The sequence below is a fragment of the Actinoplanes sp. NPDC051475 genome, assembly GCF_040689425.1.
Taxonomy (GTDB): Bacteria; Actinomycetota; Actinomycetes; order Mycobacteriales; family Micromonosporaceae; genus Actinoplanes.
This window is the reverse complement of record NZ_JBFAZZ010000011.1, coordinates 56,220-111,987: the sequence shown is the minus strand read 5'-3', so window position 1 is coordinate 111,987 and position 55,768 is coordinate 56,220. Positions and strand designations below refer to the sequence as shown.

The following is a 55,768-nucleotide window of genomic DNA, read 5'->3' as shown; positions in this document are numbered from 1 at the left end:
CTCGCTGCCCGTGCCACCGGGAAGCCACGGCCGTGGCAGATCTGGGTGGGTCAGTACGCGGGCATCGCCGCCCTCGTGGCGGTCTCGGCGCTGGCCGCTCTCGGGCTGACGATCGTGCCCGACCCCTGGACCGGGCTGCTCGGCCTCGTGCCGATCGCGCTGGGTGTGCGGGGTCTGATCGGTGCCCTTCGCAGCGACGGCGACGCCCCGGACACGGTCACCGCCGGGAGCGCGTTCGCCGTCGCCGGCGTGACCGTGGCAAACGGGGCCGACAACATCGCCGTGTACACGCCGGTGTTCCGGACGCTGGGCGTGGGCGGCAGCGTCACCACCGTCGCCGTCTTCGCGGTGCTGGTCGCGGTCTGGTGCGGTGCCGCGTCGTGGCTGGGGTCGCACCGGCGGGTCATCGCGGTCGCCGAGCGGTACGGCCACTGGCTCGTCCCGCTGGTCTTCGTCACGATCGGCGTGGTGATCGTGGTCGAGTCCGGCGTGCTGGGGCGGCTCATCTGACCATCCCCGCCGCTTCCTTCTCCCGCTGAGCCGCCACGCCGGCCACCGCCAGGCCGAGCGCCGCGGCCGCGAGCAGGCTGACGCGCCCGCCGAGCACCACCGCGGCGGATCCGAGCGGGTTCGCACATGCGATCGGGCCGAACATCGCGGTGTTCGCGGTCGCCGAGACCCGGCCGAGCAGGTGGCCGGGCGTGTGGGTCTGGATCGCGGTGACCGCCGCGACCAGCGTCCAGGACAGGCCGATCCCGCCGATCACGGCGCCCGTCACGAGCGCCGGCCACCATGGCAGGCAACGGGTCAGGAGCCCGGCCGCGAACAGGACCGTCCCGGTGACGCCGGTCGCGACGGCGCCCCACCGGGCGATGACCCGGCCGGCCACCAGGCCCGCGAGGATCGAGCCGGCGCCCTGGGCGCTCATCAGGACGCCGAGGAACGTGCTGGGCATGCCCATGTCGACGGTGACCACCTCGTACACGCCGGCTGTGGCGAAGCCCGAGAGCCCGATCGAGACCGCGGCCAGCAGGACGGTCACCCGCAGGATCCGTCGTCCTCGCAGGACGGCCAGGCCGGCGCGGAATCCCCGCTCGGTGGGCGGCGGGGTGGGGCCGGGAGTGCCGGTGAGGCGGAGCAGGGCGTACAGGGCAGCGACGACCAGCGGCATCAGCGCACACAGGACGGCCACGGCCGGGCCGCCGTGCCAGGCGTAGAGGCCGGCTCCGGCCGGCGGCGAGACGAGCTTCATGCCCTCCTGCGCGCTGGAGCGCCAGCCGTTGACCGCCCCGAGCTCTTCCGGGGCCAGCGCCGACGGCAGCAGCGCCGATTCGCCCGCGTCCAGCAGGACGTAGCTCAGCCCGTACCCGAAAGCGACGCCGTAGAGCAACCACGCCCTGTCGGGCGACCGGACCGCGAACAGTGACAACAGCGCCGCTGCCAGCGCCAGGTTCGTCGTGATCAGCAGGGTTCGCCGGGGTACGCGGTCCACGAGCGCGCCGAGCCAGGGGCCGGCGAGGGTCGGCGCGTAGACGCAGAGCCCGGCCAGGCCCGCGAGGCTCGCGGAGCCGGTCAGGTCGAGAATCCAGATGCCCACGACCAACGACATCGCGCTGCTGCCGAAGCCGGACAGCAGGGAGATGCCGACGAACAACGTGGTGTTGCGGCGCACTTCCGCCTCAAAGGTGAGTCAGGGCGACTCATATCCTGCGGAGGTGCATCGGTGGACGGCAAGATCGTCAACGGTTTGTTGACAAGGCCCCCGTCAGCTTGCGCACGGCCAGTCGTACGTGTCCCGGGAGGGCGGTGTGACCGGCTCGTGCGAGGTCCTGGACGGCCTGCTCGGCGAGCGCGTAGAGGCCGCCGGGCGGGGCATCCACGGCGGCCGCGACGGTGTCCCGCACCAGCGGCGCGCGGGTGAAGCGACCCGCCCAGCGCCGATCCGCCGCAATGCTGCGGTGCAGGTCGGAGACCGCTTCGCGGAGGACCACGATGCTGTGGGCGTACCGGAGGTCATGGTCGTGCCGGCGGGCCCGGGCCGCCGCCACCAGCCGCTGCCGGCGCTGCTCGGCGGCCTGCCGGCTGGCCAGCCCGAGCGCGCCGGCGATCTGCGTCCACGTGGCGCCGGCCCGGCGGGCGCGGTCGATCAGCTCCAGCTCACGCTCGTCCAGGCCGGCCCGGGCGGGACCGATCTCGGCGAGCTGGTCCAGGATCGCCATGTGTCAACACTACGTTGACACACGGCGAGCCCGGCGAGGTGGACGACCGGCGGACCCCCGTGTTCCTCCCACCGGCCGCCGTCCTCACCGCGCGGTCAGCGCCGCCCAGCTGGGCGCCGTCGGCGTCCAGCGCAGCGGCATCCGCGCCTCCGCCGGCGTACGGTCCCCCTTGCGCTGGTTGCAGCGCCCGCACGCGGCGACGGTGTTCTCCCAGGTGTTGCCCCCACCCCGCGAGCGCGGCAGGACGTGGTCGATCGTGGACGCAGCCCCGCCGCAGTAGCCGCAGCGCCGGCCGTCGCGGGCCAGCACGCCGCCGCGGGACCACGCCGGGCCGCGGCTGTGCCGCCAGCGCGTGACCACGTAGCTGACGAGGCGGACGACGGTCGGGATCGGGAAGACGCCGATGCGCGCGTCCGGCCGCGCCTCCTGCACGACCGCCACCTCGCGGAAGAGCATGCGGATGGCGTGCCGGACGCTGACCCGGTGCAGCGGCCCGTAGTCGGCGTTGAGTACGAGGACCACGCTCATCGCGGGTCACCTCCCCTGTGGTCTGGGCATGAAAAAGCCGCCCGGCCCCGGACAGCACGGGGTGAGCGGCGACGGTCATCGCTGATGCGATCAACCGCGTCGGTGACCCCTGCTTCCGTGCCGGAAAGCCGTCATGTCATCTCCCTAGGCCCGGTGATCCGGGCCACGTCGTCGACACACAAGGTAGGCGGACGTTCGGTACTGGACAACGGAATTAATCGATCAGCGTACGGCGGACGGCCACCAGCAACTGGCCGAGGCCGATCAGTCCGAGGGCCACCCAGACGAGCACCGCGCCCACCACCACGGTCCGCTCCCAGCCCGGATGGACCAGCTCCGCGACGCCGCCGAGAAGCAGCCCGCTGACCGCCACCAACACCCGGGTCGGGCGCTCACCCACGGTGACCACGCCCAGCCCGTCCATCCCGGCGGCCGCCGCCCGGGCCCGGACGTACTCGTGCAGCCAGCTCATCGCGAGACCCGCGACCACCAGCCAGCCCGGCGCCCCGGCCACCCAGAAGGCGGCCAGCCACGCCAGCTCGCCGAGCCGGTCGGCCACCGAGTCGTAGACGAAGCCCAGCCGGGTCGTACGCCCGGTCACGACGGCTACCGCCCCGTCGAGGGCGTCGGCGAACCCGGCCAGCAGCACCAGCAGCGCGCCCGCGAGCAGGGGCACGAACGGCACGCCCGCGCAGAGCAGCAGACCGGAAACGGTCACCGAGGTGGGTCCGACGTGCAACCGGCCGAGCAGGCTGCCGCCGCGGTATGCCAGGCGCACCCAGCCGCGGACCACGGGCGAGGCCGTGCGCGGGTCGAAACCGCCGTGCAGCGCCGACCAGGCAGCGGCGTACTGCTCCCAGGTCACCGCTCAGGCGGCGGCGGCAGGCGCGGCGGGCGCGCCGGCGAGCTGCTGCCACACCTCGCGGGTCGCGGGCGAGCGGTTCATGGTGATGAAGTGGATCCCCGGCACACCCTCGTCGAGCAGCTTGCGGCACATCTCGCTGCACAGCTCGATGCCCAGCTTGCGGACCCCCGCCTCGTCGTCGGCGATCCGCTCGAACCGCGCCAGCAGCGCCGGCGGGAACGGCGCGCCGGAGAGCTGAGCGGACCGCGCGATGGTCGCCATCCGCAGGACCGGCATCACGCCCGGCACGATCGGGGTGTCGCAGCCCGCGGCGCCCACCCGGTCGCGCAGCCGCAGATAGTCGTCCGCCTCGAAGAACATCTGGGTGATCGCGAAGTCGGCACCGGCCCGGCACTTGCTGATGAAGTTGCGGGTGTCGCTCTCGATGTCGGCCGAGCGGGGGTGCTTGTACGGGAAGGCGGCCACGCCGACGCTGAAGTCGCCCGCCTCACGCAGGAGCCGCACCAGGTCCTCGGCGTAGAGGACGCCCTGCGGGTGCCGCACCCACTCGCCGGTCGGGTCGCCGGGCGGGTCGCCCCGCACGGCCAGCACGTTGCGGATGCCGGCGCCGGCCAGCCGCCCGATGACGTTGCGCAGCTCGGCGATCGAGTGGTTGACCGCCGTCAGGTGGGCCATGGGCAGCAGGGTGGTCTCCGTCGCGACCCGCTCGGTCACGTCGACCGTGGTGTCGCGGGTGGTGCCGCCGGCGCCGTACGTGATCGACACGAAGTCGGGCCGCAGCGGCTCGAGCTCGCGGATGGTGCGCCACAGCAGCTGCTCGGCCTCGCGGGTCTTGGGCGGCATGAACTCGAACGAGAACGTCGGCGCCGGGCGACGGATCAGGTCGCCGATCGCCGGGGATGCCGGGAGACGGGAAGGAAGGCCGAGAGACACACCGGAGACTCTACCGGCTGGCGCTCGAGAACCGACGGACTAGGTTTGGCGCCGTGAGCTCCCCGCTGGAACGCGCCGGCCTCCGGCCCCGCGTCGACAAGGCCCTCGCCGCCTTCCTCGCCACGCAGCGCTCCCGGCTGCTGTCGATCGACGAAGCGCTCGCCGAGGTGGCGGATGCGCTCGAAGCGTTCGTGCTGCGCGGCGGGAAGCGGCTGCGGCCCGCCTTCGCCTACTGGGGCTACCGCGGGGCGGGCGGCCTCGACTCGGACCACGTCGTCGCCGCTGTCGCGGCGCTGGAGTTGGTGCAGGCCAGTGCGCTGATCCACGACGATCTGATGGACCGTTCCGACACCCGCCGCGGCGAGCCGTCGGTGCACAAGCGGTTCGCGGCCCGGCACGCCCCGGCGGTCGGGCGCGGCCCGTCGCAGGCCTTCGGCGACAACGCCGCCGTGCTGCTCGGCGACCTCGTCCTGGTCTGGTCGGACGAGCTGCTGCACGGCTCGGGGGTCGAGCTCGAGGACCTCGCCAGGGCCCGGCCCGTCTTTGACGGAATGCGGACAGAGGTGACCGCAGGCCAGTATCTCGACGTACTCACCGCGGTCACCCGGGACACGTCGCTGGACCGCGCCGGCAAGGTGGCCCGCTACAAGTCGGCGAAGTACACCGTCGAGCGCCCCCTGCTGCTCGGTGCGGCGCTCGCCGCCGCCCCGCCGGCCCTGATCGGCGCCTACTCCGCCTTCGGGCTGCCGCTCGGGGAGGCGTTCCAGCTCCGCGACGACGTGCTCGGCGTCTTCGGCGACCCGGTCGTCACCGGCAAGCCCGCCGGCGACGACCTGCGCGAGGGCAAACGGACGTATCTCGTCGCGGCCGCATACGAGACGGTGTCCGGCGCGGGGCGGGCGGAGATCGAACGCGGGCTGGGCGACCCGGAGCTGGATGAGGCCGGCGTCGGACGGCTGCGCGCGATCATCACGGAGAGCGGCGCGCTCGCCCGGACCGAGGCGCGGATCGCCGCGCTCACCGAGGAGGCGCTGGGGGCGCTTCAGGCCGCGGACGTCGAGCCCGAGGCCCGGGCCGTGCTACTGGACCTCGCCGACGCGGCGGTGCGCCGCACCGTCTGAAGGTCACTCGCGCAGGCGGCGCAGCAGCGCGCTGCCTTCCCCCGCCCGCGGTTCCCGCTGCACGCCGCGCCGGCCCAGCCAGACCCAGACGGACAGCGTCAGCAGCACCATCGCGAAGCCGAACAGCAGGTCCTCGACCGGCGCGTACGCGATCCGCCACCCGACGATCGCGGCCGGGTCGTAGACCACGATGTCCCGCCCCGTCAGGATGCCGTTGGACAACAGCTGGAAGACGATGACGATCGGGTACGTCGCCCAGAGGACCACCCGCCGGACGAGCCGCGTACGCAGCACGAACAGGTCGGCAGCGACCGCGGCGGCCACGCCGAGCAGGGCCGCCGCCGTGTAGGTCACTCGTCACCGTCCCCGGCCGGCCGGCCGAGCACCGCCCGCACGGCCTCGAACCCGAGCACCGCGCAGACCGGTACGACGACGAAGAACAGCACCTCGTCCAGGGGCAGCCCGCCGGGGAACAGGACCCCGGTGGTCTGCTCCGGGTCGAACGTCCAGTGCCCGGCCGCGATCGCCGCGAGGTCCCAGAGCACGAAGACGACCACGACGGGCAGGAGCGTCAGCAGCAGGCGCCGCCACCGGCGCAGGACGTTGACCTTGAGCACCGGTTCCAGCCACAGCGCGCACACCAGGCAGCCGGCGAGGACGCCGAGGTAGGCCAGGTGGCGCATCCGGAGTCAGAAGCCGAGCGCCTGGGCGCGCCGCTTGACCTCGCGCGCACGGTCGCCGCCGAGCGCCGCCGCGCCCGAGCCGCCGAGGGTCTCGTCGGGCTCGTAGAGCCACCCGAGGGCCTCTTCGTCGTTGTACCCAGCGTCGTGGAGCAGCGTGAGGATGCCGGGGAGGTGCTTGAGCACGGTGCTGTTGGCCACCAGCTCGGCGGGCACCACCCGGATGCCGTCGCGCCTGACGGCCAGCAGCTCGCCGTCGCGGATCATCTGGTGCACCTTGGTGATCTTCACACCGAGCCGGTCCGCCACGTCGGGCAGGTTGATCCACTCGGCCGGGCCGGTCGGCTGGTCGGCCGCCGGGCCCACGGTTACGGGTTCGGTCACCCGACCAGCGTGCCACGCCGGGCTTCCACCCCACCACGCGGAACCCCCTGACGGAGCCGGGACCGGCCCGGTCCGACGAGAGCGGAGATTGACCCGATGACCCTGTGGCGGACAACCCGCAACGAGGTGGCCGGCGCGTGGCGATCGCTGCGCTACGACCTGGGCCGGCGCGAGGGGGAACCCGGAGCGGCACAGGCCGGCACCGCACCCGCCGTCCCCGACGTGACCGCCACCGGATTCAGTACCTTCGGCGGGGCCGGGATCACCGACGGGCTGCGGACGGCGTACGGGGTGGACCAGGCCCGTCACCCCCGTCGCCTGGTCGCCGTCACGGCGTTCGGCGTGCTTGCGGTCGCCGGGGCCACGGGCAGCTACTTCGCCGTCGTGAACGGGCTCGGTGCGCTGCTGAGCGACCCGGGCGGCGCCGAGCCGTACCCGCTGGCCGCCGCGGCGCCCGGCGGTGCGCACGGCGACCTTTCGCACGAGGGTCTCGGCCAGGGCTCGGCGCCGGACACCGTGACCGCACCGCAGCCCACCGGCGGCACGATCCGGGTGCTGCCCAATCCGGTGGCCACCACGGCACGGCCACCCGTGACGCGGATCGCCCCGCTGCTGCCGCACCGCAGCACGGTGGGCGGCGCCGACCCGGCGACCGGGCCCACCGACTGTGACTGCCTGACCCCGCCCGTGCCGACGCCGACCGCGGCGCCGTCCACGCCGAACGACCCGTCGCCCACCCCCTCGCCCAGCGCGTCCACCGACGACTCGGCCGAGCCGGAGCCGAGCGACGACCCCACGTCGCCCGCGTCCGAGGGTTCCAGCGGCGGCGGCAGCGGCGACACCGGTGGGAGGACGGAACGGGCGCGCCACACTGGCGGGCGCTGATCCGATTTGTCAACATATAGCGCCCGCGGTGCCCGGCTCCGCGGGCCGATTTCTGCCTTATGCGCAGGTCAGCACGTCGCGCAGTACCCGTTAGGTCTCAGGTGAGACATCCTGGTCCGCCTTTCCCGGAAGGGCACATACACTTCACGCCGATGGACACGACTGTCGCCGACACGTTGATCGGCACGACGATTGACGGGCGCTACCGGATCACCGGGCGCGTCGCCCGTGGTGGGATGGCGACCGTCTACACCGCCGTGGACGACCGACTCGAGCGTACGGTCGCATTGAAGATCATCCACCCGTCGCAGGCCACGAACGTCCATTTCGTCGACCGGTTCACCGACGAGGCCAAGACGATCGCCCGGCTCACGCATCCCAACGTCGTGGCCGTCTACGACCAGGGCCGCCACCAGGGCCTGCCCTACCTCGTCATGGAGTACGTCCAGGGCCGCACCCTGCGCGACCTGCTGATCCAGCGCCGCCGGCTCAACCCGGTGGAGGCGCTGGCCATCCTCGAGCAGATGCTCGCCGCGATCGCCGCCGCGCACCGCGCCGGACTGGTCCACCGCGACGTGAAGCCCGAGAACGTGCTCGTCGCCGAGGCGCCCAGCGGCGGCATCGCCAACCTCGTCGACAGCGTCGTCAAGGTGGCCGACTTCGGGCTGGCGCGCGCCGTCGAGGCCAGCAGCACGGACGACTCGGGCCAGCTGATGGCCACGGTGGCGTACGTCGCACCCGAGCTCGTCACCGACGGGCACGCCGACGCCCGCACCGACGTCTACTCGGCGGGCATCGTGCTCTTCGAGATGCTCACCGGCCGCGTGCCGTACGACGGCGGCGAGCCCGTCGAGGTGGCCTGGCAGCACGTGGACAACGATGTACCGGCCCCGTCCAGCATCGTCAAGGGCCTGCCCACGGTCCTGGACGACCTCGTCGCGCGGGCCACCCGCCGCGACCCGGGCGCCCGCCCCACCGACGCCGGCGCGCTGCTCGCCGAGGTCCAGGTGGTCCGCGACGACCTCGGCGCCGCGAACGTGGAGACCGCGCTGCTGCGCCAGGTGGCCGCGCGCCCGCCGGCCGGGGACGCCACGGCGCTGGTGCCGGCCCTCACCTCCGTCTTCCCGACCACCGGCGACCGCCCCACCTGGGCGCGGCTGCCGGAGCAGAACCCGCGCGGCCAGCGCCGCCGCGGCGCCCCTCCGCCGTTCCCGGACGGCCCGGCCGGCCGCTTCGGCGACCGCCGCCGCATCTTCATCATCGCCGCCGTCTCCCTCATGGTGCTCACCGTCGTCTTCAGCACCTGGTGGGTGACCGCGGGGCGCTACACGGACGCGCCGCAGCTGGTGAACATGACCCGCGGCCAGGCCGAGGAGGAGGCCAAGACCAAGGGCTTCTCGCTCGGCTTCGACGACGGCCGCTACGACGAGAACATCCCCAAGGACGTGGTGCTGGCGCAGGATCCGCCGGCCCGGGAGCGGCTCGTCAAGGGCGGCCTGCTGACCCTCACCCTGTCCCTGGGCCCGGAGCGCTACCCGGTGCCGGACGTGGTCGGCATGGAGAAGGCCGCCGCCAAGGGCGAGATCGAGGGCACGAAGCTCAAGTTCAAGGAAGGCGACGGCAAGTACAGCGACGATGTGCCGCAGGGCGTGGTGATCTCCGTCAACCCCCACGTCGGCGACCAGCTCAAGCCGGGTGCCACGGTCACCGTCGTGATCAGCAAGGGCAAGGCCCCGATCACCGTGCCGGACGTCAAGGGCAAGAACATCAACGACGCCCGCAACCAGCTCCAGGGGCTCGGCCTGGTGGTCGTGGAGCAGTACAAGGACAGCGACCAGCCCGCCGACACGGTCATCGGCCAGTCCCCCGGTCCGGAGACCGGCGCGGAGAAGGACGACGAGATCAAGCTCGACGTCAGCAAGGGTCCGCCGCAGGTGACGGTGCCCGACCTGACCAACCAGCCGTGCCAGCAGGCGGCGCAGACCCTGCAGGGCATGAACCTTCGGGTACGGATCAACTTCAACCCCAACGGGCTCGTCCGCCAGCAGAACCCGGGGCCCAACACGCCTGTGGCACCGCAGACGGAGGTCGTGCTCAATTGTCTGTGAGCCGTCGGATCGGGTCCCACACCAAGACGTCGGGCGGGCTGGCCAAGGCGGCCCTCCCATACGCCGACGCGGCGGGCTCCGAGGCGGTCCAGGTCTACGTGTCCAACTCGCGGGGCTGGGCGCTGCCGCCGGGCGACCCGAAGCAGGACACGCTCTTCCGCGACGGGTGCGGCGAGCGCGGGCTTCCCGCGTACATTCATGCCTCGTTGCTGGTGAATCTCGGCTCCCCCACCGAGCTGACGGTGTCACGCTCGGTGGAGACCCTGGAGCACGCCATGCGCCGGGGCGCGGCCATCGGGGCGACGGCGGTGGTCTACCACGCCGGGAGCTCGGTCGACCCCGCCCACGACGACAAGGCCATGCACCAGCTCCGGGAGGCGCTGCTGCCGCTGCTCGACGTGGCGGCCGCGCAGGGCCTGCCGAAGCTGCTCGTGGAGCCCAGCGCGGGCGGCGGGCGCAGCCTCGCGTCGAAGGTGCAGGACCTGGGCCCGTACCTGGAGGCGGTGGAGCACCACCCGTGGCTGGGCGTCTGCTTCGACACCTGCCACGCCTGGGCCGCCGGGCACGACCTGGCCCGCCCGGGCGGCATGACGGAGACCCTGGACGCGCTGGTGGCGACGGTGGGCCGGGATCGCCTGATGCTGATCCACGCGAACGACTCGAAGGACGACTGCGGCTCCACCCGCGACCGCCACGAGACGATCGGCGCGGGCCGCATCGGCGCGGCGGCGTTCGCGGAGCTGCTGGCGCATCCGGCGACGGACGGCATCCCGGTGATCGTGGAGACCCCGACGAAGGAGCACGAGGGCCACGCCGCCGACATCGCCCTGTTGAAGGGCCTGCGCGGCTGACGGGTCAGTGCACCTCGAGGTCGTAGTCGAAGGTGTAGCGGTGCTCCTCGGAGCTGTTGTCGATCTGGAACGTCCCGACCAGGCCGGTGAGCTCGTCCGTACCGGAATCGGGCACCACCTGGACGATGAGCGTCGCCGCGCCGCGGTCCAGCAGCCCGTAGTGCTGCAACACGAAGCTGCCGCTGCGCCCGTGCAGCGTGCCGGTGATGCGGTCGATCGCCACGTAGCCCGCCGAGCCGTCGATCGGGGTGCCGACCGAGAGCATCTCCGCGCGGCCCGTACCGGTCAGATCGCCCTCGATGGTCTTCAGCACCTGCATCCGGCTCAGCACGTCGTCGTCGATCGGCAGCGGCTCGAAGACGGCGACGAAGGTGCCGGTGGCGCGGCGGGTCATCGGAACTCCTCAGCGGTTCGGGACTGCCTCGGACTCGATGTAACCAGACGGCGGGCCCTCGGCTCAGACGGCGCGCAGAAGATCGGACAACACCTCTGCGGCCCGGTCGATGCCGTCGTCGTCGACGTCGAGGTGGGTGATCATCCGGGCCGTCCGGGGCAGCATCGCCACGATGTGGACGCCGTGCTCGGCCGCCCGCGCCACCAGCGTGGGCGCGTCCAGGGGCGCCTTGGCCAGGTCGAGCAGCACGACGTTGGTGCGCACCGCGGCCGGCTCCACCACCCCGAACGGCTCCAGGGCCTCGGCGAGGCGGCGGGCCCGGGCGTGGTCGTCGGCGAGCCGCTCGACGTGATGGTCGAGGGCGTACCGGCCGGCCGCGGCGAGGATGCCCGCCTGGCGCATGCCGCCGCCCATCCGCTTGCGGATGCCCCGGGCCCGGGCGATCCGCTCCGCGGAGCCCACGACCAGCGATCCGACCGGCGCGCCGAGACCTTTGGACAGACAGACCGACAGCGTGTCGAAGAGCTGCCCGTACGTGAACAGCGGCACCCCCTCCGCCACGTGCGCATGCCAGATGCGGGCGCCGTCGCAGTGCAGAGCCACCCCGGCCGTGACGGCGACCTCGCGCAGGCGGTGCAGCGTCGCCAGCGGGACGATGCCACCGCCGCCGAGGTTGTGCGTCTGCTCGACCGCGACCGCCCGGGTCGGCAGCGACGGGTAGCCCGCCGGCCGGATCATCGCCGCGATCGCCTCGGCGTCCAGGGCAGCCCCGACCGAGGGCCAGGTACGGGTGGAGATGCCCCCCAGCGCAGCGGCGGCACCCAGCTCGTACGTGACGACGTGCGCATCCGCCCCCGCCAGCAGCTCCTCCCCGGGCGGGACGAGCAGCTGGAGCGCGATCTGGTTGGCCATCGTGCCGGACGGGGCGAACAGTGCCGCCTCGTGCCCGAACAGGGCCGCGACGTGCGCCTCGAGCGCGTTGACCGTGGGGTCGTCGCCGAAGACGTCGTCGCCGACCTCGGCCGTGGCCATCGCCTCGCGCATCGCCGCTGTCGGCCGGGTGACCGTGTCCGACCGGAGGTCAGCCACGGAGCATCTCCGCCACCAGGAACGCGAGTTCGAGGCTCTGCTGGGTGTTGAGCCGCGGGTCGCACGCGGTCTCGTAGCGGTCCGGCAGGTCGAGGTCCTCGATGCCCTGCGCGCCGCCGAGGCACTCGGTCACGTCCTCGCCGGTCAGCTCGACGTGGATGCCGCCCGGGTGGGTACGCAGGCCGCGGTGGACCTCGAAGTAGCCGAGGACCTCGTCGACGATCCGGTCGAAGTGGCGGGTCTTGTAGCCGTTCGACGACTCGTGGGTGTTGCCGTGCATCGGGTCGCACTGCCACACGACCTTGGCGCCGGCGGCGGTCACCTTCTCGACGATCGGCGGGAGCGCGTCGCGGACCTTGCCGTTGCCCATCCGGCTGATCAGGGTGAGCCGGCCGGGTTCGTTCTCCGGGTTGAGCTTCTCGCAGAGCTCGATGGCCGTCTCCGGCGACGTGCCGGGGCCCAGCTTGACGCCGATCGGGTTGGCGATGCGGCTGACGAATTCGATGTGCGCGTGGTCCAGCTGGCGGGTGCGCTCGCCGATCCACAGGAAGTGGCCGGAGAGCCCGTACGCCCGGCCGTCCGAGACGCGGGTGAGCGCACGGTCGTATTCGAGCGCCAGCGCCTCGTGCGAGCAGTACAGGCTGACCGTGCGCAGCGCCTCGTCGTCGGTCATGCCGCAGGCGCGGATGAAGTCGAGGGCGCGGTCGATCTCCCGGGCGATCGCCTCGTAGCGCTCGCCGGCGGGCGAGGCCCGGACGAAGTCCTTGTTCCAGTCGTGCAGACCCGCAAGATCAGCAAGGCCCCCCGCAAGGTACGCCCGCAGCATGTTCATCGCCGCGGCGCTGTTCGCGTACGCCCGGATCATGCGCTGCGGATCGGCGACCCGGGCGGCCTCGTCGGCCTCCAGCGAGTTGATCAGGTCGCCGCGGTACGCCGGCAGCCCCAGCGAGTCCGTCGCCGCGGACCGGGGCTTGGTGTACTGCCCGGCCACCCGCGCCACCTTGACGACCGGCATCGAGGCGCCGTACGTCAGCACGACCGCCATCTGCAGCAGGGTGCGCGCGTTGGCGAGCAGGTGACTCTCGGTGTTGTCGGCGAAGGTCTCGGCGCAGTCGCCGCCCTGGAGCAGAAAAGCCCGGCCCTCGCACACGTCGGCGAGCTTGTGCCGCAGCTGGTCGACCTCGTAGGGCGCGACGATCGACGGCACGTTCTCGAGGACCTGGCAGACCTTGCCGACCTCGTCCGGGTCGGCCCACGGCGGCATCTGCACCCGCGGGAGCTCGCGCCAGCGGTCCAGGCCCAGCGCCGAGTCCTCGGCGGAGTCGGTGGACGGACGGGAGGTCTGCAGGGCGGTCGCACCGACCCCGGGATGACTGAGCTGATGCCACTCTCGGCGCATGTCAGGAAGCCTAACCAGGGACGGCGAAGGGGCGCCGGGAGGATCCCCGGCGCCCCACTTGCTAGGACTGGATCAGCTTCAGATTCAGCCGAGACCGTTCTTGATCGCCGTGATGAGCTCGCCGTTGCTGGTGTCGCCGGAGAACTCCCAGAAGAAGGCGCCGCCGAGACCCTGCTGCTTGGCGTACGTCATCTTGCCGCCGATGGTGGCCGGGGTGTCGTAGCCCCACCAGTTGCTGCCGCACTTGGCGTACGCCGTGCCGCCGACGGTGCCGGTGGACGGGCAGGTGTTCTTGAGGACCTTGTAGTCCTCGATGCCGGCCTCGTAGGTGCCGGGCGCCGCGCCGGTCGCCGTGCCACCGGGAGCGCTCTGCGTGACGCCGGTCCAGCCGCGGCCGTAGAAGCCGATGCCGAGCAGCATCTTGCTGGCAGGGACGCCCTTGCTCTTGAGCTTCTGGATCGCCGCATCGGACCAGAACCCCTGGGTCGGGATGCCCGTGTACGAGGTCAGCGGCGAGTGCGGGGCGGTCGGGCCCTGCGGGCTGAAGGCGCCGTAGTAGTCGTAGGTCATCGGGAAGACCAGGTTGAGCTTCGCGATGCCGGAGGCGTAGTCGGCCACGTCCAGCTTGCCGCCGTTGGAGCCGTCGGCCGAGATCGCCGAGGTGACGAGGAAGTTGCTGCCGAACTTGGTGCGCAGCGCCGAGATGACGTTGTTGTACGAGGCGGGTCCGCTGGCGTCACAGCTGAGGCCGCAGGCGTTCGGGTACTCCCAGTCGATGTCGATGCCGTCGAAGACGTCCGCCCAGCGGGAGTCCTTGATCAGGTTGTAGCAGGAGTTCGCGAAGCCGGCCGGGTTGGCCGCGGCCTGGGTGAAGCCGCCGGACCAGGTCCAGCCGCCGAACGACCAGATCACCTTGATGTTCGGGTACGCCTTCTTGAGCTTGCGCAGCTGGTTGAACGAGCCGCGCAGCGCGCCGTTGTCCCAGGTGTCCGCGACGCCGTCGACGCTCTCCGCGGCGGTGTACGCGCGGTCGTAGTCGGCGTACGAGTCACCGATCGAGCACTGGCCGCCGGTGGTGTTGCCGAACGCGTACAGGATGTGGGTCAGCTTCGAGGCCGAGCCGCTCGTCACGATGTTCTTGACGTGGTAGTTGCGGCCGTAGACGCCCCACTCGGCGAAGTACCCGACGACGTTCTTGCCGCCACCGCCCGGGGGCTGGGTCGGCGGGGTGGTCGGCGGAGTCGTGGGGGGCGTGTCCGGAGGAGTCACAGGAGGAGTCGTCGGAGGCGTGGTGGGGTCCGTTCCCCCGCCGCTGCAGGTGCCGTTGTCGATCCAGACGTCCCACTGGCCGCTGTGCGTGGCCGGCGACTCGTTCTGGGTCCACCACTTGGCCGTGTAGTTGTGACCGCTCTGTGAAGCGGAGTTGTCCTTGACGTAAACAGCAGAGGAGCTCCAAGCGGGAGCACAGGCGGCGGCAGCGGACGCCTGGACCATGGGGATCGCGGCGGAGGCCATCGCCACGATCGCCCCGGCCCACAGGGCGCGGCGGAGGGATTTCTTCACTGCGTCTCCTCAGAACAGTTAGGAAACTTTCCAAAGGGAAGTTGAAGAGACGGTAGTCACATCTATGAACTTCAGTCAAGAAGGTCACCCCGGTTTAACAGACCTCTTAACTTTTCCGGAGCGAGCGCCACAGCGTGCACTCGTACAGGCACTACGCGTAGTCTGCCGTCATGACCATCTTCGACGTCGACATCGACGCACTCCAGGGCGGACCCGCTGATCTACGGCAATACCGCGGCAACGTCGTCCTGGTGGTCAACGTCGCCTCCAAGTGCGGTTTCACCCCGCAGTACGCCGGCCTCGAGGAGCTCCACCGCAGGTACGGCGACCGGGGCCTGGTCGTGCTCGGCGTGCCGTGCAACCAGTTCGGCGAGCAGGAGCCCGGTACCGCCGGGGACATCGAACAGTTCTGCCAGGTCAACTACGGGGTGACGTTCCCGCTGACGGCGAAGGTGGACGTCAACGGCCCCGGCCGGCACCCGCTCTACCGCGAGCTCGTCGGCGCCGGCGAAGACATCGAGTGGAACTTCGAGAAGTTCGTCGTCGGTCCCGACGGCGCCGTCGAGGCCCGCTTCGAACCCGGCACTGAACCGGCGGACGAACGCCTGACCGCCGCCATCGAGAAGCGTTTGCCCCATCCAACCACCCCGCCACCGCCCACGACCGGACTGAAGACGGTCCACTGAACCGCCGATGAGCCTCCATGTGATCGGCGTCGACGCGTACGCGCTCGGCTGGGTGGGCGTCGAGCTGCGCGACGGCCACTTCGGCCGGGCCATGCTCGCGTCCACGCTCTACGAGATCGTCGCCGGCAGCTCCGGCTCCGCCGTCATCGGCGTCGACATCCCGCTCGGCATGCTGCCGGACCGCTGGCGCGCCGCCGACACCGTCGCCGCGGACCACCTCGGCCCGCGGCGCAGCAGCGTCTTCCGGGTGCCGCCGCGCGCGGTCTGGCAGGAGTCGGACTTCGCGGCGGCCAACCGGCTCTGCCGCGAGCTCACCGGCGCCGGTCTCAGCCGCCAGTCGTGGGCTCTGCGCCCGAAGCTGCTCGAGGCGAACGCCATCTGGGAACGCCATCCCGGCCTGCTCTTCGAGGCCCACCCCGAGGTGTCGTTCCGGGAGATGGCCGGCGAGCCCCTCGCGTACGCGAAGAAGACCTGGACCGGTCAGGCCCGGCGCCGGGAACTGCTGGCCCGGCACGGCATCGTCCTGCCCGACCAGCTCGGACCTGCGGGCCAGGCACCCCCGGACGACATCCTCGACGCGGCCGCCGTCGCCTGGAGCGCCCACCGCATGGCTACGGGCGCCGCGCTGAGCCACCCCAGCCCGCCCGAGGAGAACAACGGCGCCCGCATCGCCATCTGGTACTAGGAGCTCTGCTCCGCGATCTCCCGCGCCCGATCACGGGCCGCTTCGAGGGCGGCCAGCAGGGCGGCCCGGACCCCGTGGTTCTCGAGCTCGCGGATCGCGGAGATCGTGGTGCCCGCCGGGGACGTCACCGCCTCCCGCAGCTTGACCGGGTGCTCCCCGGAGTCGCGCAGCATGACCGCCGAGCCGATCGCCGTCTGCACGATCAGCTCGTGGGCGACCTGCCGGGGCAGCCCGAGCAGGATCCCGGCGTCGATCATCGCCTCGACCAGCAGGTAGAAGTACGCCGGCCCGGAACCGGACAGGGCGGTGACCGCGTCCTGCTGCGACTCCGGGACCCGGATGGTGGCGCCGAGCGGCTTGAACATCTCCTCCGCGACCGCCAGGTGCTCCCCGCTCGCGTGCGGTCCCGCCGAGATCGCCGTCATCGCCTGGTCCACCAGGGCCGGCGTGTTCGTCATGACCCGGACCACCGGCGTGCCCTCCGGCAGGCGGGCGGCGAAGAAGCCGGTCGGCAGGCCGGCGCAGAGCGAGATGATGAGCTTGTCGGCCGGGATCTTGGGGCCGATCTCGGCGAGCAGGGCGTCGGCGTCCTGCGGCTTGACGGCGATCGCCAGCACGTCCGCCTCGGCCACCGCGGTCGCGTTGTCGACCACCCGGATGCCGTAGCGCTCGCGCAGCTCGTCGCCCCGCGTGGAGCGGCGGGTGGTGACCAGCAGCCTTCCCGCCGGCCAGCCCGCGCGGAGCAGACCGGACAGCACGAGCTCACCGATCTTGCCGGCACCCAGCACCGCGACGACAGTCATACGTCCTCCCAACGACGAAGAAGGGGCGGGCGTCCGACGCCCGCCCCTTCACCGAACCACGACTCAGCTGCCGAAGAAGACTTCGGCCTCGTCGTACCGCGAGATCGGCACGGTCTTCAGCTCACCGGTGCCGTCGATCAGCGGCACCCGGACGATGTCGGTGCCGCGCAGCGCCATCATCTTGCCGAAGTCGCCCTCGTGCACCGCGTCGATGGCCTGGAGGCCGAAGCGGGTCGCGAGGACGCGGTCGAACGCGCTCGGGGTGCCACCGCGCTGGATGTGACCGAGGACGACCGTACGGGCCTCCTTGCCGGTCTTCTCCTCGAGCTGCTGGGCGAGCCACTGGCCGATGCCGCCGAGGCGGACGTGGCCGAACGAGTCGAGCTCCTGGTTGTGCAGGACCATCTGACCCTCGAGCGGCTGCGCGCCCTCGGCGACGACCACGATGGGTGCATACTCGACCTGGAAGCGCTTGGTCACGTACGTGGCGACCTGCTCCACGTCGAAGTTGCGCTCCGGCAGCAGGATGACGTTGGCGCCACCGGCGAGGCCGGCGTGCAGCGCGATCCAGCCGGCGTGCCGGCCCATGACCTCGACCACCAGGGTGCGGTGGTGCGACTCGGCCGTGGTGTGCAGCCGGTCGATGGCCTCCATCGCGATGTTGACCGCGGTGTCGAAGCCGAACGTGAAGTCGGTCGCGTTGAGGTCGTTGTCGATGGTCTTCGGCACGCCGACGACCTTCACGCCGAGGTCGGTGAGCTTGGTGGCGACGCCGAGGGTGTCCTCGCCGCCGATCGCCACGAGCGCGTCGACGCCCTGCTCGGCCAGGTTGGCCTTGATCTTCTCGACGCCGCCGTCGATCTTGAACGGGTTGGTACGGGAGGAGCCCAGGATGGTGCCGCCGCGGGGCAGGATGCCGCGGACCTCGGCGATGCCGAGCGGCTTCGTCAGGCCCTCGAGCGGGCCCTTCCAGCCGTCCCGGAAGCCGACGAACTCGTGACCGTAGACGGCGACGCCCTTGCGCACCACCGCCCGGATCACGGCGTTGAGACCGGGGCAGTCGCCGCCGCCGGTGAGCACGCCGATACGCATGATTGCTCGTCCTCCCTTATCGGGTTGCGAGATTGCCCGGCACCCTGGGAACTCCGTCGTCCGGCGTCACTGCCGGGTCCGGGGGCGGGCCGCATGCGCACTGTAGTCGCCGCGGCCACCCCGGACCAAAACGCCCCGCTACAAACGGACGGTTTCGTTCTCGCCCGCGTCCGGCGTCCGGCCGGTCACCGCCGCCTTGGCGTAGCCGAGCAGCGTGACCACCCGCGAACTGTGCGCGGCCTCCCAGTACTCGGCGGTCTCGGCGTGAACCTTGACCAGGGTCAGGTTCGGCGTCTCCAGACCGTCCGGGAACCAGGCCTTGAGCATCGGGTTCCACAGCTGCTCGGCCTTGGCGCGGTCGTCGGTCTGCGCCGCGGAACCGGACACCGAGGTCCAGGCGTGCTGCTTGGCATCGCTGAACGAGACGTTCACCTGCGGGTTGGCCCGGATCTGCGCGACCAGGTCGGAGTCCGCGTACGCGAAGAACCAGAGGTCGCCGTCGAACTCGACCTCCTGCAGGGCCATCGGGCGGCTGACGTGCCGCCCCTGCGCGGTCATCGTGGTGAGCATCCCGATCCGCGCGTGCTTCACGAGCTCCTTCAGCTTCTCGCGCTTCTCCTGCTCGGTGTGTTCCGTCATGACACGCTCCCTTCGTCCGGTATCCCCGGAGACTTCCCGGGGCCCCACCGGCGAAACGAACGGGTCCTACCTTTCGGCCATCCCGGCCCGGCGGCGCAGCGCGGAGACGTCCGTGACCACGATCCGCCGTCCTTCGGTACGCAGCCAGCCGCGCGTCGCGAACGAGCCGATGGCCTGGTTGACGCTCTGCCGCGAGCCGCCGGCCATCTCCGCCAGCTGGCTCTGGTTCAGCTCGATGGTGATCATCGGCGCCTGACTGTCCCCCGCCAGGCGGACCAGCGTCTTGGCCACCCGGCCCGGCAGGTCGAGGAAGACGTGATCGGCGTTCTGCTCGGTGAGCCGCCTGATCAGGCCGCCGACCGAGCGCATCACCGCGTCGAGAATTCGCGGATTGGAATGCACCAGGTCCATGAACGCGACCCGGGACAACGCCAGGGCCTGGCTGTCCTCGATCGCCTCCGCGCTGGCCGACCGGGTGGACGCGTCCAGCAGCGAGACCTCGCCGAGGACGTCCGGCGGCCGTACCACCGTCAGGACCGCCCGCTCGCCGGTGGGCGCGGTGCGGAACACCGCGATCGCGCCGCGGCGCAGCACGATGAGAGAGTCACCCGGGTCGTGCTCGACGAAGAGGATCTGTCCCTTGCGGTAGGTACGGGGCACCGCTGCCGCGATCACCCTCTGCCGCACGTCGGGCTCCAGCCCGGCGAACATCTCCACGCCCGTGAGCGCGTCACCCGGCTCCGGCAGCCGATGATCCACGGTCAGTCCTTCCCCCGGTCGGGACCACACCGGCACCCCTGTCCGACGTCGGCCCCTGGACGCGAACGATCACTCTTAGCATGAAGAGCACCATCAACGCCATTTGATACCTCGAGCGCCTGCGTTTCGATCATTTCGCGTATGTCGCTGGCTGTACACCCCCCAATCGCCGACGGTTACGATGCATCGTCTAATGCCGCCGCAACCAAGGTCGCACTGCGCCCGCCGGAGCGAAGCGGAGGCCATGTTATCGCCCTCTGTGTCCGTCGGCGTCACGTTGTGTGTCGGGATAATCGCGGCCGTGCCGGACCATGACCTTCTTCGATCGACGCTGCGTGAGCAGTGGCATCTTGTGCCTGCCGAGATTTCGGCGCTGCCCGGGGGGCTGCTGTCGCACGGGTGGGACGTGACGGCCGGGGGCGAGCGGTTTGTCGCGCGGCTTGCCGAGCCGGATGCGCGGCAGCCCGTCGAGGCCGGGCTGGCGGCGGCGGAGCATCTGCGGAGTACCGGCATCGAGGCGGGTGAGCCGGTTCGCACGCTGGGCGGGGGGCTCACCGCCGAGACGCCGTGCGGTGCCATGGCCGTGCTGCGCCGGGCGCCGGGGCGGATCCTCGACGGGCGGGACCCGATCGACCAGCAGTTCTGGGGTGATCGGCTGGGTGCCGTGCACCGCACCCTCCAGACGTTCCATCATCCGGGGTTGCGCCGCTGGAACCTGCTCGACCCGGACGGCCCGCACCTGGAGGTCGAGGCGTGGCTGCGGACGGCGGTCGTCGGGGCGATCACCGCCATGACCCGGCTCACCGTCACCGACCGGCTCACGTACGGCGTCCTGCACGGCGACCCGGCCCCGGAGATCTTCCTGGTCGACCCGGCCACCGGTCGCGCGGGGCTGCTCGACTGCGGGGCGAGCGGCACCGGCCCGCTGCTCTACGACGTCGCGGCCGCGGTGGTGTACGCGGGCGGCCCGGAGACCGCGGCGGAGCTGCTGGACGGGTATCTCGCGGCTGGTCCGGTGGAGGAGGGCGAGCTGCACGCCGCCCTGCCGGTGCTGCTGCGCTTCCGGTGGGCCGTCCAGGCGGACTGGGCGGCCCGGCGGCTCGTGACCGGCGAGGGTGACGGCAACCGGGAGGCCCTGCGGCGAGCACAGGCGGCCCTGATGACGGCGGCCGACCCGGAGTAGGCGAGGATGGGCGGCGATGGTTTACCGCTATTTCTACGACTGTGAATTCATCGAGGACGGCCGCACGGTCGACCTCGTGTCCATCGGCGTCGTCGACGAGTTCGGCCGCGAGTTCTACGCGGTCTCGACCCAGTTCGACGACACCCGGGCCGTGCCCTGGGTACGCCGCAACGTGCTGGACAAGCTGCCGTCCCCGGCGGATCCGGCGTGGCGGTCCCGCGAGCGCATCCGCGACGACCTGCACGCGTTCCTGGTCGAGCCGCTGCAGGGCCGCGACGAGCAGATGGAGCTCTGGGCCTGGTACGCGGCGTACGACCACGTCGCGCTCGCCCAGCTGTGGGGTGCGATGCCGGCCCTGCCCCGCGAGATCCCCCGGTTCACCAAGGATCTGCGGCAGCGCTGGGACGACCTGGGCCGGCCGGCACTCCCGACCGCCCAGGGCCGCCACGACGCCCTGGTGGACGCGAAGCACAACCTCGCCCGCTGGAACGCCATGGAAGTGCAGGGCCGCCCGGTAGGGTGACCGACGTGGCGAACCAGCACTGGAGTGACCTGCCGCGCTGGCAGAAGGCCGGCGCGCTGATCATCGGCCCGGCGGAGATCGTCCTCACCACGATGGCCGCGATCGACCTGATCCGGCGCCCGTCCGGGCAGGTCCGCGGTCCCAAGGCGCTGTGGTGGGCGGGCATCTTCGTGCAGCCGCTGGGCCCGATCGCCTACCTCAAGTGGGGCCGCTCGGCCGGACCGAAGGCCTGACCGAGCCGGCCGCGGGACTACTTCTTCGCGCTCGCCTTACGGGTGCTCTTGGCGTTCGCCTTCTGGATGGCGTCGACCAGTTCCGGCTTCTTCATCTTCGACCGGCCGCTGATGTCGAGCTTCTTCGCGATCCCGAGCAGATGCTCCTTGCTGGCGTTCGCGTCGACCCCGCCCTTGGTGGCGGCCTTGGTGTCCCGGCCACCGGCGGCCTTCTTGTCGCTGGGGCCCTTCTTCGCCTTGGGCTCCCAGTGATCGCCGACCTTCTCGAACGAGTGCTTGACGGCGGCCAGTGCCGTGCGGTGCGCCCGTTCGCCCTCGCCGTACTCCTCGACCGCACTGTCGTGGGCCTTGAGGTACGTGTTCTGCGCCTTCTTCGGCGACCGCTTCAGCGTGCCGGGCAGGTCCTTGCGTGCCGGCATGGCGAACCTCCTCACGTCCGCGTCCCGATCACCGTGCCCGGTCCTTCACGGGCTCAAACGCCGGGGTCGGCGCGACGACGGCGGTCTTGAGGGTGGCGGCGTAGACGTCGACGTACTCGCGGCCGGTGAGGGTCATGAGCTCGTACATGATCTCGTCGGTCACCACGCGCTCGACGAAGCGGTCGCCGACGCTGCGGGCGTACCGGGAGAAGTCGAGGGGTTCGCCGAAGCGCAGGCGGACCCGCTTGATCGTGGGGATTAGCTTGCCCGTGGGCTGGATCTCGTCGGTGTTGAGCAAGGCGACCGGGACGACCGGGGCGCCGCTCTCCAAGGCCAGCCGGGCCACGCCGGTCTTGCCGCGGTAGAGCCGGCCGTCCGGTGAGCGGGTGCCCTCGGGGTAGATGCCGGCGATGTTGCCCGACCGCAGCACCCGCAGCTGGGTGTCGAGGGCCGCGCGGGCCGCCTTGCCGCCCGATCGGTCGACCGGGATGGTCCCGGTGCCGACGAAGAACTGCCGCATCAGCCAGCCTTTGATCCCCTTACCCGTGAAGTACTCCGCTTTGGCGACGAATGTCACCTTCCGCTTCACGATCAGGGGTGTGAAGATCGAGTCCGAGAACGAGAGGTGATTGCAGGCGAGGATCACCGGGCCCGTCGCGGGGACATGGTGCAATCCCTCCACATCGGGGCGGAAGAGGCATTTCAGGACGGGTCCGAGAACCACGTACTTCAGCAGCCAGTAGAACACCGATGTCCTTTCCCGTGCGGCCGGGCCCGTGGGGTAGGGAAAGCGTACGAAGCGGGAGCGGCACGCCACAACGCACTCCCGCAAGCGGTGCCTGGCGTGTCACCATTCAAGGCACGCGCGCGAGCAGCGCGGGGCGAGGAGTGTGCAGGGTGACTGCGGGAGGCGCCCGTCGCGGGCGGCGGGACAACGGGCTCGACGCGGCCGACTACGCGGCCGCGGGCGACGTGGATCCGCGTGTCGGTGAGCACCTGCTCGACGTCCTGGCGGCCGGCGGCATCGCGGCGTATCTGCAGCCCTCGGCGGACCTCAACCCGATCCTGCGGGCCACCACGTTCCCGGCCCGTCCCACCGACCGGCTCTACGTCGACCGCACCCACCTCGCCATCGCCCGCGAGCACCTGCACAAGCTGACCGGCGGCACCGGCCCGTTCCCGCCGGCGTCGCGCCCGGAGGAGCACCCGGACGGCGACCAGGGCGACGTCGACGCCGAGTGGGCGAAGATCGTCGCGGGCTTCCACACCGCCGTCGACCCGACCGCGCCGCCGTGGCCCGCCGCCGAGGGCATCGACCCCACCCGCGCGCCGGAGCCGCCCAAGCCCGGGCCGCAGCCCGGCGACAAGCTGACGTCCGCCACCGACCTGACCGGCATCCAGCTCAACCGGCGCCGCACCGACCGCGTCGACGAGCCGTCGATGCTGGACGGCCTGGACACCTTCGGGGCCGGGTTCGACGACGACGAGGACGACGACGAGCGCTACGTGCCGCCGCCCCCGCCGCCGCTGCCACACATCTCCAAGTACGCGATCGCCGGCGTCCTCGGCGTGGTACTCGGCTTCGTGCTTTTCCTGTTCCCGTGGCTGCTGCCGATCGAGCGCACCTTCGTCACGCTGATCGGCTTCACGGCCATCGTGGGCGGCGCGGTGACGCTGGTGTGGCGGCTGCGCTCCGGCGATGACGACGACGAGTTCGATGACGGCGCGGTCGTCTGACTGCCCCAAACCCGGACATAGACTCCCGGCATTGTTTCGCTCGGTAGTCATCCACTAACGTCTCGTGGATGCGCCAGAGCTCGCTCGTGGTCGTCGCCAACCGCCTCCCCCTGGATGACAACGCCGCACCGGACGGGGCCTGCGAATGGCGACGCAGCCCCGGCGGCCTCGCCAGCGCCCTGCACGCCATCCTCCAGAAGACCCCGGCCACCTGGGTCGGCTGGGGCGGCGGGGTGGGCCCGGCCCCGAGCCTGCCCGACATCGGAAGCCTGCGGCTGCGGCCGGTGGCGCTGTCCGAGCGGGAGATGCGCGGCTACTACGAGGGCTTCGCCAACTCGACGCTCTGGCCGCTCTACCACGACGCCGTCGAGCAGCCCGTCTTCGACCGCGGCTGGTGGGAGACCTACCGGGCCGTGAACCGCCGCTTCGCCGAGGCCGCGGCCGAGGTCGTCGAGCCCGGCGGCGCGATCTGGGTCCAGGACTACCACCTCCAGCTCGTCCCCGGCCTGCTGCGCGAGCTGCGGCCGGACGTGCTGATCGGCTTCTTCCTGCACGTGCCGTTCCCGCCGCCGGAGCTGTTCATGCAGCTCCCCCGCCGCATCGAGCTGCTGCGCGGCATGCTCGGCGCGGACCTCGTCGGCTTCCAGCGCCCGCAGGCCGCCCACAACGTGGCGCAGCTCGCGGTCAAGATGCTCGGCGCGGAGGTCACGGCCAACGACCAGATCACCGTCGACGGCCGTACGGTGCGCACCGGCGCGTTCCCGGTCTCGATCGACGTCGCCGAGATGCAGGCGCTGGCCGCCCGCCCGGACGTCCGCCACCACGCCCAGCAGCTGCGGGCCGACCTCGGCCGGCCCCGGCGGGTGCTGCTCAGCGTCGACCGGCTCGACTACACCAAGGGCATCGAGCACCGGCTGACGGCGTACGACGAGCTGCTGCGCGACGGCCGGGTGAAGGTCCGCGACACGGTGATGGTGCAGGTGGCGGTGCCGAGCCGGGAGCGGGTGGACAGCTACCGCGTGCTGCGCGACCGAATCGAGGGCGAGGTCGGGCGGATCAACGGCGAGTACGGCCGGGTCGGCGAGACCGCCATCCACTACCTCAACCAGCCGTTCGACCGCGCCGACCTGGCCGCGCTCTACCAGACCGCGGACGTGATGGTGGTGACACCGCTGCGCGACGGCATGAACCTGGTCGCCAAGGAGTACGTGGCCGCCCGCGCGGACGCCTCCGGCGCGCTGGTGCTCAGCGAGTTCGCCGGCGCCGCGGCCGAGTTCGAGGACGCCTTCCTGGTGAACCCGCACGACGTCGACGGGCTCAAGGAGACGCTGCTGCAGGCGATGGAGGCCGACCCGGCGGACCTGGCCCGGCGGATGGCGGCCATGCGCGCCCACCTGAGCAGCCACGACATCATCGCGTGGGCGCGGGCGTACCTGACCGCGCTGGACGGCACCGGCCGCGTCGCCGCCGGGCTGGGCCGCTCGGCGCGGGCGCGCGGGCGGGCCGCCGGGCTACGCCGCTGAGCCGCCGATCCGGTAGCCGGCCCGGGGCACGGTCTGCACGATCGACGGCGCGCCGAGCTTGCGGCGCAGGTTCATCACCGTGACCCGAACGACGTTGCTGAACGGGTCGGTGTGCTCGTCCCACACCTGCTCGAGCAGGTCCTCGGTGGTGACGGCCTGCCCCTGGCCCCGCATCAGCGCGTGCAGCACGCCGAACTCCTTGACGGTCAGGTTCAGCGGGCGGCCGTCGCGGGTCGCCGTACGCGCCGCCACGTCGACCACCACGCCGTCGCGTTCCAGCACCGGCGGCAGCGCGGGGGCTGTCCGCCGGGCCAGCACCTGCACCCGCGCCAGCAGCTCGGCGAAGGCGAACGGCTTGGTCAGGTAGTCCTCGGCGCCCAGCCCCAGCCCCTCGACCCGGTCGTAGATCCCGCACGCGGCGGTGAGCAGCAGCACCCGGGTGCCGACGTTCTCCCGGACCACCCAGCGGCACACGTCGTCGCCCGTACGTCCGGGCATGTCCCGGTCGAGGACCGCCACGTCGTAGCGGTTGACGCTGAGCCGCTCCTGGGCGGCGTCCCCGTCGTAACAGACGTCGACCGCCATGGCCGCCCGCCGCAACCCGACCGCGATCGTGTCCGCGAGCAGGCGTTCGTCATCGGCTACCAGGATCCGCACGCCGTCACTATCGGATCCGGGGCATAAAACCGAAGTAAAGGATCACGGCGTCCAGACCCACACGTCCTGATCCTGGCGGGCCGGCCCGAAGATCTGCTCGACCAGGGCCCGCAGCGGCTCGTGGGCGGCGTCGGCGCGCAGCACCAGGACGTCACCGTGCCAGCGGCTGACCTCGGCGCGGATCGCTTCCTGGTCCGCGACGGTCACCAGCGGGGCGGTGCCGGCCTTGGTGGTCTCGCTGACGAGCCGGCTGAGCGTGCTGCCGTAGGCCGGGCCCATCCGGCCGACACCCTCCGCGCTCGGGCCGAGGAAGTAGCCCTCCGGCATCGCGAACTCGTTGCGGGCCGCGGCGCCCCAGCTCAGCGCGTCGCGCCCGCGCGATGAGTCCGGCAGCGGCACGGGGATGAGTGTGTGCCCAGGCGCCACGTACGGGCGCCAGGCGCCCGAGGTGATGAACGCCGGCGGCGGCGCGTCCGGGATGGCGGGCACCGGTGTGGGCACGAGCGGCAGCAGCGCCGCCGCGATCAGCAACCGCCCGGCCGGCCACGGGAGCCGGTCCCAGCCGAGCGCGAGCAGCACCACGATCGCGCCGATCACCACGAACGTCAGCCGGCTGGGCATCAGCAGGCCGAGCACCGGCAACCCCTCGGGCATCGCGGCCAGCGGGCCCGGGGTGTCCGTGACCAGGCCGCCGAGGCGCAGCACCGGCCCGAGCGAGAGCACCGCGCCGGCGACCGCGGTCACGGCCGCCACCCGCGCGGCCACCGACCGCCGCCACAGCATGACGGCGAGCAGCACCGCGACCAGCGTCAGCGGCCAGCCCCAGTAGCTGTTCTGCTCGCTGCGCCCGACCGTCGCCTCGGACGCCGGGGTGCCCGCGATCGTGTCCCGGGCGAACGTCAGGTACGCGAGCGGGTCCTCACCCCAGTCGGTGAAGTACGGCATGCTCGAGAACGACTGCGGCCCGTGGAACTGGAACCAGATCGGGTACGCGCACAGCACCCCCGCCACGACCGCCGTGAGCCCGAGCGCCCGAAGGAACGCGCCCGCCCGCCGCCGCGCCTCGGCGGGTCGCATCGCCGCGTGCACCAGCGTCAGGATCAGGCCGCCAACGGCCGTGATGAGCAGCAGCTCCTCGTTGATGAAGAGCTGGTAGGTGACGAGCGCGCCCAGGATCAGCCCGTCCCGCCGCCAGCGGCCGTCCACGCCGAGCCGGGCGATCCGCGCGACGATCAGCGGCAGCGCGAAGTTGGAGACGAAGTTCGGCTGGCCGTTCGCGTGGTGGATGATGCCCGGCGCGAAGCCCGCGAAGGCGCCCGCGGCGAACGCCGCCACCCGGGAGCGGACCAGGTACCGCTGCAGCACCCAGTACGCGCTGAACGCCGTACCGGCGCAGGCGCCGACCATCCAGATCAGATAGGCGACCCGCGGCCCGAGCAGCATCGTCACCGGCGCCATCGGCAACGTCACGCCCAGCACCGAGGTGTTGGCGATCATGTTCACGCCTTCGGGGGCGTTCTGCTGCGACGAGAACAGCGGGTTCGACAAGTGGCGCACCGAGTACGCCCCGTGCGACAGCAGCCACTGGAACCACGTGTTGTCGCCGGCCAGATGGCCCGAGATCCGCCCACCGGGATCGGCCAGGTACCCGCCCATGACCAGCAGACCCAGTCCGATGTAGACGCCCGCCGCCGCGAGATGCGGCCGGGCGCGGCGCCATCGCGACGGGGCCGGGACCGCAACCGGTGCAGCCGGCTGCGCCGGGGCGAGGGTGAGCGAGTTGACCATGGGCGCCGACCGTACGGGCGCCCAGGTAAGCCTGAGGTAAAGGTTCTAAACAGCTAGCTGCTTGACGAGCCAGTCGAGGATCGCGTCCATGGGCTCCTGCCATCCGCCGTCGAGCATCAGGTCGTGTCCCATGCCGGGGAACAGCAGCGGCGCACCCCCGTAACGGGCCGCCGCGCGGTCCAGCGCCTTGCGGGTGACGACCCGGTCGTCGGGGGTGCCCACCACGAGCGTCGGCGGGGTGCCCACCGGGCCGGCCGGCTGGGGCGCGGTCAGCAGCGACCGGTAGACCGCGGACGGTGCCCGCACCAGCCGCTCGACGTATCCGTCCGCCGCCGGGAGGTCGGCGCTGAACAGCTGCGTGCGGCTCAGCCTCAGCCCGCCGCCGAAGAACGCCGGGAGGGTGCCGCGCGGGTTGGCGCGCAGCGCGGCACCGAGCGCCGCCCAGCCGTGCAGCACCGGTGCCACCAGCACCGCGGCGCGGGCCGGGTAGCGCGCCATCGCGTGCGCGACGACGAGCGCGCCGACGCCGTGGCCGACGAGCACGGACTGCCGGGGCAACCCCGCCGCCACCTGCACCACGTCGTGCACGTACGCGCGCAGCGACCCCTGCTTCCGGGGGTTGAGGGCGTACGCGGCGAACCCGCGCGAGGCGACGTGGCCGAGCCAGTGCTCCCGGAACGCCCAGGCGCCGTGGCCCAGGCCCGGCACGAAGAGGACCGGCGGCTGCCCGTCGTCGGGGTGCGGGAGGGCGCTGAGCACCTCCCGGCGTACCGGGGGAACCGGGTCGGTCCAGTCCTCGAACCGCACCACCCGCGACCTCATGGGGTGGGCTCCATCTGCTTCAGGAGATCCTCCAGGGCGCGCAGGTAATGGGTGTGGCTGACCTCGAACCAGTGCCGCGACGACGGGACGACCCGCAGGCGCGTCCAGGAGCGCAGCGGCCGCGTCGACTCCTTCTGCTGCACCGCCACCGCGCGGTCCGGATCGCCGGCGCGCAGCCGCAGCCACCGGGCGACGGCCACGCTCTGCCAGTGGGCGAGCGGGAACAGGCCCCCGTCGGCCTGCACCAGCCCCACCACCGCCAGCGTCGGGTGCCGCCGGGCGAACGCGTGCAGGTGCAGGTCGGGCTTGCCGTCCTCGTCGGCCTCGAGCAGCTCCGGCGCGAGGAACTCGAACCGCGGCAGGTAGCCGGTGGCCGTGACGACCAGGTCGGGCTCGGCGCGGCGGCCGTCGGCGAACTCCACCGTGGAGCCCTCGAGCCGGACGACGTCCGGGACCGGCGTGATCCGCCCGTGGCCCACGTAGTAGGCCAGCTGGCTGTTGACCACCGGGTGGCTCTCGTACGGGCGGTGGTCGGGCGCGGGCATGCCGAACCGGGTCACATCGCCGACGGTGAGGCGCACCGTGCGGTGGTAGAGCCACTGGCGCAGGCGCAACGGCAGGCGCAGCCGCAGCAGGGTGGCGTTGACCTGGTCGGCGGGGCGGCCGAAGACGTACTTGGGGGCGTACCAGTAGCCGCGGCGGGTCGAGTGCCACACCGTGGTGGCCTGCTGCGCCGCCTCGACCGCGATGTCGCAGCCCGTGTTGCCGCCGCCGATCACCAGCACCTTACGGCCGCGCAGCTGCGCCGGATCCTTGTACGCCGACGCATGCAGCACCCGCCCCCGGAACGCGGACGTGTCCACCGAGAGCGGCTTGGGAGACCAGTTGTGCCCGTTGGCGACCACGACCGCCGCGTAGCGCTGGACCCGTTCGGCGCCGCCGCCGGTGCTGCGCGTCGAGACGTCCCAGCGGCCGTCGCCGACCGGGGTCACCGCGACCACCTCGGTGCCGAACCAGATGCTGTCGCCCAGGCCGAAGTGCTCCGCGTACCGCTCGAGGTACGCCAGGAGCTGGGTGTGGTGCGGGTAGTCGGGCCAGTCGTCCGGCATCGGGAAGTCGGGGAACTCGGTCAGCGGCCTGGACGAGATCAGGTGGGTGCTCGCGTAGACCGGGCTGCGGTCGTGGCGCCAGTTCCAGGCCCCGCCGACGGACGTCTCCCGCTCGTAGCAGTCGACGGAGAAGCCCTGCTCGCGCAGGTTCTTGACCGCCGCCAGGCCGCTGCCGCCGGCGCCGATCACGCAGACCGCGTCGTGCCGGTCGGCGATGTCAGGGGTGTCGGGCACCGGGGAATCCTCGCAGAACGCGGGCCGCCGCCGGAAGGGTCAGACGGCGGGCAGCATCAGGTCCGCCAGTACGGGCAGGTGGTCGCTCGCCCGGCGGGCCGCCTCGGTCTCCACCACCTCGTACCCGGCGACCTCGACGTCCGGCGAGACGAACAGCGCGTCGAGGCGTAGCCGCGGCAGGGTCGCCGGGAACGTCAGCGCCGCGCCGCCGCCGTGGGAGGCGGTGTCGATCAGGCCGTCGGCGACCGTACGCCACGCTCCCCCGCCCGGCCCCTCGTTCAGGTCGCCGCCCGCGACCAGCGGGCCCTCCACCGAGGACAGCGCATCCTTCCAGAGCGCCGCCTGGTCGGGGCGTTCCGCCGGATCGGTGGCGAGGTGCGAGCCGGAGACGGTGAACTGGCCGCCGGGCACCGAACACCGCGCGAAGGCCGCGCCACGCAGGTGGCGGCCGGGGGTGAGCGGATAGCGCAGGCACCACGTGTCGTGCACGCGCACCCGGAGGCTGACCAGCAGCAGGTTGCCCAGCGACGGCATGCCGCCGGCGGCGACCACCATGCCGAAGTCGTCGGCGAGGGACGCACACTTCTGCCGCCACCGGAACCGCCGCGGCGCCTCCTGCACGATGACGACGTCCGGGGCGAGCTCACGAACCAGGCCGATCAGGGCCGACCGGTCGTCACGCAGCCCGTGCACGTTGTAGCTCAGCACCCGAAGCCGGACCCCGGACACGTCCTCCCCCTCAGATCCGGCGGGCCAGGTCGGCCGCGCCGAGCACCCCGGCGGTGTTGCCGGTCTCCGCGGCTCTGATCTCCGCGACCGGGAAGCGGCCGCGCTGGGCCAGCTGGTCGCGGTAGGTCCGCTCGGTCGGCCCCATCAGCAGGTCGCCCGCGTCGATGACACCGCCGCCGACCACCAGCACCTGCGGGTCGAAGGCCTGGGCCAGGTCGGCCATCGCGACCCCCAGCCAGTACCCGATCTGCGCGAACGCGTCGCGGGCCACACCGTCGCCGGCCTGCGCCGCCTCGGTGATCATCCGGCCGCTGACCCGCTCCGGGTCCCCGCCGGCCAGCTCCAGCAGCTGCCGGGCCCGGTCCGGCTCCTGCCGCGCGCCCGCGCGGGCGAAGCGGACCAGCGCGTTGCCGCTGGCGTACTGCTCGAGGCAGCCGAGCCGCCCGCAGCCGCAGGGGTGGCCGCCGTTGACCGACTGGATGTGGCCTAGCTCGCCGGCGATGCCGTTGGCGCCCCGCCAGAGCGCGCCGTTGAGGACGATGCCGCCACCGATGCCGGTCCCCACGGTGATCATCACCATCGAGTCGTCGGCCTGCCGGGCGGCGCCGAAGCGGAACTCGGCCCAGGCGGCGACGTTGGCGTCGTTCTCCAGCACGGTCGGCAGCCCGACCGCCTTGGCCACGTAGTCGCGCACCGGCTCGTCGCGCCAGGCCAGGTTGGGCGCGAAGAGCACCGTCGCGCCGGCGGCGTCGATCCACGCGGCCGCGCCGATGCCGACCGCCTTCGCCTCGGGGTACTGGGTCGCCAGCTCGCAGGCGACCGCGACGATGGTGTCGCGGGTGCCGGCCGGATCGTCCGCCGGGGTCTCGCGCCGCGTCTGCGCGATCACGGCACCCTGGTCGTCCACCACCCCGCCGGCCACCTTCGTGCCGCCGACGTCGACTCCGATGGTCAGCGTCACGCTGCCCGTCCCCTCTGTTGTGTCACACCACGTCGCCGGGGGCGTCGTCGCCCGGCCGGTTGCCGTGGTCCTCGGCCGCAGCCGGTGTCCCTCGTGCCGACACATCATGATCTACGCTGCCGGATCCCACCACGCCGGTTTTGCGCGGCGAATCCTCCTTTGCGTAGTTCGCCACGGCCGCGGCCCAGGGATCCGCGTCCCGGCGGCGGGTGTGCTTTGCCACATCCGAATCCGATTCTTCGGAACGCGGATGAGGGCTGCCGATTACCCCGTCCGATTCTTCGGTACGCGGGTCGGCGCCCCCAGACGCAGCGGCGGGCCGGCGGCCTCCCGTGGACGCGGCCTCCGCGGCGGCGCACGCTTCGGGACGCGCTCCCGCTTCGTGCCCGGCACCGGCCGGGCTGCGGGTCGCGGCTCCCCAGGGATCGGTGTTCTCGTCCACTTTCGCCGGGGCGACCGGCCGCTCCCCTGCCCGGGTGGCGGTGGACCAGGCCTGGTCGGGGGTGGGCTCCGGACGCGGCGCGGTCTTCGGCTTCGGCTTGGTGGCGGTCGCGCCGGCGATCGTCGAGAAGGCGCGCATCATGCTGGCCACTCCGGTGGCGAGGTCCCCCGCGCCCGCGGCCAGGCGTTCCGCGGTCTCCGGCGTCGGGTCACGCAGCGCGGCTATCGCCCGGCAGATCGGGCACACGCAGCACTCGGCCGTGCCAGTCGCCCAGCCGGTGCTGCTCTTGTGCTGCTGTGACCCCGTACCGGAGAAGAATTGACCCACGACTCCGGTGAGCATGTCGCCCAGGCCGCCGTCCCCGTCGCGGCCGCCCTGCGAAGCCCTGGCGAGCAGGGCGGCGACGAGCCGTTCCGCCTCCTGGCGTGCCGATCCCGTGGTGCCTGTCATCGTCCGAGCCCCTCCCGCGCCGTGGTGCGAACGGCCGTCACGCGCGGGCGAGGCTCTCGACCCGGCGCTTCAGCTCCTTCAGCGCCGTGTCCATGATCATCTTCTCGGCCTTGCGCTTGAACATGCCGAGCATGCCGATGTTGAGCTCCACCTCGAGCGCGTACACCACCGTCGTCGTGCCGTCGCCCGCGTCGGTGAGGTCGTACGAGCCGTTCAGCGTCTTCTGCATCTTCGACGGTGCCACCAGATGCCACTCGATGCGCGACAGGTCATCGGCATACGCGTATTCCAGCGTGTAGTCGTCGGCGAGCGGGCCGGCGTCGAGGACGAACCGGACCTGGGCCGCGTAGCCGTCCTCGTACTCCTCGAGGACCTCCACCCGTTTCATCGCGTCCGCCCACTCGGGATAGCGGGGGAAGTCGCAGATCACCGCGGCGACCTGGTCGAGGGGCGCCTGGACCTGGATCGACTGCGTCGAGGTGTCCGCCATGGCTGGCAGGCTACCCCCTGCCCGGCCGGATCCGGACGACCCCCGGCCGCATCTGTGGACGACCGCCCGGCGCGCCGCCTTTCCCGGTCCCGGGCGGTCCGGCCGGACCGAGTGATGGGCCGATTCCGGAGGGTCCGGCTACGATCCGTCACGTGCCCGCCTCACCCAGCGCTCCCGTGCGCGTCCACCCGCTCGCGGTGGCCGCCCGCCTCGTCATGCTCGCCCTCGTCGCGGCGCTCACCCTGATCGCCACGCAGGACGCCGGGCAGCTGCGCTGGATCGCGTTGCTGCTGGTCGCGGCCCTGCCCGCGCTGTTCGCCCAGGACCACCGGATCGCCGCGCCGCTGGGCCGGTTCGCCGAGGTGGCCGTCACCGGGCTGGCCGCCGGATCGGTCGCGGCCGCCGCGAACATCTCCGGGACCGTCGACGCCGGGTTCGGCGCGGAGGCGGTGCTGCCGTACCTGGCCGTACCGCTGCTGACCGCGGCGCTGCGCCGGCGTCCGACCGAGGGCGCGGCCCTGCTGGGCGTCGCGGCGGTGGCCATGGTGATCGGCGGGGTGATCGTCGAGGACGGCGAGTCGATCATCACCCAGCCGGGCTATCTCGCCGCCGGCGGCCAGTGGCTCGTGCTCGGCGCGATCGTCACCTTCGCCGCCGACACGATGCGGCAGCTGATGGCGCCGGCCGAGAACAAGCCCCAGCCGTACGCGGAGGCCACCCGGCTGCTCACCCAGCTGCGCAGCGTCGCCCGGTCCCTGCCCGGCGCGACCCTGGACCCGGGCGGCATCTCCGAGCACCTGCTCGAGGAACTGCGCGTGGTCGCGCCCGGGCACCGTGCGGCCGTGCTGTCGGCCAGCGGCGGCGGGCGCCTCGTCGTGCTCGCCCAGACCGGCGCCGACCGGGTCGACTGGGAGGTCACGCTCGACGCCGACTCGGCGATCGCGGACGCGTGGGCCACCCAGCAGCCGCAGACCGCGTCCCGGTCCCAGGCCCGCTCGCACCAGGGCGGCGAGGCGTCGTCGCTGGTCGTACCGCTGGTCGCAGGAGTACGCACGATCGGGCTGGTGATCCTCGAGGCCGATGTGCCCAACGCGTACCCGTCGGCGGTGATCGCGAGGGTGACCGAGGTGACCGGCCCCGCGGCGCTGCGGCTGGAGGCCGCCCTGCTCTTCGACGAGGTCCGCTCGCTGGCGACCAATGAGGAGCGCCAGCGCCTCGCCCGCGAGATCCACGACGGCGTCGCGCAGGAGCTCGTGATGGTCGGGTACGGCATCGACAACGCGCAGGCGACCCTGCCGGAGGGCGCCGACGAGACCGCCGAGGAGCTGCGCACCCTGCGCGGCGAGGTCACCCGGGTCATCACCGAGCTGCGGCTGAGCCTGTTCGAGCTGCGCTCCGAGGTGGACCGCAACGGCGGCCTCGCGGCGGCGATCGCCGAGTACGCCCGCACCCTCGGCACGTCCGCCGGCCTGCGGGTGCACTTCACGTTCGACGAATCGACCGCCCGCCTGCCCGCCGCGACCGAGGCGGAACTGCTGCGCATCGCCCAGGAGGCGATCACCAACGCCCGCAAGCACGCCGGCGCGTCCAACCTGTGGGTCACGTGCACCGTCGACCCGCCGTACGCGGAGATCGAGGTCTCCGACGACGGCAAAGGCTTTGCCGACGACCGCCCCGACGGGCGCTACGGCCTTGCGATCATGGCCGAGAGGGCGGAACGTATCCGGGGCCGGCTGGAGATCAGACCACGACACCCCAGCGGGACAACCGTTGCGGTAGTGCTCGGAACCTCCGCTCGGCGCGATAGCGTGCGGGATAGCGTTTCCGCACCAGAAGGGGAGTAACCCGAGCATGTCGACCAGTCCGATGCCGACGACCCGCACCAAGGTGCTCCTCGTCGACGATCACGACCTGATCCGTAAGGGGCTGCGGCACGCGTTCGAGCGGGACCGGCAGTTCGAGGTGGTCGGCGAGGCCGCCACCGCCGCCGAGGCCGTCCGCCAGGCCGGCGCGCTCCAGCCCGACGTGGTCATCATGGACCTGCGCCTGCCCGACGGCAGCGGCCTCGAGGCGACCCGGGCCCTGCGCAAGAACAACGCCAACATGGGCATCGTGGTCCTCACCATGTACGCGGGCGACGACCAGCTCTTCGGCGCCCTGGAGGCCGGAGCGAGCGCGTTCGTGCCCAAGACGGCCCCGGCCGACGAGGTCGTAGCGGCAGCCCGGCACGCGGCATCGGCGCCCAGCGCCTTCACCGCGGCGGACCTGGCCGAGGCGATGAAGCGGCGCCTCGCGCCTTCTGGACCGCAGCTCTCGCCTCGGGAGGGACAGGTGTTGCGCCTGCTCGCCGACGGGATGAGCGTGGCCGGCATCGCCAAGCAGCTGTTCGTGTCGGAGTCCACGGCGAAGACCCACATCTCGAAGCTGTACGAAAAGCTCGGAGCGGCGAACCGGGCGCAGGCGCTGATGACCGCGCTGCGGCTGGGGCTGCTCGAAGCGCCGGACGCGCCGAAGTTCTGAGCCTCGCGGCTCCCGCCCGTCGTCCCTTCCGGGGTGGCGGGCGGTCGTTTTTCCCTGCCCGGAGCCCGGTCCACGGCCGGGGCGTTATCCGTCTTTCCGTCACCCACCTGGCAATTTCGGCGTTTCTGGAATCAAGATTTTTCGGCGGGATCTGAGGTGGTGCGGCGGGCGGTCAGGCGGCGCGCCGCGAGGTAGGCCTCGCAGCCCAGGCACAGCCCGAAGGCCGCGTTCAGGAACGCCGCGAGCAGACCGAAGGCCGTGAAGATCATCCCCAGGGTCGCCACCCCGCTCAGGTAGCCGGCCGACGCGACCGCCAGAAAGGCGAAGCCGACGAGCTGGGCGAAGCGAACCGGTGCCGCCTCCTCACGCTCGGCTGGAGGCCCAAGGCGCGGGGCGACCAGCGCCCGGAAGATCAGCGGGTAGGGCCCGAGGCGCGGAGCGGCGGCGGTGAGGGCGAAGACCGCGGCCTGGGCAAGCGCGAGCCAGCCCCACCCGGTAGCCAGGACGACGACGAGGACGACGGTGGTCAGCGCCGCGGCGAAGCGCTGGCCGCGCGGGTCGAGCTGCATGTCTGGACTCTCGCACGCCGCGGCCGTCTCGCCACGGTGTCGTGCATCACCGGCGGCGGGGTGCAGATCCCCTGGTCAGCGCGCCGGCAGGAGCTCGCCGAGGACGGCGATGAGCTGGGGCTTGGCGGGCACGCCCGTCGCCCGCTTCGCGACCCGGCCCTCCTCGTCGAGCACGAGCAGCGTCGGTGTCTTCCAGATGCCGAGCGCGCGCACGGCGTCGAGGTGGCTTTCGGCGTCGACCTCGACGTGCTGGACTCCCGGCAGCATCGCGGCCACCTCGCCGCTGACCCGCCGCACCGCACGGCACGGTGCGCAGAACGCGGACGAGAACTGGAGCAACGTGGCCGGCGCCGGCCCCACGCCCAGCGTGGCGAGCAGCGCGGGATCGATTCGCTCCGCCACCGCATCCCCCACCTCAGCAGCCCGGCCGGGGGCCGCGCGCAACCGGCCGTCGGTGCGGCGCCGCCACCACCCGATCACGACACCCAGCACGACGACCGCAGCAGCGGCGACCAGCCCCGCGGTGTCCATGAGCCCACTCTGGCACGCCCGCCGCGGCGCCGCGATGTGACCTACGACGCCGGCTGGTACGCGCTCGCCTGCAGCGTGAACAGCTGCGCGTAGATGCCGTCCGCCGCCATCAGGCTGCGGTGGTCGCCCTCCTCCACCACCGCCCCGTGGTCCAGGACGAAGATGCGGTGCGCCTCGCGGACGCTCGCCATGCGGTGGGTGATCAGGACGACCGTACGGCCGGCCGCCAGCTCCCGTAGCCGGAGGTACACGTCGTGCTCGGCGCGGGCGTCGAGGTTGGCCGTTGGTTCGTCGCAGATCAGCAGGGGCGCGTCGCGGTAGAAGGCGCGGCTCACCGCCAGCCGCTGCCACTGGCCGCCGGACAGGTCGGCGCCGTCGGTGAAGTGGCGGGACAGCAGCGTCTCATACCGGCGCGGGAGCTCCATCACGAAGTCGTGGGCGTCGCCGGCCCGGGCCGCCTCGTGGATGTCGGGGAGGTGGGGGCTCCGCTCGTACCGTCCGATCGTGATGTTGACCCGCGCGGAGAGCGGCCACCGGGTGGGTTCCTGCATGACCACCGCGACCCGGCGGCGCAGCGATTCCGGGTCGTAGGCGGTGACGTCGCGCCCGTCCCAGCGGATCCGCCCGGTCTGCGGCCGGTAGAGGCCGGCGAGCAGGCCGGCCAGGGTCGACTTGCCGGAGCCGTTCTCGCCGACCAGAGCGATGATCTCGCCCCGGCGCAGGGTCATGCTGACGTCGCGGACGGCCGGGCGGTCCGCGTCCGGATAGGCGAAGGTGACCTCGTCGAGGCGGAGCTCGGTGAACCCGGGCGGCGCGGCGCGCCCGGTGGCGGCCTCGTCCCGGGACCGGGAGAGGTCGCAGAAGCCCTGGAAGTCGGCGAAGTAGAGCCCCTGCTCGAAGACACGGTTGGCGCTGTAGGCGAGTTCGGTCAGCTTGCCGATCCCCATGCTGATCGCGTACGCGGCGCCGCCACCGGCCGCCAGTTCCATCCGGCCGGTCCACAGCAGCCAGAGCAGGACCGCGTAGGTGAACCCGGTCGCCAGGCCGCTGAGCGCGTTGCCGACCAGGGTGGTGCGGACCTGGCGCTCGGCGAGCCGGATCTCCTCGAGTGTGGCGACCGACAACAGGCGCTTGATCTCGGCCAGCAGGTATCCGCGTACCGTGAAGGCCCGCAGCTCGGCCGCGGGTTCCCGGGCCGCGAGCAGGTGGGCGAGCATCCGCTGGCGCCGCCAGACGGCGATGAAGCGCAGCACCTGCCGGTAGCCGAGGCGGGCGGACCGCACGGCGGCCCACGCGATCGGCAGGACGGCGAGCACCAGCAACGGCAGCAGCACCGGATGCAGCACGGCGAGCACCCCGGCCGCGGCGGCCAGCCCGATGAAGTTGGTGCCGAGCTCGATGGCGCGGTCGACGAGCATCTGGGCGGCGTCGATGCCCCGGTCGCGGGCCCGTTCCATGGCGTCCCGCCAGCCGGGGTCGTCGAAGGTGGACAGCCCGACGCTGGTCGTCAGCTCGAGCAGCTGCATCTCCGCGGCCTCGAAGACCTTGGGTGAGAGGCGGCCGTTGGCCGCGGCGGCGGCCGAGGTGAGCGCGCCCCGCACGGCCAGGGCGAGAACGAGCAGAACCAGAGACGGTACGGCGGCCCGCACCCGTTCCGGCGTCGGCCCCTCCCGCAGCAGCCCGTCGAAGACCCCGACCACGCTGATCAGCCCGACGGCGCTGGCGATCCCGCCGAGCAGCTGGAACACGACGACCGCGGTGGTGGTGCCGGGGCTGGCCCGCCACGCCAGCGACCACGCGGCCCGCAACAGCTTCGGGAGCCGCCGGAACATGCGCAGGAAGGTGGTGTTGGCGGCCTCCTCGGTGCTGGTGAGCCAGTACGGCAGGGCCAGCTCGCCGCTCTCCTCGCCGGCCAGGTCGGTGCCGGGCTCACCTTCTTCGGCCTGCCGCTCCCCCGGGTCAGGGGTTTGCCGGGCGGTCTCCTGCCGGGTGGGTTCCTGCATCAACGGCTCCCGTCCCGTGGGCTCTCAGCCGTTCCTACCCCGCTCGCACGAAACGTGTCTACGCGTATACCACGAGTGATTACTCACTCATGCCCTTCGCGCCGTTCGCGCCGGCCCGCCTTCGCGCCCTTCCGCGCGGAGCAGGTCGCGCAGCTTTGCGGCCTTGGTCTCCCAGCGCCACTCCCGCTCCACCCAGGACCGTCCCGCCGCGCCCATCCGCCGGGCCGCCTCCGGATCGGACAGCAGGCCGGCCAGCCGGTCGGCGATCGCGGGCACGTCCCGGCCGCCGACCACGTACCCGGTCTCGCCGTCGCGCACCGCGTCCGGCGCGCCGCCCGAGTCGCCCGCGAGCACCGGCAGCCCGCTCGCCGACGCCTCGAGGTAGACGATGCCCAGCCCCTCGACGTCGAGCCCGGCGCCGCGGGTGCGGCACGGCATCGCGTACACGTCACCGGCGGCGTAGTGCGCCGGCAGCTCCTCCCAAGGCACCGAGCCGGTGAGGACCACGTCGGCCTCGACCCCCTCGGCACGGGCCAGGGTCTGAAGCTTTTCCCGGTACGGCCCACCGCCCACGATCAGCAGCGCCGCCCCGGGAACCCGCCGCCGGATCGCGGGCAGCGCGCGGATGAGCATGTCCTGGCCCTTGCGCGCAACGAGCCGCGACACGCACACCACCACCGGCCGGTCGCCGAGCCCGTGCCTCGCCCGAACCTCGGACCCGTCGACGTCCGGGTGGTACGCGTCCACGTCCACGCCGGGGGTGAGCCGCTCCAGCGTGGTGAGCCCGTGCAACGCCCGGTCGAGGCGTACGCGCTGGAACTCCGTCAGGTAGGTCACCACGTCGTTGCCCCGGGCGATCCGCCGCAGCAACTGCCGGGCGCCGGGCAGCGCGGCCCACCCGATCTCGTGCCCGTGGGTCAGGGAGACGGCCCGCTCGATCCCGGCGCGCCGCCGCAGCCCGTCGGCCAGCAACCCGAGCGGGGCGGCGGCGCCGAACCAGACGCTGTCGCAGTCGTACGCCCGCGCGAGCCCGGCGGCACGACGCGCCACCGCGGGCGTCGGCAGCAGAATGCCGGTGTTCTCCCGGACCACCTCGAACGGCTGCTCGGCGTCGAACTTCCCGGCGCCCCGCCACGTCGAGGCGTAGACGACGACGGAGTCCGCCGGCTGCCGTACGGCCAGGTTGTGCACGAACTGCTGGATCCCCCCGGGCCGCGGCGGAAAGTCGTTGGTGACGAGCAACGTCCGTGCGGTCACCGCTCGCCCCTTGCGTAGGCGCGGGCGGCGGCCATCCGCTCGACGGTGGACGGATGCGAGGCGGACATGACGTACTCCCAGACCGGCGGATCGGGATCGGAAAGGTTGACGGTGCCGAGCCGGCGCTGCATCGCCTCGAACGTGGCCGGATCCCCGGTGAGCTCCAGGGCATGGGCGTCGGCCCGGGCCTCCACGCGCCGCGAGACGAGCGCCTGCACCGGCCCACCGGCCAGCCCGGCCAGCGTGACCAGGGCGATGAGCAGCGCGATCGCCCGGGGTTCGCCCATCGTGTCGACCCCGGCCCAGCGCAGCAGCCAGCCGAGGGACCCGAGCAGATAGAGCGCGATCACCGACGCCGCCGCCCCGAGCGCGCCGACGACAGTCCCGGTGAGCACGTCGTTGCGCTTGGCGTGGCCGAGCTCGTGGGCCGCCACGGACACCACCTCGGCAGGCGTGGCCTCGGTGAGCATCGTGTCGTACACGACGATCCGCCGCGTCGGCCCGAACCCGGAGACGTAGGCGTTGACCGCCCGCGTCCGGCGCGAGGCGTCGGCGACGAGAACATCCTTCACGGGTACGCCGTCACGCGCGGCCAGATCCATGAGCTCGGTCCGCAGCGGCCCGGCGGCCATCGGCGTGAACTTGTTGAAGATCGGCTCGACCACCACGGGCAGCACGAACGACAGGAGGACGACCAGCCCGGCCGCCCCCACGGCCCCGAACGCCCACCACCACCGCGGCGCCAGGCGCGTCACGGCGAAGAACCCGAGCAGCACCAGCGCCCCGATCACCGCCCCGACGGCGAACGACTTGGCGACGTCGACCGCCCAGGCACCCCAGGACTGCGTCGAGATCCCGTACCGGACGACGACGATGTGCCGCCACGCCGCGAAGGGCAGCGTGAGCACCTCGGCGACAAGAACGACCAGCAGCCCGCCGAGCACCGCCTGCGCGATCCAATGGTCGCCGAACGGGCGCCCGGCCCACGACACCAACCGCGAGCCCAGCGGCGTGAACCCCAGCAGCAGCGCGACGGCCAGCCCGATGACCAGCCCCCCGTACGCCCCGGGCCGCAACGCGGAGTGGAACTCCCGGGCCCGCGCCAGCTGGTCGGCAGGGAACTGCCCCAGCGCGGCCAACTGATCGGCGCGAGGAGCGGGCGCTCGCTGCCAGGGGATCGTCACGGCGGAGTAGACCACCATGGCCACCAGGAGCACGGCCAGCGTGCATGTGGCCCACAGCCGAGGTGTCACGCGCCCGTGCCTCCGTCCCACTCACATCTGCCACCCGGAATCCGCCCAGTCGACCCGGCTCCCGTCGTGATCGCCCATCCTAAGCGCGCGCCGGCCCGGCTTCCGCGCCCCGGCGACGGCCCGGCTTCCGCGCCCCGGCAGCGGATCGGCGGCCTGAGCTACCTGCTGGCCGTCCGGTCGCGGCCGTCCGGTCGCGGCCGGACTCATGATCACGCCACGTGACCCCAGCGACGGACCAGCGGCACCACGACCGGCGGTTCCGGCGTCTCGAGCAGCTCCACGTCGAAGCCCGCCATCTCGAACACCTCGATCGCGCGCAGTTCGCTCGGGGTCAGGTCGGCGATGCCGTCCGGCGTCTCGGCCATTGCCTTGATCAGGCATCCCTCGCACCCGCGTCCCCGACCGGGGCAGCGGCCGCAGTCGATGATCATCACTTCCTCCTCGTGCCGACGGTGGTGCGGCCGCGATCCGGGGGAAGCGCCTGTCGCGGACCGACCACCATCGGTGACAGTCACGCTATGGAGGGGGTACGACAAAAATCAGGACCGGGCGAGCCGGCGCAGCAATGAATCGGCTCCCATCGGGTACGCCCCGTGCCGGCGTACGCCGTCGGCGACCTCGCGGTCCGACGAGATGACGACGAGCGGGCGGCCCGCCGGTTCGGCCCGGACGAGTTGCCGGATCAGCTCGTCGGCGGTGTCGCCCTTGCGCGAGAAGAGCACCCGGACACCACGCGGTGCCGGCGGGAGGCCGTGCACGCGCTCCGCGCCGTCGAAGACGACCGTGACCTCGTCGCCTGTCTGCGCGGCGATGCCGCCCAGGCCCGTGATGAGCCGTTTCCGCTGCTGCTCCAGCGACATCTCGGCGAATCCACGCTTGGTGACGTTGTAGCCGTCCACGATCAGGTGGGCGCGGGGCAGCGCCAGGAGCTGGTCGAGGCGGCCGGGGTCGTCCGTGTCCTGGGCGCGCGGCCGGGATCGTTCCTGCGCCCCGGGCCGGTCGGCGGACACGTCGGCGACGAAGTCTGCCGGCAGCTTGTCGGCGGGCCCGAGGGCCAGCTCACGCCGCAGTCCCGAGGCCGCCTGCCCGATCGTCTCCAGCAGCAGCCAGAGGCGGGCGTCGTCGGCGGCCCGGGCGTCCTTCGCGCTCTGCTTGCCCGAGGCCGCGGCCGCCTCCGCCTCCGCCAGCCGGGTGCGCAACCGCCGTACCTCCGCATCGTGGTCGGCGGCCACCTTGGCCACGCGGCCCTTCTCGGTGGCCAGCAGGTCGCTGGCCCGCTTGTGGGCCGCCTGCGTCTCCCGCAGGGCCCGCGCGGTGGTGCGGGCCTCCTCGCGGATCTGGCCGAGCTCCTCCCGCACCCGGGCGAGCTCGTCGCGGAGCTTGTCGGCCTCGACCCTGGCGACCGCCCGGTCGTGCTCGGCGCGGGCCGCGCGCTGCTCGGCCTCGCGGATCTGGTGGACCACCGCCGCGCTGTCGGCCTCGGCGCGTACGGACTGCCCGGCGGCCTCGACCAGCTCCCGCCAGCCGCCCGGTCTGGCCAAGTAGGCGAGGGCGGCAACCTCGACCGGATCCGCCGCGGCCGGTGCCATCCCCGCGGCGACCGCGACGCCCAGGTCACCCGTCTCGGTGACGACCCGGCTACCGATGCGCTGGCGGAACAAGGGGTCAGCGGCGAGCTGTGCGGCGAGTGCTGCCGCGCCGAGCCGGGCCCGCCGATTCGGGGCGAAGCGGGCTACGCGCCGCAGCGGAACGGGGATCTCTTCGGCGGGCATGCCGGGCAGGGCTGCCGCGGTCAGCGTGGTGATCCGCTGCCGGACCGGCTCGGGCAACAACGGCTCCGGCGAGCCGAAATCATCGTCGCCCGGCCGATCGTGGCCCGCGCCGTCGCCATCAGAAGCCGCGCCGCCATCAGAAGCCGCGCCGCCGTCACCGGCGGCGCCGGCATCACTCCCGGCCGGGCCGACGCCGTCCGCGCCGGACACGCCGAAAGCCGCCCCCTCGGAAGGGCGATCATGGAACTCCTGCGGCGCGGACATTTTTCCATTCTCCCACCGTGGGCAGCGGAAAGGCCCGCGGAGCCAAGTGATCTTTTCGGGTACGGACCCGGAGAATGTCGTACCCCCGCCCTAGATTGCCCGCCGTGGCACAACAGGCATATGTCCAAGGCACTCTGGACACCCTCCTGAGCGCCGACGGCTCCGTTGATCCGGCCGCTCTGTCGCTGCGGGACACCACGTTCGTGGTCCTCGACCTGGAGACGACCGGCGGCGCGCCGGACGGCGGCGGCATCACCGAGATCGGCGCGGTCAAGGTGCGCGCCGGCGAGGAGTTGGGCGTGCTGGCCACCCTGGTCAATCCCGGTGAGCGCCTGCCACCGTTCATCACCGTGCTGACCGGCATCACCGAGGCGATGCTGGCGCCGGCGCCGCCGATCGAGGTCGTCCTGCCCAGCCTGCTGGAATTCCTCCGGGGGTCTGTCCTGGTCGCCCATAACGCTCCCTACGACGTGGGGTTCCTCAAGGCCGCCTGCGCCCGCCACGGGTACGCATGGCCCCAGCTACGCGTGCTCGACACGGCCGCCCTGGCCCGCCGGGCACTGACCCGGGACGAGGTGCCCAACCGCAAGCTCGGCACGCTCGCCCAGTTCTTCCGCGCCCGGGTCCAGCCCACCCACCGGGCCCTCGACGACGCCAAGGCCACCGTCGACGTCCTGCACGGGCTGATCGAACGGCTCGGCAGCTTCAAGGTGCACACGCTGGGCGACGCGGCCGAGTTCGCCAAGGCCGTGACCCCCACCCAGCGGCGCAAACGGCATCTCGCCGACGATCTGCCGCACGTGCCGGGCGTCTACGTGTTCCGGGCCGCCGACGAGCGGCCGCTCTACGTCGGCACCTCGGTGGACATCGCCACGCGGGTGCGCAGCTACTTCACCGCCAGCGAGAAGCGGGCGCGGATGTCCGAGATGATCGCCGCCGCCACCCGGGTGGAGGCGGTCGAGTGCGCCCACTCGCTGGAGGCGGAGGTCCGGGAGCTGCGGCTCATCGCGGCGCACGCCCCGCCGTACAACCGGCGGTCGAAGTATCCGGAGCGGGTCGTCTGGCTGAAGCTCACCGCGGAGGCGTACCCGCGGTTGTCGGTGGTCCGGCAGCTCGCCGACGACGACGCCGCTTATCTGGGTCCGTTCTCCTCGCGGCGCACCGCCGAGCTGGCCGCAGCCGGGGTCTACGACGCCGTGCCGCTGCGGCAGTGCACCCACAAGCTCTCCGTCCGGACCATCACGCCGGCCTGTGCGCTGGCCGAGCTGGACAGATGCGCGGCGCCCTGCGAGCACCGCATTACGCCCGACGAGTACGCCCAAAGCACCGCACTACCGCTCCGCACCGCCATGCACGGCGACCCGGAGCCCCTGGTGGAGGCCCTCATGGCGAGGATCGAGGCGTTGTCGGACCGGCAGCGTTACGAGGAGGCGGCGGTCGTCCGGTCCCGCCTCGTGGCCCTGCTGCGCGCCACCGTGCGGATGCAGAAGCTGGGGGCGCTGACCCGGCTCGCGGAGCTGGTGGCGGCGCGGCGCAACGACGCGTACGGCTGGGAGATCATCGTCGTCCGGCACGGGCGCCTCGCGGCCGCGGCCACCTCGCCGCCGCGTCTGCATCCGCGGCCGACCCTGGACATGGCGCGGGCGACCGCCGAGACGGTCCTACCCGGACCGGGTCCCGTTCCGGCCGCTTCGGCGGAGGAGACCGAGCGCATTCTGGCGTGGCTCGACCGCCCCGACACCCGGCTGGTGGAAACTTCTGGCGACTGGGTGTCACCGGCGCGTGGCGCAGCGCGGTTCACTACCCTGCTCACCAGGGCGGAAGCCGCAGCGTCGAGACGAGACTCGTACGTTCGCTCATCGGTAACTGACCGTTCGGATGACGCTCGCTCGCTTAGGCTGTAGAGCACGCGGCTGCAAAGCCGAGAAATCGGTGGGATCCGCGCGTAATGTGCGGTCGATCCGTGAGGGGGTGTCCGAGTGGACGTCGACGCCGGCCACGGCGCCGCCCTTGGACGTGCCCTCCCGGCGCCGCTGTCCCAGCGGCTCAAGTCGTTCCTCAGCTTCCAGGGCAACGACGACGACCCGGTCACCACGCTCACTCGCACGCACCGGGCGATCCACCCCTCCGCCGACGCCGGCATCCTGCGCCGCAGCTACGCAGTGGCCGAGAACATGCACCGCGGCCAGTTCCGCAAGAGCGGCGACCCGTACATCACCCACCCGCTCGCCGTCGCGCAGATCTGCGCCGAGCTGGGCATGGACACCACGACGCTGGTCGCGGCGCTGCTGCACGACACGGTCGAGGACACCAGCTACACCCTGGAGACGCTGCACGGCGACTTCGGCCCCGAGGTGACCCACCTGGTCGACGGCGTGACCAAGTTCGACAAGGCGTTCTACGGCAAGACCGCCGAGGCCGAGACCATCCGCAAGATGATCATCGCGGCCGGCAAGGACGTCCGGGTGCTGGTGATCAAGCTGGCCGACCGGCTGCACAACATGCGCACCCTGGACGCCCGCTCCCCCGCCTCCCGGGCCCGCATCGCGACGGCCACGCTGGACGTGCTCGTCCCGCTCTGCGACCGGCTCGGCATCCAGGCCCTCAAGCGCGACCTCGACGACGTGGTGCTCTACCACCTGGAGCCGGAGTCGTTCGCCCGCATCGACGAGCACGTGAAGAACCGCCCCGGCTGGGACGAGTATCTGAACTCCGTCTCGGTCCACGCCCAGCGGGCGCTGCGCCGCCTGCGGGTCAGCGCCGAAGTCACGGCGCGGCCCCGGCACTACTACTCGATCTGGAAGGACACGGTCGCGGGCGGCCACACCGTACCGTTCGATCTGCCCCGCCTCGCCGTCGTGGTCGACGGCCCGGAGACCGACTGTTACGCCGCGCTCGGCGCGATCCACGGCCAGTGGCGCCCGGTGGCCGGCCGCTTCAAGGACTTCATCGCCTCCCCCAAGAACAACCTCTACCGCTCCCTGCACACGACGGTCACCGGCCCGGAGGGCCGCCTGGTCGAGGTGCTGATCCGCACGGTCTCGATGCACCGCTGCGCCGAGTACGGCGTTGCCACCGGCTACCGGTACCCGAAGTCGGTGTCCGAGTCAGCGGGCGGCACCGACCAGCTCACCTGGCTCAAGCGGGTGCTCGACTGGGAGCAGGACACCACCGACGCGGGCCAGTTCCTCGATTCGTTGCGCTGCGACCTCGCCGAGGGCCAGATCACCGTCTTCGCCAAGGGCCGCACCGTCGAGCTGCCGGCCGGCTCCACGCCGGTTGACCTCGCGTACGAGCTGAACCCCGACAAGGGCGACCAGACGCTGGCCGCGACCATCAACGGCCGCCTGGCCCCGCTCGGCTCCCAGCTGCGCGACGGCGACGTGGTGGAGATCTTCACCGAGACCGACGGGCACATCGAGGTCGAGCCGGGCATCGCCCCGCGCGGCCCCCGCAAGGAGTGGCTCGGCTTCGTCAAGTCGACGCAGGCCCAGATGCAGATCAACCGCTACTTCGCGGAGGAGAACTCGCCGGGCATCAGCATCGCCGACAAGGTCCGCCTCGGCCGCGCGACCATCGGCCTGACCCTGCGCAAACACGACCGCGGCCTGGCGAGCGAGGTGCCGCTGCGGCGCCTGGCGGAGGAGCTGGGCTACCCCGACCTGGAGACCATGCTGGTGGCGGTGACCGAGCGCAATCTCGAGCCGGACCAGGTGGTGGAACAGCTCATCGCGCTGGTGGACCACCCGGACTGAGCGGGTCCTCCGCCGCCGCGGCGACCCCGGCGGGGCAGCGGGGCGGAGCCGGTGGAGCTGGCGCGGCAACCCCCACCGAGCGGTGGGCGGCGCCCGGCTAGCCTGTGAAGCGTGAAAATCCCTCGGCGGTTGCGCGGCGCCGCGTATCAGGCGTTCTACCGGCTGCCGTCCGGGATGCGCCGGCGGATCGTGCGGCTGATCGTCCCGAAGTATCTTGTCGGCGCGGTCTGCATCGTGCGCGACGCCGAGGCCGCCCAGCCCGGCCGGCTTCTACTCCTGCGCCAGCCGCCCGGCCGCGGCTGGGGCCTGCCCGCCGGCCTGCTCAAGAAGGCCGAGTCCCCGGCCGACGGCGCAGCCCGCGAACTGCGCGAGGAGTCCGGCGTCGTGATCGACCCGGCGGACCTCACCCCGGCGGTCCCGAACGCGATCGTGCACCCCAAGGGCTGGATCGACACCGTCTTCCTGGGTACGGTCCCCGCCTCCACCACCGACCTGGTCGTGGACGGCGGCGAGGTGCTGGAGGCGCGCTGGTTCCCCCTCGACGACCTGCCGCCCCTGACCACGAACACGGCCCTGCTCCTCGGCGTGTACGGCATCGGCCCCCGCGCCGCCCAGCAGTCGCAGTGACCAGCAGCCCGGTCGCCGCCGTCATCCTCGCCGCCGGGGAGGGGCAACGGCTGCGGCCCCTGACGTACCTCGTACCGAAGGCGCTCTGTCCCGTCGGCAACGTCGCCCTGCTCGACCGGGCCCTGGCCCGGGTGGCCGGGTTGGGACTCACCGGCCCGTCCACCGTGGCGGTCAACGCCGCGTACCTCGCCGACCAAGTCGTGTCCCACGTCGGGGTGCGGGCGCGGCTCTCCGTCGAGCCGGACGGCCCGGTGGGCACCTCGGGCGGCGTCGGGCGGCTCCGCGGCTGGATCGACGGCCGGGACGCGCTCGTCGGCAACGCCGACGCCTACCTGGCCGACCCGCTGCGGGAGCCGGGCAAGGACATCGCCGCGCTGCTGGAGGGTTGGAGCGGCGACACGGTACGGATGCTGACGAAGCCGGTACCGCCGGGCGACACGGGCGGCTTCAGCGGGCGCCGCTTCGCCGGTTTCTCCCTGCTGCCGTGGCGGTACGTACGCGACCTCGGCCCGGAGTTCTCGGACCTCGTCCGTACGGTGTGGCGGCCGGCGGAGGCGGCGGGAGAGCTGGAGCTGATCCCGTACGAGGGCGTCTACATCGACACGGGCACCCCGGCCACTTACCTGGCGGCGAACCTCCACGCGGCCGGCGACGGGCTGATCGACCCCACGGCGACGGTCACCGGCCATGCCGACGGCTCGGTGATCGGTGCGGGCGCCGTGGTCGAGGGCCGGGTGAGCCGATGCGTGGTGTGGCCGGGCGCCCGAGTGGCCGCCGGCGAAGAGCTGACCGGCGTCATCCGCGCCGAAGACGACATGACGGTGGCGGGGACGTGACGCGACACCTGCAAGCTCGTCGCCGGCCGGGCGGCGGGGATCGCTAGCATGAACCGACGCCGACCCGAGGAGCTTGCGTGAACACCGCGATCGTGCACATCGACTGCGCCACCGACTCGATCCCGGAGGTCGCCGAGGCGCTGGCCGCGCTGGCCGGGGTCAGCGAGGTCTACTCCGTCGCCGGGAACGTCGACCTCATCGCGATCGTGCGGGTGCCCCGGTTCGACGACATCGCCGAGGTGATCGCCGGGCGGATCTCGAAGACGCCGGGCGTGCTCAACACCGAGTCGCACATCGCCTTCCGCGCGTACTCGAAGCACGACCTCGAGGATGCCTTCGCGATCGGCCTGCCCGACGCGGACTGACGCCCCAGGTCAGCCGGCGGCGAAGCTGTCCGTGCCGAGCACGGTCAGCAGGGCGAGCCTGTGGTGGCTCTCGCTGCCGGGTGTGGCGGTGAAGATGAGCAGCGACTGGGCCTGATCGGGGTCGAGCAGGGTCTGGCAGAACAGATCGATCCGGCCCACCTCGGGATGGCTGAACCGCTTCGCGTCGCTCCACCGCAGGCCGACCTCGTGGTGTTTCCACAGGGCCGCGAACTCCTCGCTCCCGCGTTGCAGGCCGGCCACGAGAGCGGCTGCCGGCGATCGGGGGCCCTGCGCGGTGGCGGCCGCGCGCAGGAGTGCGACGTTGACCCGGCTGTGCAGGTCGTGGTCCTCGGCCAGGTAGCGGTCGCGTTCCCCGGGGTCGGTGAACCAGCGGTACGTCGCACTGCGGGCATTCCCCGTGTAGCGGGTCTGGTCGCCGAGCAGTGCCACGGCGGGCGGGGTCTGCATCAGCGTGTCGCCCAGCGGGCCCATGATCTGCGCAGGGGTGTCCTGCAGCCGGTCCATGACGCGCATGAGTCCCGGGCTGACGTGCTCACCCCGTAGCTGCCGCCCGGGGAGGCGGTGTCCGGACAGCAGGAACAGGTGATCGCGCTCGTCCGGGGTCAGGCGCAGTCCGCGGGCCATGGCGGCGACCATCTGCTCCGACGGCTGGGATCCGCTGCCGCGTTCGAGGCGGGCCAGGTAGTCGGCGGACATGTCGCACAGCTCCGCGACCTCCTCCCGGCGCAGGCCGCTGGTGCGCCGGCGAGCGCCCCGGCGCAGCCCGACGTCCTCGGGCTGGAGTGATTCCCGGCGGGCGCGGAGGAAGCGTCCCAGACCGTCTCGATCCAGCGTCGTGTGCACGTACCCATCGTCGGTGATGGGGCGGATCTCAGCCACGCCCTGCCGTTCAGTGGCTCAGCAAGTCCTTCATCCGGTGGCGCCGGGGGCGTTCCCATGAGGGCATGAACAAATGGACCGCAAGCCGGCTGCCGACCATGGCGGCCAAGACAGTGGTGATCACCGGGGCCGGGAGCGGCCTCGGCTTGATCACCGCACGGGAGCTCGGCCGGGTCGGCGCCCGGGTCGTGCTGGCCGTCCGCAACGTCGACAAGACCCGCCGGTCGATCGCGGATGTGCCCGGCGACCTCCACGTCCGGGAACTCGACGTGGCGGATCTCGACTCGGTCCGCAACTTCGCGGAATCGTGGAGCGGGGCTCTCGACATCCTGATCAACAACGCGGGAGTGATGGACATCCCCGCGGCGCGGACCGCACAGGGCCTGGACGTGCAGACCGCAACAAACTACTTCGGCCCGTTCCTGCTCACGAACCTGCTCCTGCCGCGGCTGACCGACCGGGTGGTGACGGTGACCAGTCAACTGCACCGCCAGGGCAGGCTGAACCTCGACGACCTCGATTGGCGGTCCCGCGACTACCGCAGCATGGGCGCTTACCGGGACTCGAAGCTGGCCGTCGTGCTCTTCTCGCTCGAACTGCAACGACGCCTGGACGCCTCGGGCAGCCCGGTCCGGTCGGTGCTCGCCCACCCCGGCATCGCGCGTACGGCACTGGCCGCGCATTCGGCGTCGAACGTCATCAACCGGCTGACGTTCCTGACCAACGACGCCGAGCACGGCGCCCTGCCGATCCTGTACGCCGCCACGCAGGATGTTCCCGGCAACGCCTACGTCGGACCCGACGGCTTCGCCGGCCTCAGGGGCTACCCCGCCGTCGGCAGGCCCGGCAAGGCGGGCCTCGACCCGGCCGTGGCCGCCGGCCTGTGGAAGGCGACTTCCGTGCTGACCGGATGACATGAAGAAAGGGGGCCCGATCGGGCCCCCTTTCCGTGCTCTGCGCTCAGCGACCGGAGGTGATCTCCTCGCGGTCTTCCCGGCTGGTCAGCGGCGCGACCGCCGGCGACACCGGCGCCTCCACCGGCTTCTCGACCGGGAAGAAGAAGCCCTTGACCGCCGGTGCCAGGGCGCCGAGGCGGTTCATCTTCTTCGGTACGACCCAGCCCGCGTACTCCAGCGGCAGCGGGTGGCCGTGGTCGTCGACCGGGCCGAGGGGCTGGTGGACCTCCACGAACCGGCCGTCCGGCAGGCGCTTGATGATGCCGGTCTCCGCGCCGTGGGCGAGGACCTCGCGGTCGTGCTGCTGCAGGCCCAGGCAGATGCGGACGGCGACGTAGTACGCCAGCGGCGGCAGGATCACCAGGCCGATGCGGCCCGCCCAGGTCGACGCGTTCAGGCTGATGTGGAACTTGTCGGCGATCACGTCGTTGCCGCCGGAGAGCGTGGCGATGATGAAGAACGTGAAGGCCATCGCGCCGACGCCGGTGCGCTCCGGCGCGTCCCGGGGCCGCTGGAGCAGGTGGTGCGACTGCTTGTCCTTCAGCCGCCGCGCCTCGATGAACGGATAGAACATCGGGACCGTGGTGAGCGCGCCGAGGCCGACGACCGCGGGCCAGAACAGCGGCGGGATCACGTAGCCGTCGCCGATCGGGATGTCGATCTGCCAGGCCGGCATGAGGCGGACCAGGCCGTCCATGAACATGACGTACCAGTCCGGCTGGCTCGCCGCGGAAACCTCGGAGGCCCGGTACGGCCCGAACAGCCAGATCGGGTTGATCTGGAACAGGCCGGCCATCAGCGCGATCATTCCGAAGACGGCCATGAAGAAGCCGCCCTGCTTGAGCGCGTAGCGCGGGAACATCCGCTCGCCCACGACGTTGTCGTTGGTCCGCATCGGGCCGGGCCACTGGGTGTGCTTCTGCTTGAAGACGAGGCCCAGGTGGATGCTGATCAGGGCGAGCAGGCCGCCCGGGATCAACAGCACGTGCGCGATGTAGAAGCGGCCGATGATCAGCTCGCCCGGGAACTCGCCGCCGAAGATCGACGCCGAGAGCCAGGTGCCGACGACCGGGATGGACAGCATGATCGCCGAGGCGATGCGCAGGCCCGTGCCGGAGAGGCCGTCGTCCGGGAGCGAGTAGCCGGTGAAGCCGGCGAGGAAGCCGAGCAGGAACAGCGCGACGCCGATCGCCCAGTTGGCCTCACGCGGCTTGCGGAACGCGCCGGTGAAGAAGATGCGCGCCATGTGCACGATGATCGACGCCATGAACAGCAGCGCCGCCCAGTGGTGCATCTGCCGCATGAAGAGCCCGCCGCGCACCTCGAACGACAGGTCCAGCGACGACCTGTACGCCGCCGACATCTCGACGCCGCGCAGCGAGGTGTACGGGCCGTCGTACGCGACTTCCTTCATCGACGGGTCGAAGAAGAGGGTCAGGAACACGCCGGTCAGCAGCAGGACGATGAACGAGAACAGCGCGATCTCGCCCAGCAGGAACGACCAGTGGTCGGGGAAGACCTTGTTCAGCAGGGCCCGCAACGGGGTGGCGGCCTGGAAACGGTCGTCAACTCCCTTGCCGACGGCAGCGGGGACCTGCGCGAGGTCCAGCTTTCGGCGTTTCATGGCCGCTCCCAGAAGTCGGGTCCGATGGTCTCCCGGTAATCAGACGCTGCCACGAAGTAGCCCTCGGCGTCCACCTCGAGCGGCAGGGCGGGGAGGCGGCGGCTGGCCGGGCCGAAGATCGGACGGGCGTTGTCGATGATGAGGAACTGCGACTGGTGGCACGGGCAGAGCAGACGGTTGGTCTGCTGCTCGTACAGGCTGGCGGGGCAGCCGGCGTGGGTGCAGATCTTCGAGTACGCGACGTAGTTGCCCCACATCGCACCCTTGTTGACCGGATCCGACTCGATCGCCGCGCGGGCCACCTCGGCGTCCTCCGCGCGCAGGTGGATGAGCAGGGTCGGCGAGTCCGCGTACTTGTTGGTCGCGCCGCCCGGAACACCGGGGAACACCGTAATCTGGCCACCGACGCTGACGTCGGAGGGCCCGATCGGGGATCCGTCGGTGCGGGTGAGACGCACCGGCTTGCCGTTGTTCGGCACCGGGTCGAAGCCGGTGTGGAACATCATCGGCTGGGGATCCTTGTGCGGATCCTGGATCAGGCCACCGATGAGCGGTGCCGCCGCGGCGAGCCCGAGGGGCGCCATGCCGAGCGCGATCGCGCCCTTGAGCAGGGGCCGGCGCTGCACGCCCAGTTCGTCGGCCACGTACGCCAGGGTCTGCCCGGCGATCAGCCGGTCGTCGTCGCTGGACGGGCTCGCGTGCCGGTCCTGGATCGAGACCTCGTGCGGCAGCAGCTTCTTGGCCCAGGCCAAGATCGCGATCCCGAGCGCGAACAGTGAGATGCCGAGCGTGATGCCGAGGATCGGCGTGAAGTAGTCACTGCGCGCATGGCCGAGCTCGAACTCGAACGGCCACACGATGTAGAAGACCACGAACGCCGCGGCGGCCAGTCCGGAGATGACGAACAGCAGGGCGATGTTGCGCACGACGCGCTTCTCCGCCTTGGAGTTCGTGCCCTCGAACTGCGATTCGTACGTGACGATCTCGATGTCGTCGCGCCGGGCACCCTCCCGCACGATGTCGAAGCGGGACAGCCGGGGGTCGTTGACGTCGACCGGCTCGGTGCCGGACCCGTGCGCCCCGTGCTTCGTTACCGTCATGACTTCCCCGCAATCCACAGCGCCGTGAACACCAGGACCGTGATCCCCACCAGGAAGATGGCCAGGCCCTCCGTGACAGGACCGTATCCGCCGAGGTTGAACAGGCCGCCGGGGGCCTTGTCCTCCTGGATCTGCTGCGTGACGTACGTGACGATCTCGCGCTTCTCCTGCGGGGTGATCTCGTTGTCCCCGAACACCGGCATGTTCTGCGGGCCGGTGAGCATCGCCGCGTAGATCTCCTGCTCCGTGGCGTCGTGCAGGCTCGGCGCGTACTTGCCGGACGAGAGGGCACCGCCGGCGCCGTAGTACTGGTGGCAGGACGTGCAGTTGAGCCGGAACAGCTGACCGCCGCGGGCCAGCGCATCGGGGTTCTGGTCGAGGTTCTCGGTCAGCTCGCCGCTGGGGATCTGCGGGCCGCCGCCGAGCTCCTGGATGTACTGCCCCAGCTGCTTGGTCTGCGTCTCGTCGAACTGCGGCGGCTTCTGCTCCGCCTGGGACTCCTGCCGGGTCATCGGCATGCGGCCGGTGCCGACCTGGAACTCCACGGAGGCGGATCCGACACCGACCAGGCTCGGCCCCCGTCCCTCGACACCCTCGGCGTTGCGGCCATGGCAGGTGGTGCAGCTGTTGTCGAAGAGCGCCTTGCCCTCCTGGGCGGCGCTGGAGAGCTGGCGGGTGTCCTCGGCGGACGCGCCCGGGGCGAAGGCAGTGTAGATGCCGCCGGCCAGGGCGAGCGCGGCGATCATCCGCGCCGCCGCGCCGAGGCGCCGCCGCGCCCGGCTGGGCGCTGATCGCCGCCGGTTGAACACCCGGAAACGCCGTCCGGCGGGGGTGTCAGAAGTCATGGGCTGTGTCCCTCTGGGTCTTGACCTTGAAACTCACGGACGGGCGGCGGGCTACTGCAGCCAATAGATCATGGCGAACAGCGCGATCCACACGATGTCGACGAAGTGCCAGTAGTAGGACACGACGATCGCCGAGGTCGCCTGCGCCGGCGTGAACCGGCCCATGGTGGTGCGGATCATGTAGACGATGAAGGCGATCAGGCCGCCCGTGACGTGCAGACCGTGGAACCCGGTCGTGAGGTAGAACATCGAGCCGTAGCCGTCACCATTGATCTTGATGCCTTCCTCGACCAGGTGGCGGTACTCGTTCGCCTGGCCGAGCACGAAGATCAGGCCCATGACGAAGGTGATGGTGAACCAGCGCCGCAGCGCGAACACGTCACCCTTCTCCGCCGCGAACACGCCGAGCTGGCAGGTGACCGAAGAGAGCACCAGGATCACCGTGAACGTCGTCGCGTACGGGATCTTCAGGACCTTGGTGTGCTCTTCCCACATGCTGTAGTCCGCCGCGCGGATCGCGAAATACATCGCGAACAAGGCTGCGAAGAACATGAGTTCGCTGGAGAGCCACACGATGGTCCCGACGCTGACCATGTTGGGTCGGGTCAGCGAGTGGATCCGGCTCTTGTCGATGGCTGCCGCTGTCACGGGCTCATTATTGCCCCGCGATCACCTCAACATGTCGCGGGGGGCCTAATCCGGCATGTGTCGCAGCCCGGTAGCGGCCCGGCCACCGGGATGGGCCTAGCCTCGAATGGTGCAGCTCGCCGAAACGCCCCTGTTCACGGTCGTGGCGGGGGATACTGTCCCGCCGCCGTTCAGCGTCGCCCGAATCTTCACCGACATCCGCCTGACCAGCCTGATCGCCCTGTTCCTGCTCGTGGCCGCCGCCGTATACCTGTACGGCGTGCACCGGCTCAAGCAGCGCGGCGACCACTGGCCGGCGGGCCGCACCGTGGCGTTCCTGGCCGGCGGGCTCGGCTCGCTCGCGGCGGTCACGGTGACCGGGATCGAGGCGTACGACACGACGCTGATCAGCGTGCACATGGTGCAACACATGGTCCTGTCCATGGTGGGCCCGATCTTCCTGGCCCTGGGCGCGCCGGTCACGCTGGCGCTGCGCACCCTGCCCGTACGCCACCGCAAGATGCTGCTGGCGGTCCTGCACAGCGGCGTGGTGCGAATCCTGACGTTTCCGCTGGTCGCGTTCGGTCTCTTCATCGCCAACCCGTTCGTCCTCTACTTCACGGGGCTGTACAGGGCCACGCTGGAGCACGCCTGGCTGCACGAGTTCATCCACGTGCACTTCATCGTGACCGGGTGCCTGTTCTTCTGGCCGCTGCTGGGGCTCGACCCGCTGCCGAACCGGTGGCCGTACCCGGCAAGAGCCCTGCTCATGGTGCTGTCGGTGCCGTTCCACACGGTGCTCGGCCTGACGATCATGCAGAGCAAGACGCTGCTCGGCGGCGACTGGTACCCCAACCTGCACCTGAGCTGGATGAAACCCTTCGACGACCAGGTCACGGCCGGCGGGATCCTCTGGGCCGGCGGCGAGATCGTCAGCGTCACGATGCTCGGCATCCTGGTGCTCCAGTGGATCAAGCAGTC

Annotated in this window: 58 protein-coding genes and 1 pseudogene (2 of these 59 only partly in view); 21 read left to right on the top strand and 38 right to left on the bottom strand. The window is 71.9% G+C overall.

The window, feature by feature from the left end:
- Positions 1-510 carry the 3' portion of a cadmium resistance transporter gene (locus AB0368_RS22925; protein ID WP_366155969.1) on the top strand. 81 nt of this gene lie to the left of the window's left edge, so 510 of the gene's 591 nt are visible here — the last part of the coding sequence; the start codon falls outside the window, past its left edge; the stop codon is at positions 508-510.
- Here the strand turns inward: AB0368_RS22925 and AB0368_RS22920 are convergent.
- The 5 genes from AB0368_RS22920 to metF form a co-directional block, all read right to left on the bottom strand.
- Positions 503-1,672: an MFS transporter gene (locus AB0368_RS22920; RefSeq protein WP_366155968.1), complete on the bottom strand. Its 1,170-nt coding sequence runs from the start codon at positions 1,670-1,672 to the stop codon at positions 503-505. The two genes, AB0368_RS22925 and AB0368_RS22920, sit on opposite strands and share 8 nt — an antisense overlap.
- 67 nt (positions 1,673-1,739) lie before the next feature.
- The gene (locus AB0368_RS22915; RefSeq protein ID WP_366155967.1) at positions 1,740-2,219 is read right to left on the bottom strand and encodes a hypothetical protein; all 480 of its coding nucleotides are present in this window, start codon (positions 2,217-2,219) and stop codon (positions 1,740-1,742) included.
- Positions 2,220-2,303: 84 nt separating this feature from the next.
- Positions 2,304-2,747: an HNH endonuclease gene (locus AB0368_RS22910; RefSeq protein ID WP_366155966.1), complete on the bottom strand. Its 444-nt coding sequence runs from the start codon at positions 2,745-2,747 to the stop codon at positions 2,304-2,306.
- Between the two features lie 214 nt (positions 2,748-2,961).
- Positions 2,962-3,612: a CDP-alcohol phosphatidyltransferase family protein gene (locus tag AB0368_RS22905; protein ID WP_366155965.1), complete on the bottom strand. Its 651-nt coding sequence runs from the start codon at positions 3,610-3,612 to the stop codon at positions 2,962-2,964.
- A 3-nt stretch (positions 3,613-3,615) separates the two neighbouring features.
- Positions 3,616-4,545: a methylenetetrahydrofolate reductase [NAD(P)H] gene (gene metF, locus AB0368_RS22900; protein ID WP_366155964.1), complete on the bottom strand. Its 930-nt coding sequence runs from the start codon at positions 4,543-4,545 to the stop codon at positions 3,616-3,618.
- Between the two features lie 65 nt (positions 4,546-4,610).
- Here metF and AB0368_RS22895 point away from each other — a divergent pair, with 65 nt between their 5' ends.
- Positions 4,611-5,666, top strand: coding sequence for a polyprenyl synthetase family protein (locus AB0368_RS22895; protein ID WP_366156146.1), 1,056 nt, complete (start codon positions 4,611-4,613; stop codon positions 5,664-5,666).
- A gap of 3 nt (positions 5,667-5,669) precedes the next feature.
- Here AB0368_RS22895 and AB0368_RS22890 read toward each other — a convergent pair whose 3' ends face one another.
- From AB0368_RS22890 to AB0368_RS22880, 3 genes are read right to left on the bottom strand one after another with little or no spacing between them, the layout of a single operon-like run.
- Positions 5,670-6,020 (bottom strand): lycopene cyclase domain-containing protein, encoded by a 351-nt coding sequence (locus AB0368_RS22890; RefSeq protein ID WP_366155963.1) that lies wholly within the window; start codon positions 6,018-6,020, stop codon positions 5,670-5,672.
- The gene (locus AB0368_RS22885) at positions 6,017-6,349 is read right to left on the bottom strand and encodes a lycopene cyclase domain-containing protein (protein ID WP_366155962.1); all 333 of its coding nucleotides are present in this window, start codon (positions 6,347-6,349) and stop codon (positions 6,017-6,019) included. The genes AB0368_RS22890 and AB0368_RS22885 overlap by 4 nt, the downstream gene beginning before the upstream one ends.
- A 6-nt stretch (positions 6,350-6,355) precedes the next feature.
- Entirely contained in the window at positions 6,356-6,730 is a 375-nt protein-coding gene (locus AB0368_RS22880; RefSeq protein ID WP_366155961.1) for an Rv2175c family DNA-binding protein, read from the bottom strand.
- Between the two features lie 96 nt (positions 6,731-6,826).
- Between AB0368_RS22880 and AB0368_RS22875 the strand changes: the two genes are divergently transcribed.
- The 3 genes from AB0368_RS22875 (at position 6,827) to AB0368_RS22865 (ending at position 10,574) form a co-directional block, all read left to right on the top strand.
- Complete coding sequence (locus tag AB0368_RS22875; protein WP_366155960.1) at positions 6,827-7,615, top strand: hypothetical protein; 789 nt, start codon at positions 6,827-6,829, stop codon at positions 7,613-7,615.
- A gap of 152 nt (positions 7,616-7,767) precedes the next feature.
- Positions 7,768-9,723, top strand: coding sequence for a Stk1 family PASTA domain-containing Ser/Thr kinase (pknB, locus tag AB0368_RS22870; RefSeq protein WP_366155959.1), 1,956 nt, complete (start codon positions 7,768-7,770; stop codon positions 9,721-9,723).
- Complete coding sequence (locus AB0368_RS22865) at positions 9,714-10,574, top strand: deoxyribonuclease IV (RefSeq protein ID WP_366155958.1); 861 nt, start codon at positions 9,714-9,716, stop codon at positions 10,572-10,574. Before pknB ends, AB0368_RS22865 begins: the two co-directional genes overlap by 10 nt.
- Positions 10,575-10,578: 4 nt before the next feature.
- Here AB0368_RS22865 and AB0368_RS22860 read toward each other — a convergent pair whose 3' ends face one another.
- From AB0368_RS22860 to AB0368_RS22845, 4 genes are all read right to left on the bottom strand, one after another.
- The gene (locus AB0368_RS22860) at positions 10,579-10,968 is read right to left on the bottom strand and encodes a DUF3224 domain-containing protein (protein ID WP_366155957.1); all 390 of its coding nucleotides are present in this window, start codon (positions 10,966-10,968) and stop codon (positions 10,579-10,581) included.
- 63 nt (positions 10,969-11,031) lie between these two features.
- Entirely contained in the window at positions 11,032-12,057 is a 1,026-nt protein-coding gene (locus AB0368_RS22855) for a GntG family PLP-dependent aldolase (RefSeq protein ID WP_366155956.1), read from the bottom strand.
- Positions 12,050-13,456: a class II 3-deoxy-7-phosphoheptulonate synthase gene (locus tag AB0368_RS22850; protein WP_366155955.1), complete on the bottom strand. Its 1,407-nt coding sequence runs from the start codon at positions 13,454-13,456 to the stop codon at positions 12,050-12,052. Before AB0368_RS22850 ends, AB0368_RS22855 begins: the two co-directional genes overlap by 8 nt.
- Positions 13,457-13,540: 84 nt before the next feature.
- The gene (locus AB0368_RS22845) at positions 13,541-15,019 is read right to left on the bottom strand and encodes a glycosyl hydrolase family 18 protein (protein ID WP_366155954.1); all 1,479 of its coding nucleotides are present in this window, start codon (positions 15,017-15,019) and stop codon (positions 13,541-13,543) included.
- 170 nt (positions 15,020-15,189) lie between these two features.
- Here AB0368_RS22845 and AB0368_RS22840 point away from each other — a divergent pair, with 170 nt between their 5' ends.
- Together AB0368_RS22840 and AB0368_RS22835 are read left to right on the top strand one after the other, a co-directional pair.
- Positions 15,190-15,705, top strand: a complete 516-nt coding sequence (locus AB0368_RS22840) for a glutathione peroxidase (RefSeq protein WP_366155953.1) — start codon at positions 15,190-15,192, stop codon at positions 15,703-15,705.
- A gap of 7 nt (positions 15,706-15,712) precedes the next feature.
- Entirely contained in the window at positions 15,713-16,390 is a 678-nt protein-coding gene (locus AB0368_RS22835; RefSeq protein ID WP_366155952.1) for a DUF429 domain-containing protein, read from the top strand.
- On the opposite strand, the gene proC is transcribed toward AB0368_RS22835, so the two are convergent.
- From proC to AB0368_RS22815, 4 genes are all read right to left on the bottom strand, one after another.
- Positions 16,387-17,193 carry a pyrroline-5-carboxylate reductase gene (proC, locus tag AB0368_RS22830; protein ID WP_366155951.1) on the bottom strand — a complete coding sequence of 269 codons (807 nt, stop codon included), beginning with the start codon at positions 17,191-17,193 and terminating at the stop codon, positions 16,387-16,389. The genes AB0368_RS22835 and proC overlap by 4 nt on opposite strands.
- Positions 17,194-17,256: 63 nt before the next feature.
- The gene (locus tag AB0368_RS22825; RefSeq protein ID WP_366155950.1) at positions 17,257-18,285 is read right to left on the bottom strand and encodes a 6-phosphofructokinase; all 1,029 of its coding nucleotides are present in this window, start codon (positions 18,283-18,285) and stop codon (positions 17,257-17,259) included.
- Between the two features lie 138 nt (positions 18,286-18,423).
- Complete coding sequence (locus AB0368_RS22820; RefSeq protein ID WP_366155949.1) at positions 18,424-18,924, bottom strand: pyridoxamine 5'-phosphate oxidase family protein; 501 nt, start codon at positions 18,922-18,924, stop codon at positions 18,424-18,426.
- A gap of 66 nt (positions 18,925-18,990) precedes the next feature.
- Positions 18,991-19,683 carry a Crp/Fnr family transcriptional regulator gene (locus AB0368_RS22815; RefSeq protein ID WP_015620001.1) on the bottom strand — a complete coding sequence of 231 codons (693 nt, stop codon included), beginning with the start codon at positions 19,681-19,683 and terminating at the stop codon, positions 18,991-18,993.
- A 301-nt stretch (positions 19,684-19,984) separates the two neighbouring features.
- Between AB0368_RS22815 and AB0368_RS22810 the strand changes: the two genes are divergently transcribed.
- From AB0368_RS22810 to AB0368_RS22800, 3 genes are read left to right on the top strand one after another with little or no spacing between them, the layout of a single operon-like run.
- Positions 19,985-20,866 (top strand): phosphotransferase, encoded by an 882-nt coding sequence (locus AB0368_RS22810; RefSeq protein ID WP_366155948.1) that lies wholly within the window; start codon positions 19,985-19,987, stop codon positions 20,864-20,866.
- A gap of 16 nt (positions 20,867-20,882) precedes the next feature.
- Positions 20,883-21,389, top strand: a complete 507-nt coding sequence (locus tag AB0368_RS22805) for a polyadenylate-specific 3'-exoribonuclease AS (RefSeq protein ID WP_366155947.1) — start codon at positions 20,883-20,885, stop codon at positions 21,387-21,389.
- 5 nt (positions 21,390-21,394) lie between these two features.
- Positions 21,395-21,622: a PLD nuclease N-terminal domain-containing protein gene (locus tag AB0368_RS22800; protein WP_366155946.1), complete on the top strand. Its 228-nt coding sequence runs from the start codon at positions 21,395-21,397 to the stop codon at positions 21,620-21,622.
- A 17-nt stretch (positions 21,623-21,639) separates the two neighbouring features.
- On the opposite strand, the gene AB0368_RS22795 is transcribed toward AB0368_RS22800, so the two are convergent.
- The gene (locus tag AB0368_RS22795) at positions 21,640-22,041 is read right to left on the bottom strand and encodes a ChaB family protein (protein ID WP_366155945.1); all 402 of its coding nucleotides are present in this window, start codon (positions 22,039-22,041) and stop codon (positions 21,640-21,642) included.
- Positions 22,042-22,069: 28 nt separating this feature from the next.
- Positions 22,070-22,789 (bottom strand): lysophospholipid acyltransferase family protein, encoded by a 720-nt coding sequence (locus AB0368_RS22790; RefSeq protein ID WP_366155944.1) that lies wholly within the window; start codon positions 22,787-22,789, stop codon positions 22,070-22,072.
- 149 nt (positions 22,790-22,938) lie between these two features.
- On the opposite strand from AB0368_RS22790, the gene AB0368_RS22785 reads away from it, so the two are divergent.
- Both AB0368_RS22785 and AB0368_RS22780 read left to right on the top strand, forming a co-directional pair.
- On the top strand, positions 22,939-23,778 hold the full coding sequence (locus AB0368_RS22785; RefSeq protein ID WP_366155943.1) for a DUF308 domain-containing protein: 840 nt from the start codon (positions 22,939-22,941) through the stop codon (positions 23,776-23,778).
- A 68-nt stretch (positions 23,779-23,846) separates the two neighbouring features.
- Positions 23,847-25,301, top strand: coding sequence for a trehalose-6-phosphate synthase (locus AB0368_RS22780; protein WP_366155942.1), 1,455 nt, complete (start codon positions 23,847-23,849; stop codon positions 25,299-25,301).
- Here the strand turns inward: AB0368_RS22780 and AB0368_RS22775 are convergent.
- From AB0368_RS22775 to AB0368_RS22740, 8 genes and pseudogenes are all read right to left on the bottom strand, one after another.
- Positions 25,290-25,958 (bottom strand): response regulator transcription factor, encoded by a 669-nt coding sequence (locus AB0368_RS22775; RefSeq protein ID WP_366155941.1) that lies wholly within the window; start codon positions 25,956-25,958, stop codon positions 25,290-25,292. The genes AB0368_RS22780 and AB0368_RS22775 overlap by 12 nt on opposite strands.
- A 42-nt stretch (positions 25,959-26,000) precedes the next feature.
- The gene (locus tag AB0368_RS22770) at positions 26,001-27,746 is read right to left on the bottom strand and encodes a glycosyltransferase 87 family protein (RefSeq protein WP_366155940.1); all 1,746 of its coding nucleotides are present in this window, start codon (positions 27,744-27,746) and stop codon (positions 26,001-26,003) included.
- Between the two features lie 45 nt (positions 27,747-27,791).
- Complete coding sequence (locus AB0368_RS22765; protein ID WP_366155939.1) at positions 27,792-28,568, bottom strand: alpha/beta fold hydrolase; 777 nt, start codon at positions 28,566-28,568, stop codon at positions 27,792-27,794.
- The gene (locus AB0368_RS22760) at positions 28,565-29,911 is read right to left on the bottom strand and encodes an NAD(P)-binding domain-containing protein (protein ID WP_366155938.1); all 1,347 of its coding nucleotides are present in this window, start codon (positions 29,909-29,911) and stop codon (positions 28,565-28,567) included. Before AB0368_RS22760 ends, AB0368_RS22765 begins: the two co-directional genes overlap by 4 nt.
- Before the next feature lie 39 nt (positions 29,912-29,950).
- A complete protein-coding gene (locus AB0368_RS22755; protein WP_366155937.1) occupies positions 29,951-30,640 on the bottom strand; it encodes an endonuclease/exonuclease/phosphatase family protein in 690 nt (229 codons plus the stop codon).
- A 10-nt stretch (positions 30,641-30,650) separates the two neighbouring features.
- Positions 30,651-31,601, bottom strand: coding sequence for an ROK family glucokinase (locus AB0368_RS22750; RefSeq protein ID WP_366155936.1), 951 nt, complete (start codon positions 31,599-31,601; stop codon positions 30,651-30,653).
- A 562-nt stretch (positions 31,602-32,163) separates the two neighbouring features.
- Positions 32,164-32,493, bottom strand: a pseudogene (locus AB0368_RS22745) (hypothetical protein); the annotation flags it as partial.
- 37 nt (positions 32,494-32,530) lie between these two features.
- A complete protein-coding gene (locus tag AB0368_RS22740) occupies positions 32,531-32,983 on the bottom strand; it encodes an SRPBCC family protein (RefSeq protein WP_366155935.1) in 453 nt (150 codons plus the stop codon).
- Positions 32,984-33,198: 215 nt separating this feature from the next.
- Between AB0368_RS22740 and AB0368_RS22735 the strand changes: the two genes are divergently transcribed.
- Positions 33,199-34,827 (top strand): GAF domain-containing sensor histidine kinase, encoded by a 1,629-nt coding sequence (locus AB0368_RS22735; RefSeq protein ID WP_366156145.1) that lies wholly within the window; start codon positions 33,199-33,201, stop codon positions 34,825-34,827.
- 7 nt (positions 34,828-34,834) lie between these two features.
- On the top strand, positions 34,835-35,503 hold the full coding sequence (locus AB0368_RS22730) for a response regulator transcription factor (protein ID WP_023359837.1): 669 nt from the start codon (positions 34,835-34,837) through the stop codon (positions 35,501-35,503).
- A 131-nt stretch (positions 35,504-35,634) separates the two neighbouring features.
- On the opposite strand, the gene AB0368_RS22725 is transcribed toward AB0368_RS22730, so the two are convergent.
- The 7 genes from AB0368_RS22725 to AB0368_RS22695 form a co-directional block, all read right to left on the bottom strand.
- Positions 35,635-36,072 carry a DUF4395 domain-containing protein gene (locus AB0368_RS22725; protein ID WP_366155934.1) on the bottom strand — a complete coding sequence of 146 codons (438 nt, stop codon included), beginning with the start codon at positions 36,070-36,072 and terminating at the stop codon, positions 35,635-35,637.
- Between the two features lie 75 nt (positions 36,073-36,147).
- A complete protein-coding gene (locus AB0368_RS22720) occupies positions 36,148-36,603 on the bottom strand; it encodes a thioredoxin family protein (protein WP_366155933.1) in 456 nt (151 codons plus the stop codon).
- 41 nt (positions 36,604-36,644) lie between these two features.
- Positions 36,645-38,606 (bottom strand): ATP-binding cassette domain-containing protein, encoded by a 1,962-nt coding sequence (locus AB0368_RS22715; RefSeq protein ID WP_366155932.1) that lies wholly within the window; start codon positions 38,604-38,606, stop codon positions 36,645-36,647.
- Positions 38,607-38,693: 87 nt separating this feature from the next.
- Positions 38,694-39,863: a glycosyltransferase family 4 protein gene (locus AB0368_RS22710; RefSeq protein WP_366155931.1), complete on the bottom strand. Its 1,170-nt coding sequence runs from the start codon at positions 39,861-39,863 to the stop codon at positions 38,694-38,696.
- Positions 39,860-41,116 carry a M48 family metallopeptidase gene (locus AB0368_RS22705; protein WP_366155930.1) on the bottom strand — a complete coding sequence of 419 codons (1,257 nt, stop codon included), beginning with the start codon at positions 41,114-41,116 and terminating at the stop codon, positions 39,860-39,862. The genes AB0368_RS22710 and AB0368_RS22705 overlap by 4 nt, the downstream gene beginning before the upstream one ends.
- A 209-nt stretch (positions 41,117-41,325) precedes the next feature.
- The gene (locus tag AB0368_RS22700) at positions 41,326-41,481 is read right to left on the bottom strand and encodes a hypothetical protein (protein ID WP_366155929.1); all 156 of its coding nucleotides are present in this window, start codon (positions 41,479-41,481) and stop codon (positions 41,326-41,328) included.
- Between the two features lie 174 nt (positions 41,482-41,655).
- Complete coding sequence (locus tag AB0368_RS22695; protein WP_366155928.1) at positions 41,656-43,152, bottom strand: NYN domain-containing protein; 1,497 nt, start codon at positions 43,150-43,152, stop codon at positions 41,656-41,658.
- 104 nt (positions 43,153-43,256) lie between these two features.
- Between AB0368_RS22695 and AB0368_RS22690 the strand changes: the two genes are divergently transcribed.
- The 5 genes from AB0368_RS22690 to AB0368_RS22670 all read left to right on the top strand — a co-directional run bounded on the left by AB0368_RS22690 (position 43,257) and on the right by AB0368_RS22670 (position 48,735).
- Positions 43,257-45,056 (top strand): DEDD exonuclease domain-containing protein, encoded by a 1,800-nt coding sequence (locus tag AB0368_RS22690; RefSeq protein ID WP_366155927.1) that lies wholly within the window; start codon positions 43,257-43,259, stop codon positions 45,054-45,056.
- Positions 45,057-45,131: 75 nt separating this feature from the next.
- Positions 45,132-46,907, top strand: a complete 1,776-nt coding sequence (locus tag AB0368_RS22685) for an HD domain-containing protein (protein WP_366155926.1) — start codon at positions 45,132-45,134, stop codon at positions 46,905-46,907.
- Between the two features lie 111 nt (positions 46,908-47,018).
- Positions 47,019-47,534, top strand: a complete 516-nt coding sequence (locus tag AB0368_RS22680) for an NUDIX domain-containing protein (RefSeq protein ID WP_366155925.1) — start codon at positions 47,019-47,021, stop codon at positions 47,532-47,534.
- Positions 47,531-48,370 carry a sugar phosphate nucleotidyltransferase gene (locus tag AB0368_RS22675; RefSeq protein ID WP_366155924.1) on the top strand — a complete coding sequence of 280 codons (840 nt, stop codon included), beginning with the start codon at positions 47,531-47,533 and terminating at the stop codon, positions 48,368-48,370. Before AB0368_RS22680 ends, AB0368_RS22675 begins: the two co-directional genes overlap by 4 nt.
- A gap of 77 nt (positions 48,371-48,447) precedes the next feature.
- On the top strand, positions 48,448-48,735 hold the full coding sequence (locus tag AB0368_RS22670) for an Lrp/AsnC ligand binding domain-containing protein (protein WP_366155923.1): 288 nt from the start codon (positions 48,448-48,450) through the stop codon (positions 48,733-48,735).
- Positions 48,736-48,744: 9 nt separating this feature from the next.
- On the opposite strand, the gene AB0368_RS22665 is transcribed toward AB0368_RS22670, so the two are convergent.
- Positions 48,745-49,587, bottom strand: a complete 843-nt coding sequence (locus AB0368_RS22665; RefSeq protein ID WP_366156144.1) for a helix-turn-helix transcriptional regulator — start codon at positions 49,585-49,587, stop codon at positions 48,745-48,747.
- Positions 49,588-49,700: 113 nt separating this feature from the next.
- Between AB0368_RS22665 and AB0368_RS22660 the strand changes: the two genes are divergently transcribed.
- Positions 49,701-50,549, top strand: a complete 849-nt coding sequence (locus AB0368_RS22660) for an SDR family NAD(P)-dependent oxidoreductase (protein ID WP_366155922.1) — start codon at positions 49,701-49,703, stop codon at positions 50,547-50,549.
- 46 nt (positions 50,550-50,595) lie between these two features.
- On the opposite strand, the gene AB0368_RS22655 is transcribed toward AB0368_RS22660, so the two are convergent.
- Genes AB0368_RS22655 through AB0368_RS22640 form a run of 4 tightly spaced genes read right to left on the bottom strand, consistent with a single transcriptional unit; the run spans position 50,596 to position 54,808 of the window.
- Positions 50,596-52,215, bottom strand: a complete 1,620-nt coding sequence (locus tag AB0368_RS22655; RefSeq protein WP_366155921.1) for a ubiquinol-cytochrome c reductase cytochrome b subunit — start codon at positions 52,213-52,215, stop codon at positions 50,596-50,598.
- Positions 52,212-53,315: a Rieske 2Fe-2S domain-containing protein gene (locus tag AB0368_RS22650; RefSeq protein WP_366155920.1), complete on the bottom strand. Its 1,104-nt coding sequence runs from the start codon at positions 53,313-53,315 to the stop codon at positions 52,212-52,214. The genes AB0368_RS22655 and AB0368_RS22650 overlap by 4 nt, the downstream gene beginning before the upstream one ends.
- Positions 53,312-54,160, bottom strand: coding sequence for a c-type cytochrome (locus AB0368_RS22645; RefSeq protein WP_366155919.1), 849 nt, complete (start codon positions 54,158-54,160; stop codon positions 53,312-53,314). The genes AB0368_RS22650 and AB0368_RS22645 overlap by 4 nt, the downstream gene beginning before the upstream one ends.
- 51 nt (positions 54,161-54,211) lie before the next feature.
- Entirely contained in the window at positions 54,212-54,808 is a 597-nt protein-coding gene (locus AB0368_RS22640; RefSeq protein ID WP_366155918.1) for a heme-copper oxidase subunit III, read from the bottom strand.
- 106 nt (positions 54,809-54,914) lie between these two features.
- Here AB0368_RS22640 and AB0368_RS22635 point away from each other — a divergent pair, with 106 nt between their 5' ends.
- Positions 54,915-55,768, top strand: partial view of a cytochrome c oxidase assembly protein gene (locus AB0368_RS22635; protein ID WP_366155917.1) — the 5' portion only. 133 nt of this gene lie beyond the right edge of the window; the window shows 854 of its 987 coding nt (coding positions 1-854); the start codon lies at positions 54,915-54,917; its stop codon lies off the right edge, out of view.

Excerpts from the sequence above, each read along its gene's own strand:
- AB0368_RS22915 (WP_366155967.1), bottom strand. The coding sequence starts at position 2,219 with ATGGCGATCCTGGACCAGCTCGCCGAGATCGGTCCCGCCCGGGCCGGC.
- AB0368_RS22910 (WP_366155966.1), bottom strand. The coding sequence starts at position 2,747 with ATGAGCGTGGTCCTCGTACTCAACGCCGACTACGGGCCGCTGCACCGG.
- AB0368_RS22885 (WP_366155962.1), bottom strand. The coding sequence starts at position 6,349 with ATGCGCCACCTGGCCTACCTCGGCGTCCTCGCCGGCTGCCTGGTGTGC.
- AB0368_RS22875 (WP_366155960.1), top strand. The coding sequence starts at position 6,827 with ATGACCCTGTGGCGGACAACCCGCAACGAGGTGGCCGGCGCGTGGCGA.
- pknB (WP_366155959.1), top strand. The coding sequence starts at position 7,768 with ATGGACACGACTGTCGCCGACACGTTGATCGGCACGACGATTGACGGG.
- AB0368_RS22860 (WP_366155957.1), bottom strand. The coding sequence starts at position 10,968 with ATGACCCGCCGCGCCACCGGCACCTTCGTCGCCGTCTTCGAGCCGCTG.
- AB0368_RS22850 (WP_366155955.1), bottom strand. The coding sequence starts at position 13,456 with ATGCGCCGAGAGTGGCATCAGCTCAGTCATCCCGGGGTCGGTGCGACC.
- AB0368_RS22840 (WP_366155953.1), top strand. The coding sequence starts at position 15,190 with ATGACCATCTTCGACGTCGACATCGACGCACTCCAGGGCGGACCCGCT.
- AB0368_RS22835 (WP_366155952.1), top strand. The coding sequence starts at position 15,713 with ATGAGCCTCCATGTGATCGGCGTCGACGCGTACGCGCTCGGCTGGGTG.
- proC (WP_366155951.1), bottom strand. The coding sequence starts at position 17,193 with ATGACTGTCGTCGCGGTGCTGGGTGCCGGCAAGATCGGTGAGCTCGTG.
- AB0368_RS22825 (WP_366155950.1), bottom strand. The coding sequence starts at position 18,285 with ATGCGTATCGGCGTGCTCACCGGCGGCGGCGACTGCCCCGGTCTCAAC.
- AB0368_RS22820 (WP_366155949.1), bottom strand. The coding sequence starts at position 18,924 with ATGACGGAACACACCGAGCAGGAGAAGCGCGAGAAGCTGAAGGAGCTC.
- AB0368_RS22805 (WP_366155947.1), top strand. The coding sequence starts at position 20,883 with ATGGTTTACCGCTATTTCTACGACTGTGAATTCATCGAGGACGGCCGC.
- AB0368_RS22795 (WP_366155945.1), bottom strand. The coding sequence starts at position 22,041 with ATGCCGGCACGCAAGGACCTGCCCGGCACGCTGAAGCGGTCGCCGAAG.
- AB0368_RS22780 (WP_366155942.1), top strand. The coding sequence starts at position 23,847 with ATGCGCCAGAGCTCGCTCGTGGTCGTCGCCAACCGCCTCCCCCTGGAT.
- AB0368_RS22770 (WP_366155940.1), bottom strand. The coding sequence starts at position 27,746 with ATGGTCAACTCGCTCACCCTCGCCCCGGCGCAGCCGGCTGCACCGGTT.
- AB0368_RS22765 (WP_366155939.1), bottom strand. The coding sequence starts at position 28,568 with ATGAGGTCGCGGGTGGTGCGGTTCGAGGACTGGACCGACCCGGTTCCC.
- AB0368_RS22740 (WP_366155935.1), bottom strand. The coding sequence starts at position 32,983 with ATGGCGGACACCTCGACGCAGTCGATCCAGGTCCAGGCGCCCCTCGAC.
- AB0368_RS22735 (WP_366156145.1), top strand. The coding sequence starts at position 33,199 with ATGCTCGCCCTCGTCGCGGCGCTCACCCTGATCGCCACGCAGGACGCC.
- AB0368_RS22730 (WP_023359837.1), top strand. The coding sequence starts at position 34,835 with ATGTCGACCAGTCCGATGCCGACGACCCGCACCAAGGTGCTCCTCGTC.
- AB0368_RS22725 (WP_366155934.1), bottom strand. The coding sequence starts at position 36,072 with ATGCAGCTCGACCCGCGCGGCCAGCGCTTCGCCGCGGCGCTGACCACC.
- AB0368_RS22720 (WP_366155933.1), bottom strand. The coding sequence starts at position 36,603 with ATGGACACCGCGGGGCTGGTCGCCGCTGCTGCGGTCGTCGTGCTGGGT.
- AB0368_RS22715 (WP_366155932.1), bottom strand. The coding sequence starts at position 38,606 with ATGCAGGAACCCACCCGGCAGGAGACCGCCCGGCAAACCCCTGACCCG.
- AB0368_RS22700 (WP_366155929.1), bottom strand. The coding sequence starts at position 41,481 with ATGGCCGAGACGCCGGACGGCATCGCCGACCTGACCCCGAGCGAACTG.
- AB0368_RS22695 (WP_366155928.1), bottom strand. The coding sequence starts at position 43,152 with ATGTCCGCGCCGCAGGAGTTCCATGATCGCCCTTCCGAGGGGGCGGCT.
- AB0368_RS22660 (WP_366155922.1), top strand. The coding sequence starts at position 49,701 with ATGAACAAATGGACCGCAAGCCGGCTGCCGACCATGGCGGCCAAGACA.
- AB0368_RS22655 (WP_366155921.1), bottom strand. The coding sequence starts at position 52,215 with ATGAAACGCCGAAAGCTGGACCTCGCGCAGGTCCCCGCTGCCGTCGGC.
- AB0368_RS22650 (WP_366155920.1), bottom strand. The coding sequence starts at position 53,315 with ATGACGGTAACGAAGCACGGGGCGCACGGGTCCGGCACCGAGCCGGTC.
- AB0368_RS22645 (WP_366155919.1), bottom strand. The coding sequence starts at position 54,160 with ATGACTTCTGACACCCCCGCCGGACGGCGTTTCCGGGTGTTCAACCGG.